Annotated in this window: 42 protein-coding genes and 1 pseudogene; 14 read left to right on the top strand and 29 right to left on the bottom strand. The window is 57.4% G+C overall.

Going from position 1 to position 41,752, the window contains the following annotated elements; genetic code table 11:
- Positions 1 to 1,465 precede the first annotated feature (1,465 nt).
- Entirely contained in the window at positions 1,466 to 1,780 is a 315-nt protein-coding gene (locus ACIQUB_RS30605) for a DUF982 domain-containing protein (protein WP_402935506.1), read from the top strand.
- A 305-nt stretch (positions 1,781 to 2,085) separates the two neighbouring features.
- Positions 2,086 to 2,280, top strand: coding sequence for a hypothetical protein (locus ACIQUB_RS30600; RefSeq protein WP_402935503.1), 195 nt, complete (start codon positions 2,086 to 2,088; stop codon positions 2,278 to 2,280).
- Between the two features lie 7 nt (positions 2,281 to 2,287).
- Here ACIQUB_RS30600 and ACIQUB_RS30595 read toward each other — a convergent pair whose 3' ends face one another.
- Positions 2,288 to 2,572 carry a DUF982 domain-containing protein gene (locus ACIQUB_RS30595; RefSeq protein WP_402935500.1) on the bottom strand — a complete coding sequence of 95 codons (285 nt, stop codon included), beginning with the start codon at positions 2,570 to 2,572 and terminating at the stop codon, positions 2,288 to 2,290.
- A gap of 415 nt (positions 2,573 to 2,987) precedes the next feature.
- On the opposite strand from ACIQUB_RS30595, the gene ACIQUB_RS30590 reads away from it, so the two are divergent.
- The 3 genes from ACIQUB_RS30590 to istB all read left to right on the top strand — a co-directional run bounded on the left by ACIQUB_RS30590 (position 2,988) and on the right by istB (position 5,981).
- Complete coding sequence (locus ACIQUB_RS30590; protein ID WP_402935498.1) at positions 2,988 to 3,245, top strand: helix-turn-helix domain-containing protein; 258 nt, start codon at positions 2,988 to 2,990, stop codon at positions 3,243 to 3,245.
- Between the two features lie 456 nt (positions 3,246 to 3,701).
- On the top strand, positions 3,702 to 5,231 hold the full coding sequence (istA, locus tag ACIQUB_RS30585) for an IS21 family transposase (protein ID WP_402935517.1): 1,530 nt from the start codon (positions 3,702 to 3,704) through the stop codon (positions 5,229 to 5,231).
- A 12-nt stretch (positions 5,232 to 5,243) separates the two neighbouring features.
- Positions 5,244 to 5,981: an IS21-like element helper ATPase IstB gene (istB, locus tag ACIQUB_RS30580; RefSeq protein WP_402935495.1), complete on the top strand. Its 738-nt coding sequence runs from the start codon at positions 5,244 to 5,246 to the stop codon at positions 5,979 to 5,981.
- A 2,245-nt stretch (positions 5,982 to 8,226) separates the two neighbouring features.
- On the opposite strand, the gene ACIQUB_RS30575 is transcribed toward istB, so the two are convergent.
- Both ACIQUB_RS30575 and ACIQUB_RS30570 read right to left on the bottom strand, forming a co-directional pair.
- A complete protein-coding gene (locus ACIQUB_RS30575; protein ID WP_402935493.1) occupies positions 8,227 to 8,580 on the bottom strand; it encodes a hypothetical protein in 354 nt (117 codons plus the stop codon).
- A gap of 1,976 nt (positions 8,581 to 10,556) precedes the next feature.
- Positions 10,557 to 10,811 carry a hypothetical protein gene (locus tag ACIQUB_RS30570; protein ID WP_162737500.1) on the bottom strand — a complete coding sequence of 85 codons (255 nt, stop codon included), beginning with the start codon at positions 10,809 to 10,811 and terminating at the stop codon, positions 10,557 to 10,559.
- 300 nt (positions 10,812 to 11,111) lie between these two features.
- On the opposite strand from ACIQUB_RS30570, the gene ACIQUB_RS30565 reads away from it, so the two are divergent.
- On the top strand, positions 11,112 to 11,261 hold the full coding sequence (locus ACIQUB_RS30565) for a hypothetical protein (protein WP_402935490.1): 150 nt from the start codon (positions 11,112 to 11,114) through the stop codon (positions 11,259 to 11,261).
- A gap of 168 nt (positions 11,262 to 11,429) precedes the next feature.
- On the opposite strand, the gene ACIQUB_RS30560 is transcribed toward ACIQUB_RS30565, so the two are convergent.
- A complete protein-coding gene (locus ACIQUB_RS30560; RefSeq protein ID WP_113237802.1) occupies positions 11,430 to 11,714 on the bottom strand; it encodes a hypothetical protein in 285 nt (94 codons plus the stop codon).
- 416 nt (positions 11,715 to 12,130) lie between these two features.
- Here ACIQUB_RS30560 and ACIQUB_RS30555 point away from each other — a divergent pair, with 416 nt between their 5' ends.
- Positions 12,131 to 12,517, top strand: a complete 387-nt coding sequence (locus ACIQUB_RS30555) for an RT0821/Lpp0805 family surface protein (protein WP_113237801.1) — start codon at positions 12,131 to 12,133, stop codon at positions 12,515 to 12,517.
- 683 nt (positions 12,518 to 13,200) lie between these two features.
- Here the strand turns inward: ACIQUB_RS30555 and ACIQUB_RS30550 are convergent.
- On the bottom strand, positions 13,201 to 13,443 hold the full coding sequence (locus ACIQUB_RS30550) for a DUF982 domain-containing protein (protein ID WP_113239631.1): 243 nt from the start codon (positions 13,441 to 13,443) through the stop codon (positions 13,201 to 13,203).
- 201 nt (positions 13,444 to 13,644) lie between these two features.
- On the opposite strand from ACIQUB_RS30550, the gene ACIQUB_RS30545 reads away from it, so the two are divergent.
- Positions 13,645 to 14,007 carry a hypothetical protein gene (locus tag ACIQUB_RS30545; protein ID WP_402935486.1) on the top strand — a complete coding sequence of 121 codons (363 nt, stop codon included), beginning with the start codon at positions 13,645 to 13,647 and terminating at the stop codon, positions 14,005 to 14,007.
- A gap of 306 nt (positions 14,008 to 14,313) precedes the next feature.
- Here the strand turns inward: ACIQUB_RS30545 and ACIQUB_RS30540 are convergent, their stop codons facing one another.
- The 4 genes from ACIQUB_RS30540 to ACIQUB_RS30525 all read right to left on the bottom strand — a co-directional run bounded on the left by ACIQUB_RS30540 (position 14,314) and on the right by ACIQUB_RS30525 (position 17,230).
- Complete coding sequence (locus tag ACIQUB_RS30540) at positions 14,314 to 14,757, bottom strand: hypothetical protein (RefSeq protein ID WP_402935515.1); 444 nt, start codon at positions 14,755 to 14,757, stop codon at positions 14,314 to 14,316.
- Positions 14,758 to 15,056: 299 nt separating this feature from the next.
- Positions 15,057 to 15,905, bottom strand: a complete 849-nt coding sequence (locus ACIQUB_RS30535) for a 3-deoxy-manno-octulosonate cytidylyltransferase (protein WP_402935483.1) — start codon at positions 15,903 to 15,905, stop codon at positions 15,057 to 15,059.
- A gap of 17 nt (positions 15,906 to 15,922) precedes the next feature.
- A complete protein-coding gene (locus ACIQUB_RS30530; RefSeq protein ID WP_402935480.1) occupies positions 15,923 to 16,528 on the bottom strand; it encodes an acyltransferase in 606 nt (201 codons plus the stop codon).
- A gap of 3 nt (positions 16,529 to 16,531) precedes the next feature.
- Positions 16,532 to 17,230, bottom strand: a complete 699-nt coding sequence (locus ACIQUB_RS30525; RefSeq protein ID WP_402935477.1) for a glycosyltransferase — start codon at positions 17,228 to 17,230, stop codon at positions 16,532 to 16,534.
- 476 nt (positions 17,231 to 17,706) lie between these two features.
- Here ACIQUB_RS30525 and ACIQUB_RS30520 point away from each other — a divergent pair, with 476 nt between their 5' ends.
- Together ACIQUB_RS30520 and ACIQUB_RS30515 are read left to right on the top strand one after the other, a co-directional pair.
- Positions 17,707 to 17,988, top strand: a complete 282-nt coding sequence (locus tag ACIQUB_RS30520) for a hypothetical protein (protein ID WP_402935474.1) — start codon at positions 17,707 to 17,709, stop codon at positions 17,986 to 17,988.
- Positions 17,989 to 18,096: 108 nt separating this feature from the next.
- Positions 18,097 to 18,309, top strand: a complete 213-nt coding sequence (locus ACIQUB_RS30515; RefSeq protein WP_162737614.1) for a hypothetical protein — start codon at positions 18,097 to 18,099, stop codon at positions 18,307 to 18,309.
- A 321-nt stretch (positions 18,310 to 18,630) separates the two neighbouring features.
- Here the strand turns inward: ACIQUB_RS30515 and ACIQUB_RS30510 are convergent, their stop codons facing one another.
- The 10 genes from ACIQUB_RS30510 to ACIQUB_RS30465 all read right to left on the bottom strand — a co-directional run bounded on the left by ACIQUB_RS30510 (position 18,631) and on the right by ACIQUB_RS30465 (position 28,214).
- Entirely contained in the window at positions 18,631 to 19,029 is a 399-nt protein-coding gene (locus ACIQUB_RS30510) for a VOC family protein (RefSeq protein WP_402935471.1), read from the bottom strand.
- Between the two features lie 407 nt (positions 19,030 to 19,436).
- Positions 19,437 to 20,654 (bottom strand): adenylate/guanylate cyclase domain-containing protein, encoded by a 1,218-nt coding sequence (locus tag ACIQUB_RS30505; protein ID WP_402935468.1) that lies wholly within the window; start codon positions 20,652 to 20,654, stop codon positions 19,437 to 19,439.
- A 262-nt stretch (positions 20,655 to 20,916) separates the two neighbouring features.
- Complete coding sequence (locus ACIQUB_RS30500; protein ID WP_402935465.1) at positions 20,917 to 21,372, bottom strand: MaoC/PaaZ C-terminal domain-containing protein; 456 nt, start codon at positions 21,370 to 21,372, stop codon at positions 20,917 to 20,919.
- A gap of 4 nt (positions 21,373 to 21,376) precedes the next feature.
- A complete protein-coding gene (locus ACIQUB_RS30495) occupies positions 21,377 to 22,456 on the bottom strand; it encodes a Gfo/Idh/MocA family protein (RefSeq protein ID WP_402935462.1) in 1,080 nt (359 codons plus the stop codon).
- The gene (locus ACIQUB_RS30490; protein ID WP_402935459.1) at positions 22,449 to 22,778 is read right to left on the bottom strand and encodes an L-rhamnose mutarotase; all 330 of its coding nucleotides are present in this window, start codon (positions 22,776 to 22,778) and stop codon (positions 22,449 to 22,451) included. The genes ACIQUB_RS30495 and ACIQUB_RS30490 overlap by 8 nt, the downstream gene beginning before the upstream one ends.
- Positions 22,779 to 22,789: 11 nt before the next feature.
- Complete coding sequence (locus ACIQUB_RS30485) at positions 22,790 to 23,902, bottom strand: mandelate racemase/muconate lactonizing enzyme family protein (RefSeq protein WP_402935456.1); 1,113 nt, start codon at positions 23,900 to 23,902, stop codon at positions 22,790 to 22,792.
- A gap of 16 nt (positions 23,903 to 23,918) precedes the next feature.
- On the bottom strand, positions 23,919 to 25,016 hold the full coding sequence (locus tag ACIQUB_RS30480; RefSeq protein ID WP_402935453.1) for an ABC transporter ATP-binding protein: 1,098 nt from the start codon (positions 25,014 to 25,016) through the stop codon (positions 23,919 to 23,921).
- Between the two features lie 6 nt (positions 25,017 to 25,022).
- Positions 25,023 to 25,889: a carbohydrate ABC transporter permease gene (locus ACIQUB_RS30475; RefSeq protein ID WP_402935450.1), complete on the bottom strand. Its 867-nt coding sequence runs from the start codon at positions 25,887 to 25,889 to the stop codon at positions 25,023 to 25,025.
- A 2-nt stretch (positions 25,890 to 25,891) separates the two neighbouring features.
- A complete protein-coding gene (locus ACIQUB_RS30470) occupies positions 25,892 to 26,785 on the bottom strand; it encodes a carbohydrate ABC transporter permease (RefSeq protein WP_113239552.1) in 894 nt (297 codons plus the stop codon).
- A 118-nt stretch (positions 26,786 to 26,903) separates the two neighbouring features.
- Positions 26,904 to 28,214: a sugar ABC transporter substrate-binding protein gene (locus ACIQUB_RS30465; RefSeq protein ID WP_402935446.1), complete on the bottom strand. Its 1,311-nt coding sequence runs from the start codon at positions 28,212 to 28,214 to the stop codon at positions 26,904 to 26,906.
- Between the two features lie 165 nt (positions 28,215 to 28,379).
- Between ACIQUB_RS30465 and ACIQUB_RS30460 the strand changes: the two genes are divergently transcribed.
- Positions 28,380 to 29,177, top strand: coding sequence for an IclR family transcriptional regulator (locus ACIQUB_RS30460; RefSeq protein WP_402935443.1), 798 nt, complete (start codon positions 28,380 to 28,382; stop codon positions 29,175 to 29,177).
- A 131-nt stretch (positions 29,178 to 29,308) separates the two neighbouring features.
- Here the strand turns inward: ACIQUB_RS30460 and ACIQUB_RS30455 are convergent, their stop codons facing one another.
- From ACIQUB_RS30455 to ACIQUB_RS30415, 9 genes are all read right to left on the bottom strand, one after another.
- The gene (locus ACIQUB_RS30455; protein WP_402935440.1) at positions 29,309 to 29,572 is read right to left on the bottom strand and encodes a hypothetical protein; all 264 of its coding nucleotides are present in this window, start codon (positions 29,570 to 29,572) and stop codon (positions 29,309 to 29,311) included.
- A gap of 219 nt (positions 29,573 to 29,791) precedes the next feature.
- Positions 29,792 to 30,685 (bottom strand): ABC transporter permease, encoded by an 894-nt coding sequence (locus ACIQUB_RS30450; RefSeq protein WP_402935437.1) that lies wholly within the window; start codon positions 30,683 to 30,685, stop codon positions 29,792 to 29,794.
- Positions 30,686 to 30,756: 71 nt separating this feature from the next.
- Complete coding sequence (locus tag ACIQUB_RS30445) at positions 30,757 to 31,716, bottom strand: ABC transporter permease (RefSeq protein ID WP_402935434.1); 960 nt, start codon at positions 31,714 to 31,716, stop codon at positions 30,757 to 30,759.
- A gap of 1 nt (position 31,717) precedes the next feature.
- Entirely contained in the window at positions 31,718 to 32,458 is a 741-nt protein-coding gene (locus ACIQUB_RS30440; RefSeq protein ID WP_402935431.1) for an ATP-binding cassette domain-containing protein, read from the bottom strand.
- Complete coding sequence (locus tag ACIQUB_RS30435) at positions 32,451 to 33,140, bottom strand: ATP-binding cassette domain-containing protein (protein ID WP_402935428.1); 690 nt, start codon at positions 33,138 to 33,140, stop codon at positions 32,451 to 32,453. The genes ACIQUB_RS30440 and ACIQUB_RS30435 overlap by 8 nt, the downstream gene beginning before the upstream one ends.
- A gap of 95 nt (positions 33,141 to 33,235) precedes the next feature.
- Positions 33,236 to 34,426, bottom strand: coding sequence for a substrate-binding domain-containing protein (locus tag ACIQUB_RS30430; RefSeq protein WP_402935425.1), 1,191 nt, complete (start codon positions 34,424 to 34,426; stop codon positions 33,236 to 33,238).
- Positions 34,427 to 34,468: 42 nt separating this feature from the next.
- Positions 34,469 to 35,599 carry an extracellular solute-binding protein gene (locus ACIQUB_RS30425; RefSeq protein WP_402935422.1) on the bottom strand — a complete coding sequence of 377 codons (1,131 nt, stop codon included), beginning with the start codon at positions 35,597 to 35,599 and terminating at the stop codon, positions 34,469 to 34,471.
- Positions 35,596 to 36,756 (bottom strand): CaiB/BaiF CoA transferase family protein, encoded by a 1,161-nt coding sequence (locus ACIQUB_RS30420; RefSeq protein ID WP_402935419.1) that lies wholly within the window; start codon positions 36,754 to 36,756, stop codon positions 35,596 to 35,598. The genes ACIQUB_RS30425 and ACIQUB_RS30420 overlap by 4 nt, the downstream gene beginning before the upstream one ends.
- Before the next feature lie 6 nt (positions 36,757 to 36,762).
- Complete coding sequence (locus ACIQUB_RS30415) at positions 36,763 to 37,263, bottom strand: MaoC family dehydratase (RefSeq protein WP_402935512.1); 501 nt, start codon at positions 37,261 to 37,263, stop codon at positions 36,763 to 36,765.
- A gap of 174 nt (positions 37,264 to 37,437) precedes the next feature.
- Between ACIQUB_RS30415 and ACIQUB_RS30410 the strand changes: the two genes are divergently transcribed.
- Positions 37,438 to 38,523, top strand: coding sequence for a lactonase family protein (locus ACIQUB_RS30410; RefSeq protein WP_402935416.1), 1,086 nt, complete (start codon positions 37,438 to 37,440; stop codon positions 38,521 to 38,523).
- Positions 38,524 to 39,189: 666 nt separating this feature from the next.
- Positions 39,190 to 39,696: a putative nucleotide-diphospho-sugar transferase gene (locus ACIQUB_RS30405; RefSeq protein ID WP_402935509.1), complete on the top strand. Its 507-nt coding sequence runs from the start codon at positions 39,190 to 39,192 to the stop codon at positions 39,694 to 39,696.
- Between the two features lie 427 nt (positions 39,697 to 40,123).
- Here ACIQUB_RS30405 and ACIQUB_RS30400 read toward each other — a convergent pair.
- A pseudogene (locus ACIQUB_RS30400) lies at positions 40,124 to 40,492 on the bottom strand (transposase); the annotation flags it as partial.
- Positions 40,493 to 40,509: 17 nt separating this feature from the next.
- Here ACIQUB_RS30400 and ACIQUB_RS30395 point away from each other — a divergent pair.
- Positions 40,510 to 41,616: a glycosyltransferase family 2 protein gene (locus ACIQUB_RS30395; protein WP_402935413.1), complete on the top strand. Its 1,107-nt coding sequence runs from the start codon at positions 40,510 to 40,512 to the stop codon at positions 41,614 to 41,616.
- Positions 41,617 to 41,752: the final 136 nt, after the last annotated feature.

Raw genomic sequence — 41,752 nt, 5'->3', positions numbered from 1 at the left:
TCAGCGGCAATCAGGGTGATAACTTCATCCCGACCGCGACCTAAGAATCTCATCCAGATTGTCGCCAGCGTCTCATCCTGATCGCCGCGCTATATCGGATACTTCTCTGCACATTCCTCTGTGGTTTCGCCTTGTTGTTCGGCGTGATCGATTAGGAACCGGATGAGCTTCACGCGCTTGGTGAGACTGCAAGTCACCCATTACCATCCGCAAAGGTCGATCGACGCGATCGAAAGTAAGGTCGTTCAACATATCCGGAGTTTACGAAGGATTACGCGCCTTCCTACCCCTGCGCCGGCGACAACGTGGATCGGCAGGAGATATATGAACCGGAGGTGGTGTTTCCGGGGCTGTCCGAGGCAGGATATGAACGGCGAGAAAGCGAAAGCGCTAGGGTCCTCAAAATCACTGAATTGACTGCGCCCATTAGCTTGATATGGCCGCTCGCTTCGAATATCGCTACTGACGCGAGGAACACAACGGTGCTATCGAGGTTTATGGATATCGTCATGCAAAGTTAGACGCGTTGTATGGCGATATGGTGAAGAGCTGGTTCCCCTCAAAGCGATCGGCTCTTCGCCGCTTATTTATCCTAAGATTCGCAGATGCTGCCAAAGGGTCAAGAAATGGCTACGAATAGTCGAAATCAGACTGCGATTTACGTGGGTGGCCTGCTACTTACTGGCTTTATTATAGCCGCCGGCGCGCTCTTTTCTGGGAAGATGAACCCAAATCACGAGACCACGACGGTCAATATGCAGCGATAGGCAATCGAGGTCTTCGATATCGCAATTGCGGGAACATTTCGTCGTGACAGGAATTTTACTCCGCCGAGATAGTCTCCCAACGTCTTGCTCGGCAGTGGAGGGCCTTGAGCCCCTGTAACTCTCTCGGCTCTCCACACCCATCCTCTTGGAACATACAATCGTTTTGCTCGTTTCACGTCCGACCGCGCTTGCCAGCTTGCCGGCTTTGCCCTGACGCGGTTAAAGGGTGGGGAGCCTTATTGGGGCTCCCCACTTCCCACTGGAAATGTGTGACAGGAGCACCTGCGTGTCAGGATACGGCCCCAACCTTCGCCTTGCCTTACTGTTGCACCACCTGAACACCGACGACTTCAGGCCTCTCCCGCCGGGCTTGGGACGAAAAACGGTGAACGCTGCGGATGAAGCCGGGTTTGTCGACGTCCGCGATAGCTCGCGGTTTCCGATGTGTCGGCTGACGGCCGCTGGTCTCGCTTACCGCAAGGCGAACCCATACCCCTTCGACTAGGGTCGCAGGACGTGGGGGCAGAAGACCGCAATGCCTGATGCTGTTGAAAGCGCCACGGAAAATCTCGGCGACGAACAGGCCATTTCTGCAGCCGCAACCTCGTTAAAACGGCGATCCGAAACCACTTGAAACCTCAAAAATCACATATTAGATTTTCGCTATAGACCACAACTTGGCAGCGATGGAGGATGCTATGAGCCCTGTTGATGTTCTGTGGGAAAGCCCTGTGACGATCAGGCTGACAACTGGCCTGGAGAAATCATTCAGCAGCATCTCGGATGCCCTGGACTTTCTGGAGTTCGAATGGCCATCTAAGCGTGGCGCATATCACAATTCAGCGGTTGTTTCCTGCCGTAACGCTCTAAAGAAAATGACGCCCCCCGCCGTAGCGCGTGAGTACTTTTTCGCCGCCTGCCTTGAGGCGGGCTTCAAACCGAAGACGGTTACGGCCGCTGGACTTGCAGCAACGGGTGGGTTTCATGCAAACGCGCATGGTTCGCACCCTTAGTGTTTTGGCATCGTAAGTTCGGGCTCAAGGCCTATTTCGAGAACTGGACGAACGCACGTCCAAGTCCGTTGCATCGAACGTGTGGTTTTGTCTGCGCGGAGATGCTGTAAGGCTTCCCGGCTGTTTGCCAACTGATCAGATAGCCTAGACCGCACTCTCGTCCCGCACCTTGCGAAGCCCATCACAGGATGCATGGCGCAACTTCCGTCACTGGCCAAGTTTAACCTAGGGCCAAGCCTATTTGGTAAGGTGACCACTGTGCCCCTGGCCGGTAGATTGAGGAGGTAACCAGAGGTCACTTTGCCATGGCACTCGAAAGCTCACAAGTTAGAGAGCATATCCAGCGAACGCTGGAAACGATGAACCGCCTTGATATGTCTGCCGACTTTAGCCTGCGACAGCAGTTCTCCCAGATGATGGGAGATCAATATGAGGCGCTAATCGGCCTCAGCGTGGTCGAGTTGCTGCAGATGGTTGCCACAAGGGGAAGCAAGCAATAGACGGCGGTCAGCTCGCCTTCCGGAACTCGGCCATGTCGTCGGGGAAAATGTGCATGCCGGTAGCGTGGGCAGCCTCGACAAAAGCAGCACGGGCCGCAGCCGGCTCGGCGGCCATCACCATGGCGTCGATCGACCGTGCGAGAGCACTGTGAAATCCCGGCTTTGTCTTATCTGGCCACTCCGACGTGAGAAACGCGATCATTTCCTCGACGGTCTCGACGCGAGCATGCTGCCCGGCGCCGCGGATCTCGACTTCGAGCGGCTCGATTGGTGTAAGGGAAAAGCTGGCCACGACGCGCTACCTCAGTTGACAGTGGATCCGACTCAACTGACGCTCAAGTGATTCGTTCCGAATCAAATCAAGGGCTTGTCAAAAACGTGTGCCTCGTCGCGTCATTCGTGCACGGATGGAGCCTGGACACCAAAATCCAATTTCGTTCGAGATTTCATCGATATCGGGCGCAATATGACCGAAATTCCGGGAAATTCGAGACCGTATGACTTTCGAGATCGCCTCTTGCATGAAATCGGGCAGAAATTTATTTCCATAGGCCGGCATCATCCCGATCGACAGACGAGTTGACCGCTACCATGACACAGCTCTGAACCGACCTATAACTGAAGTTGTATTTTTTTCGATCAATTGAAATCCACCAAGTCGCTGTCAACGTGTAAATAGATCGCTGTGATCAAAAACGGGTTGAAAGATGAATTCGGCGGATCAGAAGAAAGACGAGATTGAAGTCAACTATCAGTTGGGACGGCGTATCAAGATGGCTCGCAAGTCGCTTGGGTTGAGTCAGACCAATCTTGGGATTGCTCTCGGAGTTTCATTTCAGCAGATAGGAAAGTACGAGAGCGGCAAGAATACCATGTCTATTCCAACGTTTCTGACTATCTGTAAAACCCTCCGCTTGAAGCCGTCAATGCTGCTCGACGATTACCTTGGACGAGAAAAATCATAACACATGGGAACGTTGGGGCGGGCCAGGGGTTATTAAGGCAGCCGCGCTCGTCCCCCGATTCCCGCGCGGTTGTTATCCCTCTCCAATTCACCCCGCCCTTGTGCGGGGTTTCTTTTTGATGCGGAGCTGCTGACCTTGCCCTCGTGATCAAATCAGCTTATTTGGACTGTCGCTCAGGGGTTTGTTGAGACGCCTGAGCGACAGGCGAAGGGCGTTCTCCCAAAGATCCCTTCGCCTTTCTAGCCGTCACTTCAAGGCGTGAGCTGCAAATTCCGAGGCAATCCGCCCCCTGATTCCGAAATGATGTCGCCCCCTGATTCCGAGAAATAGTCGCCCCCTCGTTCCGAGATGATGCCGCCCCCTTTTGAGGCATCTTTCAAGGGTGGTCTGCAGGTGTGAAGTTTCTTCCCTTGAGGTCGAGGAGGAAGGAACGCAATGCCTGCGGAGAGAGTGGAGATGCGGCGTGTCCGCGAGATACTGAGATATCGGTTTGAGCAAGGACTTGGGCACAAGTCGATTGCGGTGCGGGTTGGGACTGCGCCGTCGACGGTGCGCGAGACGCTACGGCGTGCAGCGGTTGCTGGCCTGTCGTGGCCCCTTGGTGACGACGTCAGCGACGCAGTCCTGGAGGCGGCGCTCTACAGGGGGGCCGGGACGAAGATAGGACACCGCCGCGCGCCGGAACCAGATTGGGCGCAGGTCCACCGCGAGCTGAAGCGCAAGCATGTGACGCTGCAGATCCTATGGGACGAATACATCGGTCTTCACCCCGATGGTTATCGCTATAGTCGATACTGCGACCTTTATCGCGGCTGGGCGTTGAAGCTACCGGTCACGATGCGGCAGGATCATGCAGCCGGCGACAAGCTGTTCGTCGATTATGCCGGCGACACCGTTAGCGTCGTAGTCGACCGATTGTCTGGCATGACACGACAGGCCCACCTGTTCGTTGCGGTCATGGGTGCATCGAGCCTCTCCTACGCCCAGGCGCGCTGGAGCGAAACGCTTCCCGACTGGATTGAATGCCATGTCCAGGCGCTGGAGTTCTTCGGCGGCGCGCCGGCGTTGCTTGTTCCGGACAATGCCAAGGTGGCGATCATCAAGGCGTGCCACTTCGATCCTCAGGTCAACCGGACGTATAGCGCGATGGCGGCGCATTATGGTAGCGCCGTCCTGCCGACGCGGCCGCGACGCCCTCGTGACAAGGCGAAAGTCGAGGCCGCGGTTCGTATCGTCGAACGCTGGCTGTTGGGCCGCCTTCGTCATCGCACCTTCTACAATCTCGCCGAGGTCAACGCGGCGATCGCCGACTTGCTGCATGATCTCAACGACAGGCGGGTCCTTCGCCGGGTCGGCGTCACGCGCCGCCAATTATTCGAAGAGCTTGACCGGCCTGCTCTAAGGCCATTGCCTGTGGAACGCTATGTCTTTGCGGAATGGCGTATCCGGCGTGCTGGATTGGACTACCACGTCGAGATCGAGCGGCATTATTACTCCGTCCCTTATCGCTTCGCTCGCGAGCAAGTCGAGGCGCGCATCACCGCCAATACGATCGAGATCTTCCACAAAGGCGAACGGATAGCCGCTCATCGCCGCTCCAGTGGTAACGGCAAGCACACGACGACCCCCGATCACATGCCCTCGGCCCACCGCCGTTTTGCCGACTGGACGATCGAACGCATTCAACGCGAGGCCACGTCCATCGGGCCGGAGGTTGCGTTGCTATGCGAAAAGATCCTCTCCGACCGGCCGCACCCGGAGCAGGGCTTTCGAGCCTGCATGGGAATTATCCGTCTGAACAAGGGCTTTGGGCGCGACAGAGTGAATGCCGCTTGCAGCCGTGCGCTGGAGATCGGAGCCCGGACCTACGGTTCGGTGCGCTCCATCCTCGACAATCATCTCGATCGAGCCGCCTCCACCAATGGACCAGCCTCGCATGAGCCTATCCACCACGAAAACATCCGCGGACCTCGCTACTACCACTAAGGAGAAAGAAGAATGCTTGCTCATCCAACACTCGACAAACTCAACGCCATGGGCCTGGCCGGCATGGCAAAGGCCTTTGGGGAGCTCATCTCCAACGGTGAAGCCGAACAGCTCTCGCACGCTGAGTGGCTGGGATTGCTGCTCGAACGGGAATGGAGTTCCCGCTACGATCGCAAGCTTGCTGCCCGGCTCAGGTTCGCCAAGCTGCGCCACCAGGCGACCCCGGAAGATGTCGACTATCGCAGTGCACGCGGTCTCGATCGCGCACTCTTCATGAAGCTTCTCGGGGGCGACTGGATTAATGCTCACGACAATCTGGCAATCTGCGGCCCCTCAGGTGTCGGAAAAAGCTGGCTAGCTTGCGCACTCGGTCACAAGGCGTGCCGCGACGATCGCTCTGTTCTTTATCAGCGTGTCCCAAGGCTGTTTGCCCAGCTCGCGCTTGCTCGCGGCGACGGCAGGTATGCCCGGCTGCAACGGACACTGGGTCATGTCCAGGTCCTGATCCTGGATGATTGGGGTCTCGAACCGCTCAACGAACAGGCGCGGCACGATCTTTTAGAAATACTCGAGGACCGCTATGGCCGCCGCTCAACGATCATTACGAGCCAGCTCCCCGTATCGGCCTGGCATGGCGTCATTGGAGACCCGACCTATGCCGATGCCATCCTGGATCGCCTCGTCCACAATGCCCACCGCGTCGAGTTAAGCGGCGACAGTCTGCGCCGAAACCTGCCGCGCAGCGCTTGACACCAAGCCTGAACGAACTGACAACAATAACTGCCTGCAGACCTCCTCGAAGAGGGGGCGAGATCATCCCGGAATCACGGGGCGCAATCATCTCGGAACAAAGGGGCGGCTTCATCGGAATCGGCACGTGAGCGGGCTAGCCGGATCGGAAGACGTGATGATGAACTTGACGGCGGCGAAAGAACGTGGATCGGGCTATCTTGCGTTTCGTCAAATCAATGCTCCCTAGCAACCCCAGATGCCTTTTCGATCGAATTCCATGGTTGACCGGTGTTATTCAATCGACTAAATCCCCGCCGCCGTGCTTCCTGTCTCATCTAGGCGGCAACGGAGGGTCCGGCCTTAGTGGAGGGTCGGGCCCTTGCCACCACCAGCGGCTTAAGAGGTGTCGAGGCGATTGTGAGATGAGATGTGATCAGCGCGGTCGTCGTTCTTGAAGATTGTCACCGTCGTTTCCATGATTGGCCGGCAGCTTCTCAAACCCGGCGCGCGCACTCTTTTTCGTCGTCTGCTGACAGCGCCTTGTGCAAAGCGCTTCGCGTCTTCGGGTCGGCATCGCAGTCCGCGTCAGGCCACGCGCTCTGCTGAAACTAGGTAACGGCGTTCGGCGCGTAGCCGGAAGAACCAACGACAGGCGAACGAAGCGGTAGACGCGGTGAGCGAAGCCGTTCATGCCGCCGTTCCACCTCTTAGTGATCGTCTCGATGTCGCCCTGGTCGGCTCAACGATCGGGGTTGCGGCTCTGCCAATACCAGTGGCACGAGACCTACTCTCGGATCGGTGTTTACAAGATCTGGCTTTGCGACAAGTCAGGAGGGGATGAGCCGTTGGGCAAGGCACCAGCCGTGAAATGCCTGGTAATCGCCCGTCCTTGTCGACTTGCCAGAAGTGCACCCATGTAGAGCTTGCCATCTCCGTCAACCAGGGTGGTGTTATCAAGGTCCGTGCATGTGTCGCAGCGCTTCTGGGCGCCTGTCGGCCCCAGACCTCTCGGTCGAAGCGGAATTCGGCGCTCTCGTGCGATAGCTGGGCGAAGTATTGCACCGATTGGTGCGTTCGGTCGAGGCCATACCGGGCGCCGTAGTGATGACAGAGTTCATGTTCAGGCGTTCACGGCCCCTTCGCCCTCGCTCGGATGCGCGGCAGTTAGGTGCACGGTCATGGAAAACTCCGCTGTTTGGTGTGAATTAGGGAATCGTTTACCGCTAGGCGGCTAACGATCGGATGTGATGGCCCTCATGGAGATTGCCTTGATCTGCAAAATTGCGTTGGCAGTCGCCGTGATCGCGCTAGTCGGCGTTGCCGTGTTTGAGGTCGACTCTCCATCGGCAGCATCGGCAGCATCGGCATGGCCAGAAATCCACTCTCCGAAAACGAACAGGCTTCCTGCTGGGCCCACCGGGAACGCGCAAACTCAATAGCGGCGACAAACAGCCGCGGACAAGCACGGCGCGCCAGCTTTCTACGAGCACTGTGATCTCCAATGATTTCAGTGAGGGTTGCAATCGATATGCCGGGCAATGAACTCGACAAGCTTCACGCAAGTTTCGGGATGCTACGGGCATTCCAACTTAAATGACGCGAGCATTCTCGCGGGTGATCATGAGGATCTTCGATGGCATACGACTGGAAAGGCGTCCGCACTCGGCGCATTCGGCGCATCAAGCTGGCGCTATCGTCCCTGATAACCTTGGCAATCTTATCCACGCCACTGATGGCCTTCGACTGGCTTTAGCCACTGAAACGTGTGGATAGTAACGATGCGCTAACCACGTCAGGCCTGACCGCTCGACGGCGATTAAAATGGGTGATTTGGCTAAGAGCGCCCCGCACACCCCTCATTGCTGCGGCGCACGAGATCCGGTGAGCGGACCCACGAGGAAAACGACCGGATCTCAAATATTCCCTCTCAACTGTACTTGAGACACAGTGAACGAGCCGCCGAACAAGGAGGTTCGAACGCTCGCGAAGAAACGCGATCGGTTCAATCTACTCTCTGATATGCAATGAAAGCTGCGGCGTTTACCGAGCGATAGCTACGGTCTACCGGTGATTGATGGTTGCAACGGATATGAGTTCGAAGGGACTGCCTGAACTGAGGATGTCGAGGTCGGACGTGCCCTTGATGTCCTCAAGGTTCGCTCGATGCCGTATCAACTCTGATCCGGTCGCCCGGTGGATGATCGTCGTCTTCTGGACGTCGTAGGCAACCTCACGCCCGAGGGGAGCAACCGCCCACTTCCGGTCAGTCTAGCCCGAATCGTAATGTTGCTTGGAAGCGACGAATGCGCAGAACGCGTATCCGGACGTCGAGGAGATCGACCGAGCCGACCAGCTGACAGGCTGATAAGCCGTATCTCTCGTCTTTGAGCTCTGGGTCGGTCAGCTGGGTGGTAGCGTCTAGCTCCTTTCGCTGAGCAGCAATTCCAGCGATGTTCCCGTCTCGGCATGTATGGGTGCGCTTGCCGGTGCGCTCGCGCCGATCGCCGCACATGCCAAGTTTCTCACCGATAGCGATCAGCTGCAGATTGTTGGCGACGACAGTGTTGATGACCAGCGTTTCACTACCATCGGGATTTTCTCCCTCGGTCACAAGCATGCCTTGCCACTTCATAACCTTGCGGATGTCAGCAAAGCCGGTCTTGTGATGGCGAGCTGTCGATGGCCGTCTCGTTAGCCTTGCGGCGAAACATTCTCCCTCTCCAAAAGCTCGGAGACGCGTTGTGCGATGTCGTCTTTATGGTGTAAGCAAGATGAATTCCCGCCGTCAGGTTTAAAGCCAGCAGCATATGCGTCATCGGCTGTCTTGCCTTCTGCCACTCTTGCGCCAACTGCTCATGCCGTGCATTTTTTAGAACTGGTAATAAGTTTACCTCAGGAGACACCATGATCTGGGCTTCGATAATTCTAGGAGCTTTTTCGGCGGCTGCGTGGCTGGGATCTGCAGTGATATCACCTGTTCTGAGCGAGACTTTTTGGGACGGGGCTCCCGCAGGTCTGATTAGGCGTCTAAAGCTCGGGTCGGCGCTTAATGCTGCAGGAGCATTTTTTGCAGCACTGTCTATCAGCCTGCAAACATACGCCCTGTACCCGATGAGCTGATTACAGCGCCCACCCAAATCGCTCCCAGACGGCTCGCCGTAAGCGCAAGCGAGGACGTTTAATTAGTCGGCTACAGCCAGCTCCCGTTTCAAGCTAACCTGGGAGGCAGTTACATGAAATTAGGTGTCTGCAATGCGGCGCCACGGACAAAGTCACCGTTGAACATTCGGTCTTCGATGCTGTGACACTGCCCCTCTTTCGTTCCGGGCATCTGGGCTTTTCGGAGCCCAAAACACTCGACATTACAAAATCTTAACCCAAGCATTCATATTCAGTATTAGCGCCAGTCCTACGCTCTTCGTGTCAACAACGAGGACCATGAACGTGAAAATTCTCGAAAGCTCAGTCGCAGCCGCACTCGCTTTGGCTTCTCTAGCCGCTCCCATGTCTGCTCAGGCAGCAAGCAATCACCGTGATTGGAAGCATGCTCATCCGCACAAGCAAGTCTGCCACACTGAGCGCCACAAGGTGAAACACCACGGCCGGTGGATTGTTAAAACGGTCAAAGTCTGCCGATAACTTTCTGAGTGGCGTAGCGTTGCCCCGCTGGAAGGCGGGGCTATGCGCTCGAGTTAGCTATCCAGCTGCTGGCGGACGGCTGCGAGGGCTACCAGCCATTGAGATTTTCATTTTTCGCACCACTTATGGCTGATGAACAAATCAGAGACCAAAGCGCACATCACCCACATAGAATCCATGTCGATTATCGCTGCGCAGGATGCCGCGCGCGATAAGAAGACATCGCAGTTGCGGGAGCTACGCTTGGCTCGCGATGCGGAGAGGGCCGCGAGCGAAGAGGTGAAGGCCGTTAAGCCTAGACGAAAGCGAACCGCCTCCTAGCTTGGACACTGTGCGAGCGTATGAAACAGAAAGGCGGCCCGGAGGCGGCCTCATGTGCTGATCGCCCTACGCAAATCACCACAACAATCACTTCATCCCGTTTAAGCTCTGCCTTATGTAACACCACCGATGACACGGGTTGTCGGTACAAGGTTTTTTGCCAGTATCACTGCGACTGCTTGCACAGGCATCGCATTTGTATCCGATGCCTGTTTGTTTCTTTCGGCGTAGCGAGCCTCTGCAGGGCTTTTCTCTCCTCAATGACGTGAACAGCCTTCGACAGTTCTGCGTCGCTGCGCTTGCGCGTCCAGCCGGCCACCGAAGCATGGCAAGAGCATGTCACGAGTCTCCTTCTACCGGTCGGTGGTGAGACTGCTGATGCGGGCGATGACGCGATCGATTTCGGGCAGTGGCGGCTTTTTCCGGTGCCCTTATAGAGAACACTTCTACAATCAGATTACGGGCCAAATGACAACGAGCGCACGAGCCAACGCGTGTCGCAAATGTTGAGCCTGTCGAGACGCCTGGCACGCTCATCCCTTGACGGCCGTCTGCTCGACGGACGCTTTTCTTCGTCAGGAATACGTTGCGCTGCCGGCGCTCCCACCCCTCAACGAAGATCTCCGGGCGGATTTACTCGTCCAGCGGGTTACCGAAAAGATCAGTCGGGGGGCTTTCTTTTGGCGCGCGCGACAGCGGTTCGTCGATCCGTCCGCCGAATGATCGAGCGCTGCCCGGTCGCCCTGACCAGAGAGCGAACTGGATTTTCTCTCCCGCTTTTATGTCGCGGTGGGCCACGAAATAGCCTCGGTGGTCAGGTGCACTATCATGTCCGGCTTTTTCATTTTCAAAAAGGCAAACGTCGCCCATCCGGGGTTCAAAAGGCATGATACTCCTCCAGGTCTTGCTGCGTGAGCGTCATCGTGATGTGGCGCGCCGCTTCGCGTCACTCTCCGAGCCATGTCGACCAGCCGATCCACCATACGATTGCAGATGAGCTCGTTTCCAATGTCGGATCAATTCGTTAACGCCTGGGATTCTCGTTGATATAGATGGCGATCATCGGGGGCCTCGGCAAGGCTACGACTGCCCTCGTCTCTAGCCGGAATTGCGCCATGGCTTGCGAACGGGACGTCAAAAAACCCTCATGACCTCCCCTAGTATCGGTGCGTAACCGAGGAGGGAAAGGTGGGCAAGAAGAAGGTTCGAGAAAGAGAACGTGTCGCTGAGACAATAAGAAAATTGGCCGTTCCGGGCATGAAGCCCAAAGCGCTGATCGACGCGGTCAAGGCAAAACACCCAAGCGCCTCCAAGAGGCATAGCGCGAGGCGCTTTTGACCGTTATCATGTCTGCCGAATATGATCCTGAAGAGACTCAGGCGCTCATCGACATAGTGAGTGAGACTGGTGATAGTCGTTTGAGCAAAGACGGTTGGAGACGACGAGCACCAATGTCGCTGATCAGACGTAGTGCATGGTCAAAACCGGTCGACAGCTTAGATAGCCTCAATGGATTGTCGCGCCTAATGGCGACGTTTTGACTTGCTCGCGTATTGAAGCTACCAACCTTGCGCTCGATTTCACAATTTCGGCCGCGATCTCCGGATCGCCGCTTCCCACGTCGTACGCAAGTTCTTTGATGGAGGCAGCGGCGTTCCTCACCAGCGTGATTAGCGCATTCTTCTCACTGGGAAGTTGATACGCGAACTCCTCGAGTAATGTGCCGAACTTAATAAGGACGGCAGTGATCTCACGAGACGTCATAAAGAATGGCTTTAGATTGTCGGACATCCTCGCAGCTCTCTCAAAGCGCTTGATTTAAAATGGAAAGGTCGGGCGGATTTCTCGCGCCCGACCTTTCCCTTGCCTCGACAACAACCTCCTGACCTCCTTGGAAGTCGTCGGAAACAATTCAATGGATGACTTAGCGCGCAGCGTCGGGAATTCAAGCCGGAGATGATCTTCCTCGGTTGCGACGCGTGCCAATTTGGGGTTCTATCGCGGCCAGCCACACATTGAGCCTAGGTCAACGACACGCGCCGTCTGGATAAATCTTGGGTCATTAATGACATCGTCCTACGAGAGGTGCAGAGGCCCAATCTCGCGTGCCTCATGGCCTTCCTCGCGATCGATACCGTCAGCGGGGTGTGCGGAGCCTCTCAACGGACATTTACGCCTCAATAACCTTTAAGTAATGGCACGCTGCTATGATGACGGGCAGTGTGATGGCGAATGGATTAGATATGCTTCGAGTTTGGCATGGCCTTAGTTTCCCAGTTCTTACTTTGCTGAGCGCTTGCACCACAACCGAGCCTCTTGTGACGGCCTCCACAGGCCTGCCCGAAACTCCACGCCAAACCGATCAAGCTGTGATCGCCGAGACCGTGGGGCGTTCTGACGAGGGCATGCGCCCCCTGGCCTGGGCGAACCCTTCAACAGGCAGCGCCGGCGTCATTCAGCAAATTGGACCTGTCCTCGATGGAGGCCAAGGATGCAGGCAATTCATCAGCACACATCAGACGATCACTGGGAGTTCAACTCTGGACGGCGTCGCTTGTCCCTCGGGGAACAACCACTGGAAAATCAATGGCTAAATGACTTCAGGTCTGGCGTACGTCCTGTGCCGGTGGAGCGACGCCAGCGCACGTCCCTTTGCATAGGGTCTTCAGCAACGCATAAGCCTCACCCTTCCCCGACATTACTCGAGCATTTTGACCAGCTTCGGCGGCACGAGCGTGGTCGTTGAACAACCATTACCGCCTGACCTAGCCAGTCCGTAGCCTTTAAACACTGGTGCAAGCGCTTCACGGATTTAACGCCAGCGCAATAGACAGCTGGCCACCGACATGCTCGTTCAGCTTATGGCTAAAAACGCCCGGGTCGCCGCGGCGCTCTGAAATTTGGGATGCGTCGACTTGGGTGTCCCATCGAACGTGGGCGGCATCAACCGCAAGGTACCGTCACGGCGCACGATATGGGGCTACCGTGCCGCCAATGCAAAGGCAACCGTCGGCGCTTTCAGGTCTGCCAGCGCCCATACCTTTAGCTTGAGCGCGCGGGCCTTGCCGACCGCCATGTCGCCGGCAAAAAGCCAGACAGGACTGTTCCTATGTGGTTCGCGCCAAAGTGCCGCGGCTTGTGGGCTAAGGAGGGTCTGATATTGTGGCGGCTTTCGCGTTGCGAGGCGGACGCTCTCAATGTCCGCCTCCTTGGTCAACAAGCGGGCGACCACAACTTCAACCTTCGGAAGAATTGTGGCGGTCTGGACGTCTATAATTCAGTGCGCCTTACCGCCTGCCTCGCCAACAGCTTCGACAAAAATAACCCGAGCGTCATCGGCGCTCATTCGGCCGTCCAGAGCGGCCTTGCATGCCATTCGAGCACGTAGGAACTTGAGACCGCTCATATTGGGCCATCGGTCGGTGAGGCAGGTCATTGCCTCGAACGGACCCCCAATCACCTTCTGTTCCTGATGTGGGAAATCGACAGAAACTGGTGCATTCCAAGCATTATTCGGCATTCGATCCTCCTAGTGACGCTGTACACATCTGCGACAATATCTAGGGTGAAGATCGACTTGGAACAGGAGCCTATTCCCCTCGGTACGGTCCCAGACGGAACCCTTTAGAAGCGTCGTCACTTGCGAGACTTTGTCGAGCTGTTGACTCCGGCACGAAAGAGAACATAGTAGGAACATAAAAGCAAACTGAGGATGATAGCGATGGCTAGAACGCCGATCGGGCAGCTACGGGCTGACGATGAAATAGGCACGTATTGGACCACCCCGAGCGAGGCATCTCTTGCGGAGGTCCATCCGCTACTCATGGCGGTTCTCCTTATGCTGCCGGGGCGCCAGGAATGGTCTGTGGTGTCGGTAGAGGCATATGACATGGGTTCGGGCGGACCGATTGGCTCGTTCGATATTGCTTTTGACCGACGCAGTGGCAGGGCATGCGGCTACTTCAATACCGTTGGTTGCGATCAGCCAATGGACAAGCCTTTGTGGTTCCGGAGCTCCGGCGATGAGAATGACTTCATCGAGGCATTTTACTTGCTCATGAGGGATGCCGGGCACGTCTCGTAATGGAGCCTGCAGCCGAAATCAAAGCCGCGAGCGGCTCGCGCACGATCTTCCTCAGCATTTCGGGGGCGGATTTAGTGGTCTAAGAGCCTCGCCCTTGCCTGCGGCAATCTCAGCCACTTCCTACGCGAAGCGGTCGTGGGCTTGTCATCGATGGATGGGCCGATCGCCGCCACCGTCGTCGCTCCCATGTTCGTCAATTGATGAATAGTGAGCATGCTCTCATGAGCGTCGGCACCACAGTTGCGGTCTGGCTGCAGGACGTTGTCCACGATGCGAGCAAACGCGCAGGGCCTTCCGCCCGCTTGCTCAGGTCGAGATGGATTTGCCTTCGTACCGGACGCGGAAGTTTCGGCGCTGGAAGTCCTCCGCGAAGCAGACAAAGATCAACTCCAGATCATGGTCCGCATCGCGCTTTCCAAGGATGCTCAGTGACGCCACAATGACCCCGTTGTAGCCACGGGTGAGACGGAAGGCGGCATTACGCACCGCTGTCGTTTCTGGATCTTGGCGATCCTCGCGTCGTTCGTATACGATCCAGAAACGGGCTACATCCCAAGTGAGGCGCAGCATGTCTGTAACCGTGGCTAAAAACTCTTTCGCACTCATCGAGGGCGACCAAACCAATGTTGTCTCTCCCGCGTCACTCACGGCGTTGAAGTAGCCGTCACACGGGCGGCCGGATGTAATCGCCTGCTCGATGACCTCGAATGCAGCGTTTTCGGAGATCGTGCTTTTAAAAAGGATGGCCATGGAATCGGTGCGGTGAAGTTGCTGCGTAACGATAGCTGGGGAAACGGACAAGGGCAACGCAGACCCGCGACGGCTGAGCATGTACCACCTCCGCCCGGCTTGGCGCCGCGGCAGTTTCCGTTATTGCCGGCGCGCTGTATTCCACGGTCATCCGTTTCTTCATTGCGGCGCGCTTTGTCGCAAGAGTTTATCTCGCACGCGTCGACTTTAGGGCGATGATCGCTTCCGAGGCGCGTGGTCGGTCTTGCCACCTTTCCTGGAGCCGCGTCACGAACGATTGCCGGCTTCAAGCCGACCGATCAGCGGCGCTTATTTTCCAGCGCATCCCACCGCCGTTGCTTGCGAGACTTGGGTTTCAAGCTCTTCCAGGTCCGATCTAGGAAGCGCAGAAACCGGGTGACATCCATCAGGCGATCGACGATCGAACTTAGATTGCCGAGCCGTTCGTTGATAATCTCATTGGCGGTGAGCGCGACTTCGGCAGGCCCGTACTCGGGAAAGTGCGCAGATAGATCCGCATAGGGGTTGGACGCGTCACGCCCGACAATGTTGATCTTGCCCTTGCGGAACATCAGCCGCAGAAGCACCTGTTCGAATGTCCAGTCGTGAACATCCAGCACCTTGTAGCGCTCGCTGCGCTTCGACGAGAAGCCGGCCAGCGTGATCCTGGTGCCAAGATTGAGCGTCGTCAGCCAGAAGCAGAGCGCAAATCCCGTCGTCGGCACGCTGGCGCGAGGATAGAACGGCGTGAAGACATCCGTCAGGTCGAGATGCCTGACTTGAACGTCGCCGAAGTCCGACGCCGGGCTGAGCTGCTCGTCGGGCCCGGCCTTGATGTTCACGACACCGTGGAAGGTGCGCGTGTCGAAATAGGGCAGAACCTTATCGACCTTGCCGCTCTTGACGAGATTGGCGCCTAGCGTTCCGCTTCTTGAGAAAAGCATGGAATGACGGCTAAAAGGCTCGCTCAGAACCTTGAAGACCTTGTTGAAGAAGATGAAGAGCGTTGTGTCGGGAAAGCGCCTTTTCAGTTCCTCGATATCCACCTCATCGCTGTTTGCCACCAGAACGACATCGCTATAGTCAGCCAGCAGCGACCGCCACTCCTTTGCGGCAGCCGCAGCAGGGTTGGTCGTCCTGACGCTCATATCTTCATCCCTGTCGCTCATTGTTCCCTCGCTGTCGTGTCGAGCCCTGCCGTGTCGAGCCCTGTCGCTTCGGGCCCTGTCGTTTGGGGCCCTGTGGTTTCGGGTAAGGCGCGCTTTTTGACCAGGCGCGCGGGCGAGCCCACATAGATGCCGAACGGCTCCGTCGTCCCCTTGATGACGCTATTGGCGCCAATGACGCAGCCGTCGGCGATGTTGCTGCCGGCAAGCACCTTGGCCCCCGCACCGATCCAGACGTCCCTGCCGATCTCCACCCTGCCCTTTTTGATCGGCTGATCCCTGATGAGAACAGTGGCGTCCTCGTAGCTGTGCTCGAACGAGACGATGACGACATGTGCCGCGATCCGGGTGTTGTCACCGATTAAGACGCCGCCATGTCCGAGCACGATCGAGTAATCGTTGATCGAGACGTCGTTGCCGATCTCGATCATCCCACTTTGCGCATCAAGAACCACCCCGCATCTCGTGAAAAGACGGTCGCCAATCTCGATCTTACCGTGCCGATAACGAAGCTTCGGCAGATACCGCATGTTCGGGTTCTTGCCGATCCGCAGCGCTTTACCTGATAAGGCAGCGCGCAAACTGACGAGAAAGCCGAGGTTCACCGGTCACACGGGTGCGAAATGCGGATCGAGCGCGCGTGCCTTTTCAAGCCAGACATCCGCGTATTCGACGTCCTGCCAATTATGGAACCACGGACCGCCATTGGTGTAGTGGACCGCCTTTGGAAGGCCTTGCGTCGGCTTCGTGCTCCAGCCCTCCAGCCAGTTCCATTCTTCGGGGATTTCGCCGATCTCGCTGTCATTGGCCCATTGCAGGCGGTGAAGATAGGCGCCGGTCTGCGAATTGACGAGCTCGGGCGTCAGCAGGCGTGTGGAAGGGTGCTCGCAATTGAACAACATGAACGAGGACCAGTTCTTGCGAGGGTAATTGGTCTGCACCTTGCCATCCATCTTCACGCCCTCCTTGGGCGTGTAGTCGTGATGAACACAGGCGACAGCCTTGCTGTCGTCCTTGTAGCGCAAGAGGTCGGCTACATCGCCGAAGAACAGGAAGTCGCAGTCGCAAAACAGCGCCCAGCCCTTGTAGCCGGCAAGCCAGGGCGTGAAGAAACGGGAATAGGTAAACTCGGTCGATGCCAAAGGATCGACTTCACGGGTGTAGACACCCTGGTCGACGAGCTCCTGCAGCTTGATAGGGTGAACCTCAACATCAATGGAGGCGTTCGCGAGCAACGTGGCCTTGGCGACTTGGTAGGCAATATCTTCGCGGGAATCCCATCCAATATAAACTGTTAGTTCGGCCATTTATCAGTTCTCCGGGCAGTTCAAGGACAGAAGCTAAAGCGAAGCATGTGAAATGCCTGAGTGACAAAGTCAACATCTGGGTGATCAGAAGAACTCATGCCAAGGCGGCATCCCCAGCTTCTCTCCCTCGTTTTCCAGCCTGGGATTATTCATATACCGGGCAGCGGCATCATTCCATCGAACCGTGATTGCGGGCCTGATAACGATTACGCTGTTCAGGCAGGTCACAAAGACCTACGAAGCGCCAACGTCCATTTGACCGGCCCTTCCGTGTTTTCATTTTGGAACATATTTCTCTCTCGCTGGTTTTTCCCCGCCGAGATGGTCTCCTAACAGCTTCCTCGGCACGTGGAGGGCCTTGAGGCTCTGCAACTCTTGGCCCTCCACATCACTCCCCCGTAGGACTTGCTTTCAAGACGAGCTACTATCAGACTTTTGGCCATTTATGGACGACGGCACGGTAGATCTGAAATGGCATGCGCATCGAGCGAGTTATAAAAATGGAGACTGGAATTGACCACGTCGCCCATGGTTGGGCTCTCCTGTCGCTTCGCGTTCCCGAGGTTCGAGCACTTTCGGCGTACCGTCAATCGATCGGTGAGATGTGCGAAGCCTACAGCATTGCCGTCCTCCACCTGCGCAAAATAAAAGATCTTGGACGCGACACCGAAGAAATCGCCGAGTATGAACGCCTTATCGCCGAAATCGAGCATGAGACGCTGTATTACCTTGAGATGCGCGCGCAATTGTCAGCTTAATCCCTGCCCTTCGAAATCGGCGCCCGGCAATGTCCCAAGGAACCGAATCCCCCATGATCCGTTGCGCTCGCCACAAGCCCAAAACCTGCGTCTTGGAGGCAGACAAACATGATCAACCAAAGATATGCCGTGACTAGCACTGCGTCAGTTGAAGCAGCAACACCTCAAGAGGCCGCGGAGAAGATGCTGGACCAACTTGGAAAAGCTCGGTCGGTCAGGTTCGACGTGGTCGACGAAAGCGGATCAACATTTCACGTTACCGTTCACTCCTCCGAACAATCGCATTCTCAGATCCAAACACCTGATGGCAATGCCGGCTGAGGCTAGCTCACGAACTGATCGCAGTGCGGCTTATCTCACCGGCGAGATGTTCCTATGCTTCCTCGATCGGTCATGGCCTCGGGCACCGGGGATCTTGCCAGCAACGATGCCTGCCCATCTTGCCCGCGCCAGTAAATCGGCTACCATAGACTGTCGCTTGGGAGTTCCCTGATACGCTTGAGTGACAGGCGAAGGGCTCGTTACCCCCAAAGCTCGAGGCCCTTCGCCGCATCAAGCATTTCATGCCCAAGGAGGACGGAACCGGCACAGCGATCGGCCCCTCAATCCGCCTCCCCACATACCAGGTCGCCATCGGCCCGATCAAGTTTTCCGCTGCGCGAGTTCGATTATGATACCATCGGGATCTCGCACAAAGGCTACTTTTTCCAGCACCTCGGGATTATAAGCAAAACGCGGTCGCTCCTTTATGTCAACGCCGGCCATCTCGAGCCTTGCGAACGTGTGGTCGACGTCTTCGTAGAGAAATGTCAGGTGGCGCAATCCGGCAGTGTCGTCGGGTACGTCCATCGCTGGCTTGGCTCCATTTGCGGGAGCGACAATCTCCAGCATCCCGCCGCCCGCGTCCAAAAAGGCTAGCTCCGCGCCGTCGTCCATCTTTTTTCTCAGATGGAGCGTCAGCCCGAGTAGCTCGCAATAAAATCGGATCGCGCGATCCATGTTGCTGACAGTCATGCCCACATGTTCAAAGGATTTCAGCATTCGCGACCCATCTCCGCTTTAGTATCGTTCAAGCTCTCGAAACTAGTTGTCGGGGACCATTCAACAATGGCTACTGAACATTCGGCAAAAGAGGCCTCGACCTAACTCGGCCCAAATTGCGGAATCGGCATGACTCCCGGTGCTCGCGCGAGCTTACGGAGAGCAACAGCGTCACTTCACAGCGGTCAGAAGGAGCAGTTCAGTCTCCTATGCATAGCTGGGCTGCGTATAAAGCGGTTCACGTTTCAAACCAACACGATTATATCGGCGCCACTTGAGGCCGCCTGCTGAACATTCGGCGTTCGCGGCCTTTGCAACCAACGGGCGCTCCCCAGATTATGGGTTGAGCGCCCGCGGTCGTTATGGACCTGCAGCGCGCCAAAACGCGTCATGGTGTCGCGGCCTGCTTAGTCGACAAGTCCAAATACGCTCACCGGTTTTTCGAGCCCGCGCAGCCTACGCGATCCGAGTTCAAAAAATTCTGACGATGATCCCTGCACAAGCTGGACGAACTCGGACGAAAGCAAAACCGGCCGCCTTACTTCCTTCGTAAGCTCTTCCAAACGAGACGCGATATTGACGGCGGGGCCAATCGCCGTGAAATCCAGGCGTTTTCTAGACCCTATGTTGCCGTACATCACGTCGCCCACATGGACACCGATCCCGTATCGAAGAGGCGATTTCCCGCCTTTCACCAGCGTTTCATTCAAGTGGCTCATTCGTTTGCGCCCGTCCTTTATCGCTTCCAACAGGTCTGCGCAGGCATTGGGGTTGCTGAGCGGAAACACAGCCAGGAGACCGTCGCCCATAAATTTCAGGATCTCGCCGCCGCGAGCCTCGATCGGTTCGCAGAGTGCATCGAAGTAGCCGTTTAGTATCTCGATGATGTCGTCTCGTGGCCATAGGTCCGACAGCGCTGTAAAATCGCGCAAGTCGCAAATCATGATTGCGGCGCTCACGGTCTTCCCGCTGCCTCGCGTCGTCGCGCCGGCCAAAATCTCCGCGCTGGCATGCGGTCCGACATAGGTTTCCAAAAGCGTCCGGGCCATGGCGTTCTTCATGCGGATTTCACTTGCCAGGGCGAGCGCCGGGAGCAAGTCCTTGAGGTAGACGATCTCGTAGTTTGAAAATCCAGTGCTCTTTTTCGTCGCGAAGGTGACGACGTGGCGCTTACCCAATGTATGCTGGATCGGCCATGCCACGTAGTCCGTAAAGCCATCCCTTTGGAGTTCTTCGAAAAGAGGATAGGCAGCGGCCTCGTCGTTGCCCGCGACGAAACGTTGCCTGACCTCCGATGCCCCGTTGTATATTTCCGTGGCCGGTCTGCGAAGGAACAGCTCCGTGGTGTCGACATTGTAGTCGAATGTGTCGATATGGGCTTGCTCGAGGCCGGGCTGCCACAGGATCCGGGCGCCTTGCCACTGAGGGTGCTGGATCCTGAGGTGTAGCGACGACCTGGCAACCGGTACGCCTTCGAGCACGAGGCGCTCGCAGAGTTCAACAAGCAAATTGTCCAAGAAACGCTGTGAACTCGTTTCGTTCATGAGCCAGTCTAGAATGGGGCGGCGTTCACGCGGCCATATACCTGGCTCGGGACGGCACGGCATAGTTGTGATTGGGCTCATCAGAATCCTCCGGTCATCCATACTACGAAATCTTATGGTGACTGTGGAAGAAAAGATCGAGTTGGGGCGCCACGTCACGGTGGTGGATCCAAATTCCCACGCGGCCAAACCCGAAGAGTGAATGCTTTGCTGCCATTCTATGCCAGCAGGCCAGCACTGCACCTGCACCTCTCAGTCCGTCTCGGGACAACTCATCGCCCGTGCCCCGATCTTCACCGACGCCTTATGCCAATGGCTGAGCGTGTTTTCAAAGACATTCCGCTCAAGCCTTCTTCGGTCCGCGCTCGACGAGCAGGATATGATCGGCGGCAAGCACGACGTCATTGCGCTGGTTCAATACCTCGCAGCGCTCGACGACGCGGCCCATGTCTGGCCGCTTAGGATCGTCTTCCTTGGAATAGATTGTCACCCGTGTGCGGATCGTATCGCCGATATGAACTGGCCGCACGAAGCGCAGCCGGTCGTAGCCATAGGAAAATGCGACCGGATTTATGAGCGACGCCGTCAGCCCGACGCCGATCGAAAACACCATCGTGCCGTGTGCGATGCGCTGGCCGCCAGGTAGCGTCTTGGCAAATTCCGCATCCATATGATGCGGGAAGAAGTCGCCGGTATGCCCCGCATGAACGACGAAGTCGGTTTCGGTGATCGTCCGGCCGGTCGTCGTGCGAACCGCATTGAGTTCGTAGTCTTCGAAATGGATGATTTGCTCGGACATGTGATTACTCCTTCGGCAGCAGACTTATCGGTGTGGCGGGGCTAGTGCTGGATTGATAGGCGGCCTCGACGAGCGCCATTGTCTGCCATCCGTCATCGACGGCTCCGATAAGCATATCGTCCTCGCCGGACGCAAAACGTTGAAGGTTCGCCATCCGATTGGCGAAAGCGTCTGGAAACCAGCTCCCCTCAAGTGGAACGGCGACCCATTCGTCGGTGTTACTCGCCCTGATCCAAAGCTCGTCCGGCTCTCCTTGCGGATAATCGAGATTGACGCCAAGCTTCAAATAGGCGGCGCCCTTTGTGCCACATAGTCGAAATTCGCAGGCTTGAAATCGTCTGCCGAAATCGTGGTCATGGTTGATTGACAGGACGCAACGGATTTTGTCGCCATAGTCGAGGATGGCGGCGGTTCGGGTCTGCGCCACTTCGTGGTTTGGGTGACCGATGGTCTTAGCGTGGACGCCGAGCGGATTGCCCAGCAGATCCCTGACGAGATCGAGGTAATGGATTGAGTGCATGGCGATCTCGATGCGCGGCAGCCCCTTTAAAAACGGCCATAGGCCCCATGGCGTTGCCAGTGCGAGCCAGGCATCGAAATCGACGACTTCGCCAAGATAGCCCCTGGCGATCGCGTCCTTGAGCGCCAGCATCATCGGCGCAAAACGCAGCTGGAAGTTGACCGCGGCCGTCAGCCGGCGCGACCGACACAAGGACAGGATCTCGGTGGCTTCCTCTAGGTTGTCGCCCATTGGCTTTTGAAGCAGCGTGAACGACCCCGGTGGAAGCTTTGAGAGGATGGCGGCATGGGCTGTGGGCGGTGTCGCCAGATCGAAGATTGCGCCGTCGACCTCGAGCGCTTGGTCTGGCGACACGAAAGCCAGCGTGCCCCATTCTTTTGCCAAGGCGCTTGCCTTGCCAAAATTCGGGTCGAAAATGCCCGCAACCGGGAATCCGGCCTTCTTGTAGGCCGGCAGATGCGCGTCGCCGACAATGCTACCAGCGCCAAAAATCACGATTGGACGCGGCTTGGCGGGACGCGGCCATGATTGCCGGAGGCTTTTGGGGTCGAAAGGCTCAGTCATGGTGGAACACCTCCTCCATCATTGCCCACCACTCGCCCTTCTTTCGCGTTTCAAGCGGCTGTTGCTGGGGCATGCAGACGGCCCACCATTCCTTGTTCTTTGGGTGTGCAGCCATCGTTGCCATGTCTGCGTCGAAATCTTCTCCGGTATATTCCCAGTACCCGAAAAGAAGGTTCTCCGGTTCCTTGAGGAAGATCGAATAGTTTGTGATGTTGCATTCAGTGATCAGCGCCAGGATCTCTGGCCATACAGACGCATGAAGGCGTTTGTAATTCGCGACATTTGCTGGCTTGAGCCCGATAACCATTCCCATCCGCTGCATGGACATTCTCCTCAGCCGCGACGCTCTCTGGTGAACTCGCCAATCGACCGGTCTTCGATAGCTTGCCAGTCCCAGCTGATACCGATACCGGGCTCGCAGGGCGCGATCGCGCGACCGTCGCGGATCTCCATACCCTTGGTGGTCAGTTGATCGAGCTGCGGTATATATTCCACGTATTTTCCATTCTGCGTCGCGCAGACCAGACTGACATGCAACTCCATCAAAAAGTGCGGACAAACGGGAATATCGAAAGCCTCGGCGGCATGGGCGACTTTGAGCCAGGGTGTGATGCCGCCGATACGTGCGACATCGACTTGGACGATCGAACAGGCGCCCTTTTGCATGTATTCGCGGAAATGGCGGATCGAATAGATCGATTCGCCCACGGCGATTGGTGTCGTTGTCGAGCGAGAAAGGCGAATATGTCCGTCAAGATCATCCGCCGGCAATGGTTCTTCGATCCAGGCAAGATCAAGGTCTTTCAGGCGCGCGGCGCGCCTGATGACTTCATCCACCGTGAAACCCTGGTTGCAGTCGGTCATGATTTCAAAGCTATCGCCGACCGCTGCGCGCACAGCCGCAAGTCGCGCGTAATCCTCGGCGCCATGCGGTTTGCCGATTTTGACCTTGGAACCGGAAAAGCCTTTCGACTTCGCCAAGAGCGCATCTTCGACCAGCGCTTCCTTTTCGATATGCAGCCAGCCGCCCTCGGTGGTGTAGAGCGGGCAGCTGTCCTTTGCCCCGCCTGCCAGCTTCCAAAGGGGCAGCGCCTGCTTCTTGGCTCTAAGATCCCATAAGGCGATGTCGACTGCGGCGAGAGCCAAGGCCGTAATTGCGCCGATCGTCGTTGCGTGGGTCGCAAATTCCATCTTGCGCCAGATCGCCTCGATGCAATCAGCATCCGCCCCTATCAATAGCGGGACGAGATGATCCCACAACAGCCGCATGATCGACGATCCGCCGGTACCGATCGTGTAACTGTAGCCGATGCCGGTGGCGCCGTCGGCGTCGGTAATCAAGACGATCGGCGTCTCCTGACTGACAAAACTCTGGATGGCATCGGTGCGCTTGACCTTGGGCGCCAGGTCGACCATGCGGATTTCAATCTTCTCGATGCGTGCCATGTGTTGCTCCCTACCCTCAGCTTGCCAGGCTCTTGCCGGTGTCTGCCGAAAAGAGATGCGCCTGCGACAGATCAAAGCTCATCTTCAGCTGCTCGCCGCTTGAAAGGGCGCGGGGGTTGAGCATGCGCGCCACCCATTCGCGACCGGCAAATTCAACAAAGACAAGCGTTTCGTTGCCAAGCGGCTCGGTGATGGTGACGGGTAGGCTCGCTTCGTGGACTTCCGCCACGTTGCCCGAAACCAGACCGTGACCAGTCGGGAACATATCGTCTGGACGCAGACCGAATGTGACCTTCTGGCCGCGGGTGACGGCGGATTTGAATTTCTCGGGCAAAGGCAGACGGTCGCCATTGGCAAACAACATATGACCATCATCGATGGTGGCATCCAGGATGTTCATCGGTGGAGAGCCGATAAAGCCGGCAACGAAGCGCGTCGCGGGGCGCTTGAACACGTCGTCAGGCGTTCCGACCTGCTCGATATGGCCATCACGCATAATGACGATCCGATCGGCGAGTGTCATGGCCTCGACCTGATCATGGGTGACGTAGATGACCGTCGCCTGCACCTTGGCGTGCAACTTCTTGATTTCGGTGCGCATCTGCGTTCGCAGCTTGGCGTCGAGATTGGACAAAGGCTCGTCGAACAGGAAGACGTCTGGGTTTCGCACGATGGCTCGGCCCATGGCGACGCGCTGGCGCTGGCCGCCCGACAGTTGCGCTGGGCGCCTGTCCATCAGAGCTTCGAGGCTGAGGATGGCCGCTGCCTCGCTGACGCGCTGATCGATTTCAGGCTGCGCGACCTTGGCGATCTTCAGCGAGAAACCCATGTTCTCGCGCACACTCATATGCGGATAAAGAGCGTATGATTGAAAGACCATCGAGATGTTGCGATCGCGTGGCGGCAGATCGTTGACGAGGCGGCCGCCGATTTCGATGTCACCACCAGAAATCGGTTCAAGTCCGGCCACCATCCTAAGCGTCGTCGACTTGCCGCATCCAGATGGGCCGACGAGCGCGACGAATTCCTTATCGGCAATATCGAGATCGATGCCGTGAACGATTTCGAGCGCGCCGTAGCGCTTGACGAGTTTCTTAAGGGAGACCTGAGCCATGGGATATCAACCTTTGACCGCGCCAAATGTCAGGCCGGATACGAGATGCTTTTGAATGATGAAGGTGAGCGCCAGCGCCGGAACGATCATCACCACTGCAAGGGCGCACATGCCGCGCCAGTCGATCGTGAACTCGGCCGTATAGTCGAGGAGACCGACCGGCAGGGTTTTCGAGTTGACCGACCGTGTCAGCTGAGAAGCAAGGGCATATTCGTTCCAGCAGGTGAGGAAGGCAAAAATGCCTGCTGATGCGATACCTGGGCCGGCCAGCGGGAACTCGACCTTCCAGAAGGCCTGCCAGCGCGTGCAGCCGTCGATTTGCGCCGCTTCGGCGAGATCCTTCGGGACTTGGCGAAAGAAGCCGTCGATCAGCCAGATGGTGAAGGGCACATTGAGGGCTACATAGGTCAGGATCAGCCCGAAATGCGTATCGATAATGCCAATACGCGAATAGAGGATGAAAAGCGGGAGCGAAAGGGCAATACCTGGCACCGAGCGCGTCAGCATCAAGCCGAGAAACGTTGCGGATTTGCCCGCGAACTTGAAGCGCGCGAATGCATAGCCGCCGGACATGCCGATTGCGAGCGCGATGACCGTCGAGGTGATCGAGATGATCAGCGAATTGCGGAAGTAGTCCCAGATGGGGATGCCGCCCTTGCCGATGCCGGAGAACATGGCCCGGTAGGCATCGAGCGACAGCTCATTCGGGATCCAGACGGGAGGCTTCGCCATGATTTCGACCGGCGGTCGCAGCGAACTGAGAACGATCCAGAAGCCTGGCAGGCAGATGATAAGCATCGCCAGGAACAGTCCGATCAGATAAAAGACACGGCCGATACGGCGACGCAGGCGCTGTCGAGTATTGCTGTCCATGACTACCACTCCGCGCCGATCTGGGTGCGGGCAAGCGCCAGCTTCCGAAAGAAATAAACGGTAAACGCGATCGACAAGATGATCGAGACGTAGGCCATGGCATTGGCAAGCCCCATCTGAGCATCGGCGTAGGCGGTGCGTCCGACCAGTGTCCACAAGAGCTCGGTTCGCCGCGCCGGGCCGCCATCCGTCATGATCTTGACGATGTCATAGGCTCGCGCGACATCGAGCGAGCGGATCGTCATGGCGATGAACGCGAAGGGCATGAGAAACGGCCATATGACGTAGCGGAACGTTTGCCAGGGCGTACAACCGTCGACGCGGGCGGCCTCCACGGGCTCTTGCGGCATGGCGAGCAGCCCGGACAGGATGAGGATTGCAAAGACTGCTGTGGACGACCAGACTTCGGCAACGACGATCGAAAATAGCGCGAGGTTGCCGTCAATCAGCCACGGGATCGCGGTGTCTGTCAGTCCGAGCGCCTGAAGCGCGTTGTTGATGAGGCCGACATTGTCGTTGAACATGAATTTGAACTGAAAGCCCACGAGGACGGGGGAAAACATCATCGGAAACATCATCATGGTGCGCAGCAGGCGCTGACCCATGGTTGCCCGATTGACGAGCAGCGCCAGCCCTAGGCCGAGCAACATTTCAAGATTGAGCGCGATCGTCAGCAGCACCACGGTGCGCACGAACGCTGCAAGAAACACGGGATCCGTGAGGATGCGAACATAGTTTCGCAGGCCGACAAAGACAAACAGCGTCTGCGGCCGGGTCAGGCGGAACGGTGTGAAACTGGAATAAAGAGAAAGTAGCAGTGGCACCAGGACGACAGCCGCCAGAACGATGATCGCCGGCAGGAGCAAGACTATGGGTGTCGGGATTTTTTTGAACATCGAACAACCTGTCCACGCCATATCGGGCGCCTGGACCGCAGGGGAGCCGAAAGAAAGCTCCGATCTTTTAAAATCGGGCCCGCACCCGTTTGCAGGTGCGGGCCCCATTATGACAGGATTAAAGAGCGCCGGCGTCCTTGAGAATGGACGTCGCCTTGTCGGCTGCGGCGTCGAGAGCCTTCTTGGAGGTCTTGTCGCCGAGGATAGCCGATTGCAGTTCCGGATAGACCGCGTTGGAAATCTCGATCCATTCGGGCGTGCGCGGAACCGGGAAGGCATGTTTCATGGCTTCCTGGAAGGCGCCGAGAGCTTCCTTCTTGTAAGGATCGCTCGCAGCCTGCTCGATATCCCAGTCCCAAACCGCCTTGCGGGTTGGCAGGGTGCCGGTGGCCGCCTCGATCTTCTGGGAATCTTCGTTGGTGAGGAACCAGACGAGCGATGCCGCCGCATCCTTGTGCCCGCAGGCCTCGGTGACGGAGAAACCGTGATGACCTGACCAGCCGGTCCGCTTGCCTGAGGAGCCGGCGGGCTGAACGATAACGCCGACATTGCCGGCAATCTTCGAGTTTTTCGGATCGTTGAAGTAGGAAGCCCAGCCCGGCCAGTCCAGATCAAGTGCGACTGTGCCGGATGCAAAACCAGCGCCGAGGTCATCCCAGAGATAGTTGGTGGTTCCGACCGGCACTGCCTTGGCCTTATACATGTTCACGAACCAGTCGAGAGCGCGTACGCCGGCTTCCGAGTTAAAGGTCGGCTTTCCGTCCTTATCGAGATATTCACCGCCTTCAGCGACCAGCATTTCGAAGAAGCGGCCATTGATCGCCTCTTCCTTGCCGGGGAACTGCGTGCCGAAGAAATTCGGCGGATTGGAGAAGAAGATGGCCTGATCCGACACCTGCTTCCAGGTATCCGGCGGAGCCAGGTCGTAGCCGTACTTCTCCTTGAAAGCCTTCTTCTTGGCTTCGTCGGTGTAGAGGCTTTTTTGGTAGTACATTGCCGAAACATCGAACTGCGCGCGCGGCAACATGACCAGCTTGTCGTCGATAGTGGATGCCGAGATCGTTGAATCGACGAACTTGGCAATCTCGTCGGCAGGCAGCAGCGGCTTCAGGTCGGTATAGAGACCTTCATAGATCGGCGCGAAGGACGAGTGGTTCGAGCCAACGCACCACTTGATGTCGCCCGCGGCCAGATCCGACTTCATTTCCTTGTCGAGCTCGAAGTAGTTCTTCTTTGAAAGAACGTTGACCTTGGCACCCGTCGCCTTCTCCCATTCGGCGATGCGCGCATAGAGCGGCTCATACTGCTGGCCGCCGATCAACTTGGCATCGATCGTCACGCCTTCAAATTTTCCCGGCAAATCGGCAGCACTGGCGACCGACGTAGCCAGCGAAATCCCAGCCGCGAGGCTGGCAATCAACTTTCTCATATTCCTCTCCTCCAAAACGGCGATCCGCCAAGGAACAGCCGGCTCCTCACATATGAGTTTTATTTTTATATACAAACGACAAGAAAGAGCCTTCGTCAAGCGGAAGTTTCCCTTCTCGAAAGCGCAATCTGCGTATATGCAACTCTTATTCATAGGAGACCGAAAATGGAAATCGATGACGCAGACCGTTACCGCGCACCGGCGCTCGACAAGGGTCTCGACATTTTAGAACTCTTGGCGAGTGTCGAGGACGGCCTGTCACAGAGCGAAATCGCAAAAAGGCTGGACCGGAGCGCGAACGAGTTTTATCGCATGCTCGATCGACTGGTGCGTCGCGGCTATGTTGCAAAACTCGAGGGCGACCGCTTTGCACTGACGCTCAAGCTCTTTGGGCTTTCACAGTTGCATGCCCCGACCAGGCGGCTTGCCTCCTTTGCAACGCCGCTTATGCGTGAGCTTGCCCAGAAGACCCGCCAGGCCAACCACCTTGCGGTCTTTGATCGCGGTAACGCCGTTGTCATCGCGCAGCAGGAAGCGCCAGACTATTGGGGGATTTCCATCCGCGTCGGCTCGCATGTGAACCTCTTCGACACAGGTTCGGGCCATGTGCTTTTGGCGTTCAGGGATAAAGACGAGCGCGAGCTGATGATCTCCGAGCATGTGCGAAGCCGTGACGACATCAATCTTTCAGAGGATTTTTACGAGCGCCTGGACCAGATCCGGAAGCAGGGCTACGAGATGATGCCGAGCGCCCAGACAGCTGGTGTCTACAACCTTTCTGCGCCTGTTCTCGGTGCCGACGGCACGTGCATGGCAGCGCTCACCTGCCCCTATATCGCATTGGTCAACGCGCCTGGGGCCCCCGATATCACCCGCACGATCGCGCATCTTCAAAAAACCGCCAAGCAGCTCTCTATCCTGGTCGGATCAGACGAGATTGCGAAATCGCAACGGTCTTCATAAATGAATCTTTCCTTCCAGGATGCGGCCTCCGCGACCCCACGCGCTCGAAGCGCCTCTGCATCGATCGTTTATGATCCGCAGTCAGAGAAGCAAGGCGCAGAAATCAGGCGGACCTGCAGTTCGGACTCAGCCTAATCATTCCAATCGCGGTAGTGACGGCGATCCCAATCGCGCGCCCTTCGATCGTCTCGCCGATCGGCTTCACGATGATAGCGGTCACGATAATATTGACGCTCTGCGCGCTCAGGGTGTTTCGTGCATCGCCACGGCTCGCGGTGGCAGACGTTTGCGTCACCGCCAAGCAGGCTGTCCTGCCCCTTGCCGTTCACATCAAAGGCGAATGCGGGAGCTGCGATCAGCAACGACAGGCCGAAGGCTGCAATATAGTCCTTCATCAAACACACCTTTCATCCGCGATGCCAAGTGGGCGTGTTCTTCGCTCGCCTCCCATCGCCGGAGTAACTGGTGTCGAGACCAACTGTTCCATTGCGGGCAACAGCTAGCCCCGCATCGAGAGGCAGACGCAATGACTGGGACACGGCTTGGACATGCGACCGCGTCTTAGAAACGGTCGAAAGGCACGGACTTGGCACGCGGAGTGCAGGTGCGAACCATCAGATTGTCTTGCTGACGTGGCGTTCACGCCCATAGACCGAAACAAGCGCGACGATGATGGCACCGAGCGCTGCCTGCACCGCTGACGGTTGGAAGCCGAGGCCGATGAGAAGCGTGTTGATTTCCGTCAGCACGAGTGCGCCTGCGATTGTTCCGAGATAGCTTCCCTGCCCGCCGATCAATGCTGCACCACCGACCACCACGGCTGCAATCGTCTGGAAAAGATACGGCTGGCCGACATCGCCGTAGGCCGACCCTGTAAATCCGAGCAGCAAGACGCCCGTCACTGCCGAGAACAAGGCACTGATCGCAAAGGTCACGGCCCACATGCCAACGGGATTGATCAAGGCGAGCGGTGCGGCGAAAGGGTTGCTGCCAAGGGCGTAAAGCCTGCGACCATACGGCGTGCGGGCCAGTATCAACGCGACGATTGCGGCGAGGATGACCACGCACGGGACCACCCACGGCAAAGGCAACGGGCCAGCACTCCCCCCGATCGAGACAAAGTCAGAAATCGCCTGTGGCGCCGACCCTGACGGAAAGCCGGCTGTCCAAAATAAAACGGCGCCCTGGACCACCATGCCAGTTCCGAGCGTGACGATCAGCGGATGGATGTTCAGACTACGCGATACATAGCCGTTGAATGCACCAATCAACAAGGCAATCAGCGCTACGATCAGGCAGACGATCGCGAAATTCCATTGCTGGCCATAGAGTTGGGCCGCCACCACGTTCGCAAAGCCGATCACGAAGGGTATCGACAGATCGATGCCGCCAAGGATGACGACAAGGGTCTGGCCGATGCATGCAATCGCCAGCAGTGATGCGAGCACAAGCAGCGCGCGGATCGCAAAAGGCTGCGAATAACCGGGGATGAGGATGGTGCCGATCACGTGCAGCAGGATGACGATCGCAAAGGCGCCGATTGCCCGGCCAGTCGTCCCCTTCAAGAGTTTGGTCGTCATCATCGGGCGCGCGCTCCTTTGGCGCTCTTTTCCTGAAGCGCAGTCAGCACGACGGCGGCAACCAGGATCGCGCCATATGCGATCTGAAGAACGTAGGTTGAGACATTGAAGGCGGTCAGCGCGCTTTGCAGCAAGAAGATATCGATCGCACCGATCGCCGCTCCGGCAAGGCCGCCGCGCCCACCGGCAAGGCTGACGCCGCCAAGAGCGACCGATGCAATGGCAATCAAGGTATAGCTGGCGCCAATATTGGGATCTGCTGACCCGATCAATGCCGTTAGCATCAGGCCAGCGATTGCAGCAAAGAGACCGGTGATCAGGTAGGCAATGAACCGAACTTTCGTGACCGGCACCCCGGCGGTATAGGCAGCGCGATCGTCGCTGCCAACCGCCATCAAGAGGTCGTAGTAAGGAAGCTTCTTGATAAGCAGCCAGCAAATCGCAACAGAGGCAAGGGGCAGGATCGACCAGCTTGCCGACATGGCCTTCAGCCAACCAGGGGCTGGACCGACAGGCGACGGCACGATTGTCAGCGTCACCCCGCCGAGGACGAGATAGGTTCCAAGCGTTGCAACGATCGGCTGGATGCGCACGACGGTCGCCAGAAAGCCATTGATGGCGCCGATCGCCAGTCCGGCAAGGAGTGCTGCAGGTATCAGCACGGCGGGCAAGGAAATGCCCATGGTGAGAAAAAGCACCTGGATGACGATCGCGTTGACGAAGCCCATGGCTGGTCCCACAGAGATATCGATACCGCCGCGCCCGGCCAAAATAACCGGCGCCGACGCAAGCGACGCGCCGATCAGCGGCGCTGCAAGCCCGATCAGCGTCCCCCAGTTGCCTGGAGCAAAGCGCGTCGGATTAAGGATCAGGTTCAATGCCAGCAGCAGGACGAACAGAACCGCTGCAAAGCCTGCATTCCTGACCAGATCGGCAAGACCGAAAAAGCGGGCGCCCATATCAAACGGCCTTTCCAAACATAGCCGAGATAACGTTCTCAGCCGTCATTTCAGCGCCGGCCATTTCGGCCGAGATCTCATTGTCGCGAAAGACCAGCAACCGGCCACAAAGAACAAGGATCTCCTCAATTTCACTCGACAGGATCACCAAGGTCATGCCGTCTGCAGCAAGTTCGCGAAAGACCCCGTAGAGCACGTGGCGGGTCGCGACATCGACACCGCGCGTCGGGTCGTTTAGGAGGAGTATGTTGGGGCCGAGCGCCAGGGCTCTTGCGAGAAGAACCTTTTGCTGATTGCCGCCTGACAGCGTGGTGATCGACGCATCGAGATCCGGCACCTTGATCGAGAGCTTCTGGCGATAGGCTTCAAAGCGCTCGCGACGCCTGGCCGCTGTAATCAGCCCGGCAGTCGTGTCTTTCCAGACGGTCGCGATCGCGAAATTGTCGAGCACGGACATGGATGGAAAAATTCCGGTCGCCCGTCGATCACGTGGCAGATAGGCGATCCCGTTGGCAACAGCCTGGCGGAAGTCTTGTAAAGGCCTGCCCTGCCCCTGCCGCATCACAGAAACCTGTCCGCTTGCCGGTGCGACAAGGCCCGCAAGCGCTTCCAGGAATGTCTGCTGCCCGTGGCCGTCCAACCCGGCAAGACCGACGATTTCGCCCGCCGCGATCGTCTGTGATATCGGTCGGGCGCCTGCCTTCAATTCGAGATTGTCGATGGTCAACCTGACATCAGACATGGCTTAACTCCTCGGCCATGCGTGGGGCCATTGCGGCTAAGAGTTCTTCCGATGAGGAGATGCCGGCCTCTTCGGTGCGAACGACACACCCGCTTCTGAGGATCGATATCCTGTCGGAAAGCGCTTTCACCTCGTCCATTCTGTGGGTGATGAAGATCAGCAGACTTCCGGCATCAGCGAGCTCCCGCATCAGGCGAAAGACGGATTGGCGGTCGCCAAAGTCGAGCGCTGCCGTCACTTCGTCGAGGATCAGGACGCGTGGGCACCGCACCACCGCCCGCGCCAAGACGACGAGCTGCTGGGCGGCCAGGGGAAGCGATCCGGCCGTCGCATCGAGCGGAATGTCGGTGACGGCAAAGCGGCTGAGCGCGTTGGCGGCCGTTTCGCGCCGGCTTTTGCGCGCCACACCGCGCGTCCACAAGCCATCGACCCCAAGCAGGATGTTGTCAGTCACGTCGCGATCAGGTGCAATCAGGATTTCCTGGAAGACGGTCGCGAAACCGGCGCGTTGGAAGCTGGCCGGGTTGGTGGCGGCAAGGCGCGCGCCGTCAAGCCTGACTTGACCTTCATCCTGGGAAACGATGCCTGAGAGGATCTTGACGAGCGTGCTCTTGCCCGAGCCGTTTTCGCCAAGGATCGTATGTATAGTTCCGGCACGAAACGTGACCGTCGCGCCTGACAACGCGACGGTCTCCCCGTACCTTTTTGATAGGCCTTCGATTTCTAACATGTATCCGATCCGGGGAGGCTGCGGTCATGGACCGCAGCCCGTCAATCTTACTTGGCGCAGGCGTCGGGCGTCTTGGCGTAATCCCATCCCGGCGTCGGCTTGGCACCGTCGAAATAGGCGTTGAGCAGATCTTCCGGCATTGGATCCGTCGGCGGCACTGGGAAGATCGACACCGCATCGGGGGTCATGCAGTCCTTGTACCACTTCGGCAGATCGGCGTTGTGAACGGCCGGGATCGGGATCATGAGCGTGTTCAGCCTCGGCTTTTGCCCGTCGAGCATACGCACGCCCACTCTAAAGAGTGTCTGTGCGGTCCAATGGGGCAACAGCGCATGGCCCTCGAACTTGTACTTGTCCGGGTTGGCCTTCCAATAACCGAGCGCATCGCCTGTCAGGGATCCTGTGATAAGCGGTGCGGGGCGGCCGGCTTGCGCGAATGCCTCGGCGACGACCCGGCTTTCGCTGCCGGTTGTCCAGACAGCATCGACAGGTGCCGGATTGGTAGCAATGGCCTGGAGCACGACCGTCTTCGTGACGTTAGCGGTCCAGTTGCCGTTGACCGACCGAGCAACCTTCAGGTTCTTGTCCTCGGCAAGAGCCTTGTCGGCACCCTGACGTTCCTGAGCGACAATCGGATGACCGGCAATCCCTTCCACCATCAGCACATTACCGCCCTTGGGCAGCGCCTGGTTGATAGCCGTGACCATGTCATAGCCCCAGCGGGCATAATTTGAATCGACATTGATCGCGTTTTGGCTGGTCACCGAGCCCGCCGCAGTGACGAAGGGAATTTTTGCCGCGGCGGCCGCGTCCACCGCGTCGTCGAGAGCGGTCGCAGAACCTGGGATCGAGGTGATGATCGAGCAACCCTTGTCGATGAAGGCGCGGATCTGGTTGATCTGCTGGCTGACGTCGTTGTTGGAATCGGAGACTTCGAAGCTGGAGACGCTGCCATCGGCGATCAGCCCGTCAACCAGCCGCTTCAGCTCCTTGGTCACGGTAACGCGCCAGGGATTGCCCTGGTAGGATTCCGAGTGACACCATTTCCAGGGCTTGGCCGGCGGCGTCCAGTTGCCCCAGGCCGATGGGCCGATTTTTTGAGGAGCGCCGTCATATTGTGCCTTCAAAAGATCGGGCAGACCCGACACGACGGTGCCGACATCGCTTTGCGCCATGGCTGGCACGCCCAAAGCCGCCAAGCTCGCGCCCGCCAGCAAACTGCAGATGCTCTTTCTCATTTCACTCCTCCTTATCGGCGCCTGGTTCCTCCCGCGCCCAATTCAAAAGCTGTTGGCAAACATCTTGTTGAGATCGGCGACCACCTGGCGAGCCGCTTCACCCTCCTGGAGGCCCGCATTGATGCGGTCGGATGCCTGCTGCTGGAAAGCCATGTAGCCGTTGTGCCGCGGCCGAACCCACGCGCCATCAAGGGTGGCGCGGGTCGCGCGATAAAATTCCGAGGCGTGTTGATTGACGGTGTCGTCTTCCCAGGCGTCGGAATGGCCAGGTTGTCCGCCGGCGCTTGCGTATAGTCCACGCTGTATGGGGCCGCTCGCGATCCAATAGGCAAAGTCGATCGCTTCTTTCGGACTTTTGGAGAAGGCCGATACCGCGATGCCCGTGCCTCCGAGCGCCGAGCCGATGGGGCCACGGCTGCCCGCAACGGGAATGTCGGCGAATTGCAAAAGCCTGTCTCGAAAACCCGAAATCGAATAGCTGACATAGCCATAGATGAGCGGCGCGCAGTCGATGCGGCTATCGGGGGATGACATCTCTTCGAAGATGGCAATCGGGTCCATGTCGAAACAGGCGGGATCGACGAGCGATGCGATCTCGCGCATCATTTCGAAGGTCTCGGCGCCAGCCGCGGGCTCGATCAATTGTCCAGGGTCGACACGGCAGGGATGCCCGCGATTGGCTGAGAGCGTGTAAAACGTCATCAGCGTGTGTGGAGGGCGAAGCGGCAGCAAGACCCGCCCTTCCCTTGCCAGCGAAACGACCTCCGCCCAGGTGGCAGCTGGTTTGGCCAGTCTATCCGGCCGGTATGCCTGGACCTGCGTCGCCGCGTCAACAGGAAAGCCCCATTGACGGCCTTCGGCGTTATAGCTTGGGTAGGACGCGCCGACACTGCCGGCGGCGAGCGCCTTTTGCTCGTCGGCACGATCCGTCACATCGAGTGGCAGCAGGCACTTTTCGTGGGTGATCTGTCCGACATGGGGATGATCGATGACGATCAGGTCGTAGGCGCGCGCCAAACCTTCGACAGGGTAGGTCTCGAAGTCCTGCAGGGAGCGCTTTTCCCAGTGAACGGCAATGCCTGTCTCCGCCTCGAAGAGTTCGGAGCAGGCAACCATTGGATCGTAGCCACGCGGATGGCTCCATGTCATGCCCTTCAACGTCACCTTGCTCATAATCCGAACTCCTCGCGGATTGCGGCACTGTGCTCGCCGATGCGGGGCGCTGCGCGGTCGAACTTCGGACGGCTGCCATCGACGCGAAGGGGCGAGCGCGTGGTGAGGATCGAGACGTCGTCGTCGCGGGTTACCGTCTGCAGCATGTCGAGAGACTTGAAGCCGTCGCTCTCCATGAGTTCGTGCCAATTTAGCACTCTTGCGCACCAAATATCGGCCGGCTCCAGAATGGCCAGCCATTCGTCGATCGTGCGTGTCGCTATCTTCTGCGCGATGAGCTCCTTGATGCGGTCGCGCTCACGAAACCAGCTCGAGGGATCGTCGCGATAAGGATCGAGCTCTGGCATGCCGAGGAGATCGGCGAGCTTGGGTATCGGCGTCATGGCAATCGAGAGGTAGCCGTCGCTTGCGGCATAGACACCGTAAGGCGCGGAAAGATAAGCATGTGCGCTGCGAAAATTGGATCGCTTCGGCAAGCGCTTGCCGTCGTTGAGATGAGTGGTCAGCACCTCGAACTGGAAATCGACCAGTGCCTCCATCAAGCTGGTCTCGACGAGGCTTCCCTTGCCTGTGACCCCGCGGCGCACAAGTGCCGCCAAGATGCCCTGGCAGGCGGCGGCCCCTGCCAACATGTCGCCGATCGCCAGGCCAAAGGGTACGGGACCCTGATCCTCGTCACCATTGAGCCACATGACGCCTGAGCGTGACTGCGCGAGGAGATCCTGGCCCGGGCGTTTGACCCAGGGGCCCTCGTCACCATAGCCACTGATCGACGCGTAGACGAGACGGGGGTTAAGGGCCCTGACCGCTTCATAGTGAAGCCCGAGCCGCTCGATAACGCCGGGCCGAAAGTTCTGAATGACGACGTCCGCGCTCTGAAGCAATGTCCTTAATGCCTTCAGATCACTTTCGTTTTTAAGATCGATCGCAAGGCTTTCCTTTGCACGGTTGATGGCGTGAAAGATCGTCGAGTCACCGCCGATTTCGGTGTCGCTGAGATAAAGGCGCCGCGACAGGTCACCGCCATCGGGACGCTCGATCTTGATCACCCTCGCGCCAAGATCCATCAGCCGGAGCGAACAGTAGGGCCCGGACAGGAACTGGCTCATGTCGACGACCACGAGGCCGCTGAGGGGGAGATCATTTGATTGCGTCATTGCAGATTACTTTTCCGTCTTACCGGCGAAGTCGGCCGGGTTCTTGTACTTCACGGTTTGCAGGTGCTCGCAGTAGAGAACGAGCTCGCCCTCGCCCTTGAAGACTTCATAGCTTGCCCTGATCAGGCCGAGTTCCTGGTAGCGGGGACGTTTGCTAAGGTTGGTGCGGATCGTGTAGATCGTGTCGCCGATGAAGACCGGCTTGATGAAGCGCAGCTTGTCATAGCCATATGAGAAGGCATTGACGCAATTGGTCGCGACCAGGCCGAGCCCAGCGGAAAAGACGAAGGCGCCAGCGACCAGTCGCCGGCCGAAGACGCCCTCGCTTTCAGCGAACATCTGATCCTGCACGTAAGGGTGTATGTCAGTCATCAGCACGTTGAAAAGATGGCTGTCGCTTTCGCCGATCGTGCGACGCAACGAGCGGATCTTCTGTCCTTCCGGCCAGTCCTCGTAAAACCAGTTTTCGGCGTTCCACACCGGTAAATCGGCATGCTCATGCGGCATGTCGGATGGATGCGTGGACGAAATCCCGACGGTCGACCCCTGGCCCACAGCGATGCCCTCCCCCGGCAACGAAATTTCTTATGTGAATATCACTTTCACATATGCATCACCTTTGCAAGTCCATTCGATTATGCGATCAAGGAAACGAAGCATGGACGGAAAGGGAGACCGGATATGAGTGACGCGTATTTTCTTTTCATCGGATCCTGTAACCGGAAAACGCCCTACTTCGCGTCGGCCAACGGCGCGGGCGTGAGCGTCTATCGGTTCGACGAGGACAAACTCGAGGCAACGAAAGTCACCGAATATGGCGACATCGACAATCCGACGTACCTATCGGTGAGCTCGAACGGAAAGGCCGTCTACGCCAATTCCGAGATCTTCGGCTGGCGGGAGGGACTTATCACTGCGCTTTCGTTCGACAGCAAGTCTGCCTCGCTCACCTATCTCAACATGCAGCCATCTCGCGGCAGCATCACCGCTCATAATATCGTCGCACGAGACGGCAAGAAGCTGATGGTCGTAAACTACGGCATGGCAGACGGCGGCCCCGACCAATCCTTGGTGGCATTCCCATTCACTGACGAAGATGGTCTTTATCCGCCCAGCGCATCCATACGTCAGATCGGCCAAGGACCCGACACCGCCCGGCAGGAACGCAGCCACGCCCACAGTGTCGTGGAGATCAGCGACAATCTATTCGTGGTGGCCGATCTCGGCTGCGACACACTGACAAGCTATCGATTGGAGGGCGACCAACTCCTCCATCTCTCGCAAACGCAATGTGAGCCAGGCTCTGGACCTCGACACACAGCCCTTCACCCGAACGGGCGTTTTCTGTACGTGCTGAATGAACTTAACTCGAGTTGCTCAAGTTTCGCCGTGGATGAAGGTTCAGGGGCGCTGACACCGATCGGCTCGACGGAAGCACTTCCGGATACGGACGGAAACCATTGTTCCGACATCCAGATCTCGCCCGACGGGCGTTTTCTTTACGGCGGAAATCGTGGGCATGACAGTATTTCGGTGTTCAAGACGCTCGACAATGGCGAAGTCGAACTCCTCCCAAGCGTGCCCTCCGGCGGAAAGACGCCGCGTAACCTTGCGCTATCACCATCTGGTCGCCTCCTGTTTTGCGCCAATCAAGATTCCGACCGGATTTCAGTGTTCGAACGAGATGGCGAAACCGGGCAACTTCAAGATACCGGAGTATCCATCGAAACCGGCACGCCAACCTGCATCAAGACATCGGCGGCCTGACACGGATCATAGTCACGATTAGTCACGACACACATCTCAAACTCGTATGCCCTGATTGAATAGGTAACGGGGATATGCTAAGCGCCGAACCCGGCGACCAAACCGAAGCAATAAGCGTCGCATAGCTTCAGCTCCTTGCCATTGACAAGGGCATGCGCCTCACTCTTCACGGCGCCGCGTGCCTGAACTCCGTACCAAGGCCGGGTTCGGGCAAGACGCACGCTTTCCTCGCTCACGGCCCGGTATAGCCAACATGGCGCTTGGACAGACTCCGACTCCCTTGCCTCCTCGCGGACAATTTAAACGCAGCTATTCGCAAGATTCCTGCTTACAGGTTGCATTAGGCCTTGATCGTGTTCGCACGTTTAGGTAGGCACGCGCCACGAATTGAAATGGCAAATCAGCATAAAAATGAACTTACTCTACAAATGCCTCGATTTTTTCAGTGCATCGAAGTCAAAGTACCGAAATCATCTTGTCCCCTTCCCAACCCACGCCGACAGAGCCTTGCCCCAAGCGGTGGCGGGCACGATCGTGGCGTTTTACACCAAGAATTCCCTGTATGAGTTCGAAGCGAGACGAATGGTCTTGTCGGCAAGGCGCCTCGGTCTCTCGGTCGAGACGACTGCAGTCGACAGTGCCGGCAGCTAGGTCCGAAACGCATCGCTGAAAGCAGCCTTTCTTCTTGAGGCTCGTCGGCAACATCGCGGACCGCTCCTCTATGTCGACGTTGATGCCGTCTTCCACCGCAACCCTTGGCCACAGCTATCGCGATATGAGTGCGACATCGCTCTGTACCGGGAAAACGGCCGATTGCTCTCGGGGACGATCCTATTGAACGACACTCCCCAGACGCTCCAACTCTTGGAAGAGTGGAAGAAAAGGTCCGACACCAACCCCGAGATCTGGGACCAAGTCGTTCTTCAGGAGATCCTCGATCAGGATCAGTCTCTTGAAACCGGTGTCTTTCGCGTTGAAGAACTTCCCGCTGCTTTCTGTTGGATCTTTGACCGCCTTTCAAACGTTAGGGACGACCACGTCTACATTGAGCATCTCCAAGCGAGCCGACAAGCAAAGGGGGCGGAGAAGCGAGGACGTAACAAGAGTCTGGAGCGTCGAGCGGCGCGGATTGAGACCATCGAAAAAATACTCGCCGTCGAAGAAGCTGGCTAAGCCAGTTGCCTTTCGGCAATACGCTTTCAACACATACAGGGCATTCTTAAAGCCGCTAACCGTTCGGACAGATCTCATGTTTGCAAATTTTACAGCTGAGGACGGGAACAGCGCTGTCGCTGTCCGCATCAATCCGGAGTACGTCGCCTCGGTCCTGGAAATACAAGCTGATAGAACGAAAATCACTCTGTCCGGCGGCACGGATCATATCGTGGCACATCCACTCGACGTCGTCATCCGTCGCCTGCAGGAGGCCCTAGGACCGGTCGCGGTATAGGGCGGGGCATAAGCCCTGGCATCAGAAAACGGCTCTGATCGATGTCCAGCCGAGCTAGTCCCAGCGTGTTGGTGTGGCGCCGGCCTTCACTGATGCAGATTCAGCGCATCTCCTCGTTGCGACAAAGTTCTATTTCTTCGCCTTCGCCATGCCCATCGCCTTGACGAGGCCATCAACCGAGCGTGTCGAAACGCCCTGTATATAGGCCTCCTGAATAACCGCCGTAAGAGCCTTCTCGGCCATACGGCGTGGTTCAAGGAAGCTCGGGAAATAACCGCCGGTACAAAGCTTGGGAGTGCGCAGGTCGGCGGCGCCCGCCTGCGTCTCCCAGTCTCGGTCGCGGTAGCCGTTGCGCTGGGCAAGTCGAAAGCCATTCTTCTCGCCATAGTCCGCACCGGTCTTCGTGCCGACTTCCAGCGCCATCAGTTTCTCGGCAGCAAAGCCGATCATCTCGCGCAGCAAATCGGCGTCAGCGCTCTTCTCAACGAGTGAGCGTAGGTTCATCATGTCGTCGGCCATCGGTGGAGTCCTTCAGGTTGTCTCTAAGCAACCCGACCCTACCGGAAATCACCGATGGCTACGAAATCCAGCTATACCACTCCCTGGGACACGATCCGATCGCTCCTGGTCTCTGCCATACATTTACAATCTGGCCGGATCGTAATAGTGGTGCCAAATATGAAACGCGGTCAGTGATGCACGAAATCCTTCCAAACGTTAGCGTGGGCATTCCGACCTACAATCGCCCGGATTACCTCGAAGCACGCATCAAGAACGTGCTCCGTCAAACGAGCAGAAATTTCGAGATTATTATATCAGACAACTGCTCGCCTGATCCAAAAGTCCAGGCAATTGGTGAGCACTTCGCAAGACTAGACTCGCGGGTCAGATATATTCGGCAATCGCATAACATTGGAGCCGGAGCCAATTTCCTTTTCGTTCTTGAACAGGCCCGGGCACCACTTTTTGTTTGGGCGGCGGATGACGATGAATGGCATGAAAACTATTTGGAAGTATGCGCCAAGAATATCGGATCGGCGCAGTTGTTCTGCCCATCAATGGAAATCTTGTTCCTGGAGACTGGCGAACGGCGAGAACTAGAATTGCCCGATTTGTCGGCTCCGCGCGGGACCGTTGCTAACCTTCCAAAGTTTCTTTGCAATACTCAGCCGAGCATGGTTTACGGCCTTCATAAAACGGACGCTCTGAAGACTTTCACGAAGCGCGAGCTCAAGTATGATCTTTGGGACGTCGCTCTTTTGTATCACGCCGTTGTTAATCTCGGGATAACAGTAGGAACAGGGACGGTATACAGCGCAGGTATAGAAGGGGCAGCCTACCAGATAAAGACCTTTGGCCGGCGCGGAAGTGAAGATAAGCTTTCCTACAGAGGGTTTATCGGGTCAACCGTCCTGTCAACACTTCAAAGCCGCCAATTCCCTGGCTTTAAAGCAAAAATGCGAGCTCTCGTACTTTTGCTCAAAATGAGCTCCGATCTAATAATCCACTTAAGGAATGCGTATCCCGAAAGGTCTCGCGCACATCATCGCCTGCTCGAACTCCCGAGGAAGATGCGTGCTCGGTACGATGAGTTATTAGCGCGTCTGTCGTCAATCAAACGGCGCTTTATCACTGGCAAATAAGATTAAGTTGTTTGTCCGCACAGAATGACGACAGATTATTGACTGCTTATCCCTTTTGCTCAGGCGCTAACCATATTTGGTGAGTCCGATCGACAGGGTTCGGGGATAGGCGTAAGAGTCTCGCCATGGCCAGCTC

It is taken from the genome of Rhizobium sp. NPDC090275 (assembly GCF_044772225.1).
GTDB lineage: Bacteria > Pseudomonadota > Alphaproteobacteria > Rhizobiales > Rhizobiaceae > Rhizobium.
The sequence above is the reverse complement of the archived record's forward strand: the minus strand, read 5'-3'. Positions and strand labels throughout refer to the sequence as shown.

Bases quoted from the DNA above. Each gene is read 5' to 3' on its own strand.
- ACIQUB_RS30605 (WP_402935506.1), top strand. From the start codon at position 1,466: ATGAGCCCTGTTGATGTTCTGTGGGAAAGCCCTGTGACGATCAGGCTG.
- ACIQUB_RS30600 (WP_402935503.1), top strand. From the start codon at position 2,086: ATGGCACTCGAAAGCTCACAAGTTAGAGAGCATATCCAGCGAACGCTG.
- ACIQUB_RS30590 (WP_402935498.1), top strand. From the start codon at position 2,988: ATGAATTCGGCGGATCAGAAGAAAGACGAGATTGAAGTCAACTATCAG.
- istA (WP_402935517.1), top strand. From the start codon at position 3,702: ATGCGGCGTGTCCGCGAGATACTGAGATATCGGTTTGAGCAAGGACTT.
- istB (WP_402935495.1), top strand. From the start codon at position 5,244: ATGCTTGCTCATCCAACACTCGACAAACTCAACGCCATGGGCCTGGCC.
- ACIQUB_RS30575 (WP_402935493.1), bottom strand. From the start codon at position 8,580: ATGCTTGTGACCGAGGGAGAAAATCCCGATGGTAGTGAAACGCTGGTC.
- ACIQUB_RS30570 (WP_162737500.1), bottom strand. From the start codon at position 10,811: ATGCCTTTTGAACCCCGGATGGGCGACGTTTGCCTTTTTGAAAATGAA.
- ACIQUB_RS30560 (WP_113237802.1), bottom strand. From the start codon at position 11,714: ATGTCCGACAATCTAAAGCCATTCTTTATGACGTCTCGTGAGATCACT.
- ACIQUB_RS30555 (WP_113237801.1), top strand. From the start codon at position 12,131: ATGATGACGGGCAGTGTGATGGCGAATGGATTAGATATGCTTCGAGTT.
- ACIQUB_RS30550 (WP_113239631.1), bottom strand. From the start codon at position 13,443: ATGCCGAATAATGCTTGGAATGCACCAGTTTCTGTCGATTTCCCACAT.
- ACIQUB_RS30545 (WP_402935486.1), top strand. From the start codon at position 13,645: ATGGCTAGAACGCCGATCGGGCAGCTACGGGCTGACGATGAAATAGGC.
- ACIQUB_RS30540 (WP_402935515.1), bottom strand. From the start codon at position 14,757: ATGGCCATCCTTTTTAAAAGCACGATCTCCGAAAACGCTGCATTCGAG.
- ACIQUB_RS30535 (WP_402935483.1), bottom strand. From the start codon at position 15,905: ATGAGCGTCAGGACGACCAACCCTGCTGCGGCTGCCGCAAAGGAGTGG.
- ACIQUB_RS30525 (WP_402935477.1), bottom strand. From the start codon at position 17,230: ATGGCCGAACTAACAGTTTATATTGGATGGGATTCCCGCGAAGATATT.
- ACIQUB_RS30520 (WP_402935474.1), top strand. From the start codon at position 17,707: ATGCGCATCGAGCGAGTTATAAAAATGGAGACTGGAATTGACCACGTC.
- ACIQUB_RS30515 (WP_162737614.1), top strand. From the start codon at position 18,097: ATGATCAACCAAAGATATGCCGTGACTAGCACTGCGTCAGTTGAAGCA.
- ACIQUB_RS30510 (WP_402935471.1), bottom strand. From the start codon at position 19,029: ATGCTGAAATCCTTTGAACATGTGGGCATGACTGTCAGCAACATGGAT.
- ACIQUB_RS30505 (WP_402935468.1), bottom strand. From the start codon at position 20,654: ATGAGCCCAATCACAACTATGCCGTGCCGTCCCGAGCCAGGTATATGG.
- ACIQUB_RS30500 (WP_402935465.1), bottom strand. From the start codon at position 21,372: ATGTCCGAGCAAATCATCCATTTCGAAGACTACGAACTCAATGCGGTT.
- ACIQUB_RS30495 (WP_402935462.1), bottom strand. From the start codon at position 22,456: ATGACTGAGCCTTTCGACCCCAAAAGCCTCCGGCAATCATGGCCGCGT.
- ACIQUB_RS30490 (WP_402935459.1), bottom strand. From the start codon at position 22,778: ATGCAGCGGATGGGAATGGTTATCGGGCTCAAGCCAGCAAATGTCGCG.
- ACIQUB_RS30485 (WP_402935456.1), bottom strand. From the start codon at position 23,902: ATGGCACGCATCGAGAAGATTGAAATCCGCATGGTCGACCTGGCGCCC.
- ACIQUB_RS30480 (WP_402935453.1), bottom strand. From the start codon at position 25,016: ATGGCTCAGGTCTCCCTTAAGAAACTCGTCAAGCGCTACGGCGCGCTC.
- ACIQUB_RS30475 (WP_402935450.1), bottom strand. From the start codon at position 25,889: ATGGACAGCAATACTCGACAGCGCCTGCGTCGCCGTATCGGCCGTGTC.
- ACIQUB_RS30470 (WP_113239552.1), bottom strand. From the start codon at position 26,785: ATGTTCAAAAAAATCCCGACACCCATAGTCTTGCTCCTGCCGGCGATC.
- ACIQUB_RS30465 (WP_402935446.1), bottom strand. From the start codon at position 28,214: ATGAGAAAGTTGATTGCCAGCCTCGCGGCTGGGATTTCGCTGGCTACG.
- ACIQUB_RS30460 (WP_402935443.1), top strand. From the start codon at position 28,380: ATGGAAATCGATGACGCAGACCGTTACCGCGCACCGGCGCTCGACAAG.
- ACIQUB_RS30455 (WP_402935440.1), bottom strand. From the start codon at position 29,572: ATGAAGGACTATATTGCAGCCTTCGGCCTGTCGTTGCTGATCGCAGCT.
- ACIQUB_RS30445 (WP_402935434.1), bottom strand. From the start codon at position 31,716: ATGGGCGCCCGCTTTTTCGGTCTTGCCGATCTGGTCAGGAATGCAGGC.
- ACIQUB_RS30440 (WP_402935431.1), bottom strand. From the start codon at position 32,458: ATGTCTGATGTCAGGTTGACCATCGACAATCTCGAATTGAAGGCAGGC.
- ACIQUB_RS30430 (WP_402935425.1), bottom strand. From the start codon at position 34,426: ATGAGAAAGAGCATCTGCAGTTTGCTGGCGGGCGCGAGCTTGGCGGCT.
- ACIQUB_RS30425 (WP_402935422.1), bottom strand. From the start codon at position 35,599: ATGAGCAAGGTGACGTTGAAGGGCATGACATGGAGCCATCCGCGTGGC.
- ACIQUB_RS30420 (WP_402935419.1), bottom strand. From the start codon at position 36,756: ATGACGCAATCAAATGATCTCCCCCTCAGCGGCCTCGTGGTCGTCGAC.
- ACIQUB_RS30415 (WP_402935512.1), bottom strand. From the start codon at position 37,263: ATGCCGCATGAGCATGCCGATTTACCGGTGTGGAACGCCGAAAACTGG.
- ACIQUB_RS30410 (WP_402935416.1), top strand. From the start codon at position 37,438: ATGAGTGACGCGTATTTTCTTTTCATCGGATCCTGTAACCGGAAAACG.